Annotated in this window: 49 protein-coding genes and 1 riboswitch (1 of these 50 cut by a window edge); of the genes, 44 read left to right on the top strand and 5 right to left on the bottom strand. The window is 72.9% G+C overall.

Features of this window, described 5'->3' with window-relative positions:
* The first annotated feature begins 213 nt into the window (after positions 1 to 213).
* The 13 genes from ABZ862_RS30275 to nusB all read left to right on the top strand — a co-directional run bounded on the left by ABZ862_RS30275 (position 214) and on the right by nusB (position 13353).
* A complete protein-coding gene (locus ABZ862_RS30275; protein ID WP_360964861.1) occupies positions 214 to 669 on the top strand; it encodes a DUF948 domain-containing protein in 456 nt (151 codons plus the stop codon).
* Between the two features lie 7 nt (positions 670 to 676).
* A complete protein-coding gene (locus ABZ862_RS30270; protein ID WP_360964858.1) occupies positions 677 to 1030 on the top strand; it encodes a hypothetical protein in 354 nt (117 codons plus the stop codon).
* Complete coding sequence (alaS, locus tag ABZ862_RS30265; RefSeq protein WP_360964856.1) at positions 1030 to 3702, top strand: alanine--tRNA ligase; 2673 nt, start codon at positions 1030 to 1032, stop codon at positions 3700 to 3702. Before ABZ862_RS30270 ends, alaS begins: the two co-directional genes overlap by 1 nt.
* Entirely contained in the window at positions 3702 to 4166 is a 465-nt protein-coding gene (gene ruvX / locus ABZ862_RS30260; RefSeq protein ID WP_360964854.1) for a Holliday junction resolvase RuvX, read from the top strand. Before alaS ends, ruvX begins: the two co-directional genes overlap by 1 nt.
* 121 nt (positions 4167 to 4287) lie before the next feature.
* Positions 4288 to 6048, top strand: a complete 1761-nt coding sequence (gene mltG, locus ABZ862_RS30255; protein ID WP_360964852.1) for an endolytic transglycosylase MltG — start codon at positions 4288 to 4290, stop codon at positions 6046 to 6048.
* Entirely contained in the window at positions 6029 to 6868 is an 840-nt protein-coding gene (locus ABZ862_RS30250) for a shikimate dehydrogenase (protein WP_360964849.1), read from the top strand. Before mltG ends, ABZ862_RS30250 begins: the two co-directional genes overlap by 20 nt.
* A 196-nt stretch (positions 6869 to 7064) precedes the next feature.
* Positions 7065 to 8249 carry a chorismate synthase gene (gene aroC / locus ABZ862_RS30245; RefSeq protein ID WP_360964846.1) on the top strand — a complete coding sequence of 395 codons (1185 nt, stop codon included), beginning with the start codon at positions 7065 to 7067 and terminating at the stop codon, positions 8247 to 8249.
* Complete coding sequence (locus tag ABZ862_RS30240) at positions 8246 to 8761, top strand: shikimate kinase (RefSeq protein WP_360964843.1); 516 nt, start codon at positions 8246 to 8248, stop codon at positions 8759 to 8761. Before aroC ends, ABZ862_RS30240 begins: the two co-directional genes overlap by 4 nt.
* On the top strand, positions 8758 to 9849 hold the full coding sequence (gene aroB / locus ABZ862_RS30235) for a 3-dehydroquinate synthase (RefSeq protein WP_360964840.1): 1092 nt from the start codon (positions 8758 to 8760) through the stop codon (positions 9847 to 9849). Before ABZ862_RS30240 ends, aroB begins: the two co-directional genes overlap by 4 nt.
* A gap of 294 nt (positions 9850 to 10143) precedes the next feature.
* A complete protein-coding gene (locus ABZ862_RS30230; protein WP_360964838.1) occupies positions 10144 to 11073 on the top strand; it encodes a Pro-rich N-terminal domain-containing protein in 930 nt (309 codons plus the stop codon).
* Positions 11074 to 11182: 109 nt separating this feature from the next.
* Positions 11183 to 12289 carry an aminopeptidase P family protein gene (locus ABZ862_RS30225; RefSeq protein WP_360964835.1) on the top strand — a complete coding sequence of 369 codons (1107 nt, stop codon included), beginning with the start codon at positions 11183 to 11185 and terminating at the stop codon, positions 12287 to 12289.
* Positions 12290 to 12355: 66 nt separating this feature from the next.
* Positions 12356 to 12922, top strand: a complete 567-nt coding sequence (efp, locus tag ABZ862_RS30220) for an elongation factor P (protein WP_360964832.1) — start codon at positions 12356 to 12358, stop codon at positions 12920 to 12922.
* A gap of 2 nt (positions 12923 to 12924) precedes the next feature.
* On the top strand, positions 12925 to 13353 hold the full coding sequence (gene nusB, locus ABZ862_RS30215; RefSeq protein WP_360964829.1) for a transcription antitermination factor NusB: 429 nt from the start codon (positions 12925 to 12927) through the stop codon (positions 13351 to 13353).
* Between the two features lie 178 nt (positions 13354 to 13531).
* Here the strand turns inward: nusB and bldD are convergent, their stop codons facing one another.
* A complete protein-coding gene (gene bldD / locus ABZ862_RS30210) occupies positions 13532 to 14035 on the bottom strand; it encodes a transcriptional regulator BldD (protein ID WP_067235530.1) in 504 nt (167 codons plus the stop codon).
* A gap of 251 nt (positions 14036 to 14286) precedes the next feature.
* Here bldD and pyrR point away from each other — a divergent pair, with 251 nt between their 5' ends.
* From pyrR to ABZ862_RS30140, 14 genes are all read left to right on the top strand, one after another.
* A complete protein-coding gene (gene pyrR, locus ABZ862_RS30205) occupies positions 14287 to 14943 on the top strand; it encodes a bifunctional pyr operon transcriptional regulator/uracil phosphoribosyltransferase PyrR (RefSeq protein ID WP_360964824.1) in 657 nt (218 codons plus the stop codon).
* Positions 14944 to 15145: 202 nt separating this feature from the next.
* Positions 15146 to 16126 carry an aspartate carbamoyltransferase catalytic subunit gene (locus tag ABZ862_RS30200; protein ID WP_360964821.1) on the top strand — a complete coding sequence of 327 codons (981 nt, stop codon included), beginning with the start codon at positions 15146 to 15148 and terminating at the stop codon, positions 16124 to 16126.
* Between the two features lie 5 nt (positions 16127 to 16131).
* Positions 16132 to 17427: a dihydroorotase gene (locus tag ABZ862_RS30195; RefSeq protein ID WP_360964818.1), complete on the top strand. Its 1296-nt coding sequence runs from the start codon at positions 16132 to 16134 to the stop codon at positions 17425 to 17427.
* Positions 17424 to 18014, top strand: a complete 591-nt coding sequence (locus ABZ862_RS30190; protein WP_360964815.1) for a hypothetical protein — start codon at positions 17424 to 17426, stop codon at positions 18012 to 18014. Before ABZ862_RS30195 ends, ABZ862_RS30190 begins: the two co-directional genes overlap by 4 nt.
* Positions 18011 to 19153, top strand: coding sequence for a glutamine-hydrolyzing carbamoyl-phosphate synthase small subunit (carA, locus tag ABZ862_RS30185; protein WP_360964813.1), 1143 nt, complete (start codon positions 18011 to 18013; stop codon positions 19151 to 19153). The genes ABZ862_RS30190 and carA overlap by 4 nt, the downstream gene beginning before the upstream one ends.
* On the top strand, positions 19146 to 22463 hold the full coding sequence (carB, locus tag ABZ862_RS30180; protein WP_360964810.1) for a carbamoyl-phosphate synthase large subunit: 3318 nt from the start codon (positions 19146 to 19148) through the stop codon (positions 22461 to 22463). Before carA ends, carB begins: the two co-directional genes overlap by 8 nt.
* A 66-nt stretch (positions 22464 to 22529) precedes the next feature.
* Positions 22530 to 23636 (top strand): quinone-dependent dihydroorotate dehydrogenase, encoded by a 1107-nt coding sequence (locus ABZ862_RS30175; protein WP_360964807.1) that lies wholly within the window; start codon positions 22530 to 22532, stop codon positions 23634 to 23636.
* Positions 23633 to 24493 carry an orotidine-5'-phosphate decarboxylase gene (pyrF, locus tag ABZ862_RS30170; RefSeq protein ID WP_360964804.1) on the top strand — a complete coding sequence of 287 codons (861 nt, stop codon included), beginning with the start codon at positions 23633 to 23635 and terminating at the stop codon, positions 24491 to 24493. The genes ABZ862_RS30175 and pyrF overlap by 4 nt, the downstream gene beginning before the upstream one ends.
* A gap of 312 nt (positions 24494 to 24805) precedes the next feature.
* Complete coding sequence (locus ABZ862_RS30165; RefSeq protein ID WP_003977346.1) at positions 24806 to 25129, top strand: integration host factor; 324 nt, start codon at positions 24806 to 24808, stop codon at positions 25127 to 25129.
* A gap of 59 nt (positions 25130 to 25188) precedes the next feature.
* Entirely contained in the window at positions 25189 to 25782 is a 594-nt protein-coding gene (gene gmk, locus ABZ862_RS30160) for a guanylate kinase (RefSeq protein WP_360964801.1), read from the top strand.
* 101 nt (positions 25783 to 25883) lie between these two features.
* A complete protein-coding gene (gene rpoZ / locus ABZ862_RS30155; protein WP_005319902.1) occupies positions 25884 to 26156 on the top strand; it encodes a DNA-directed RNA polymerase subunit omega in 273 nt (90 codons plus the stop codon).
* 167 nt (positions 26157 to 26323) lie between these two features.
* Positions 26324 to 27526 (top strand): bifunctional phosphopantothenoylcysteine decarboxylase/phosphopantothenate--cysteine ligase CoaBC, encoded by a 1203-nt coding sequence (coaBC, locus tag ABZ862_RS30150; RefSeq protein ID WP_360964798.1) that lies wholly within the window; start codon positions 26324 to 26326, stop codon positions 27524 to 27526.
* 237 nt (positions 27527 to 27763) lie between these two features.
* Positions 27764 to 28972 carry a methionine adenosyltransferase gene (gene metK, locus ABZ862_RS30145; RefSeq protein WP_360964795.1) on the top strand — a complete coding sequence of 403 codons (1209 nt, stop codon included), beginning with the start codon at positions 27764 to 27766 and terminating at the stop codon, positions 28970 to 28972.
* 93 nt (positions 28973 to 29065) lie between these two features.
* Positions 29066 to 31231, top strand: coding sequence for a primosomal protein N' (locus tag ABZ862_RS30140; protein ID WP_360964792.1), 2166 nt, complete (start codon positions 29066 to 29068; stop codon positions 31229 to 31231).
* A 100-nt stretch (positions 31232 to 31331) separates the two neighbouring features.
* On the opposite strand, the gene ABZ862_RS30135 is transcribed toward ABZ862_RS30140, so the two are convergent.
* Positions 31332 to 31874 (bottom strand): hypothetical protein, encoded by a 543-nt coding sequence (locus ABZ862_RS30135; RefSeq protein ID WP_360964789.1) that lies wholly within the window; start codon positions 31872 to 31874, stop codon positions 31332 to 31334.
* A 312-nt stretch (positions 31875 to 32186) separates the two neighbouring features.
* Here ABZ862_RS30135 and fmt point away from each other — a divergent pair, with 312 nt between their 5' ends.
* Both fmt and ABZ862_RS30125 read left to right on the top strand, forming a co-directional pair.
* A complete protein-coding gene (fmt, locus tag ABZ862_RS30130; protein WP_360964786.1) occupies positions 32187 to 33119 on the top strand; it encodes a methionyl-tRNA formyltransferase in 933 nt (310 codons plus the stop codon).
* A 125-nt stretch (positions 33120 to 33244) separates the two neighbouring features.
* Complete coding sequence (locus ABZ862_RS30125; RefSeq protein ID WP_360964783.1) at positions 33245 to 34663, top strand: transcription antitermination factor NusB; 1419 nt, start codon at positions 33245 to 33247, stop codon at positions 34661 to 34663.
* Between the two features lie 55 nt (positions 34664 to 34718).
* On the opposite strand, the gene ABZ862_RS30120 is transcribed toward ABZ862_RS30125, so the two are convergent.
* Positions 34719 to 36887: an MMPL family transporter gene (locus tag ABZ862_RS30120; RefSeq protein ID WP_360964780.1), complete on the bottom strand. Its 2169-nt coding sequence runs from the start codon at positions 36885 to 36887 to the stop codon at positions 34719 to 34721.
* A gap of 146 nt (positions 36888 to 37033) precedes the next feature.
* Here ABZ862_RS30120 and rpe point away from each other — a divergent pair, with 146 nt between their 5' ends.
* From rpe to ABZ862_RS30100, 4 genes are all read left to right on the top strand, one after another.
* Positions 37034 to 37720 (top strand): ribulose-phosphate 3-epimerase, encoded by a 687-nt coding sequence (rpe, locus tag ABZ862_RS30115; RefSeq protein WP_360964777.1) that lies wholly within the window; start codon positions 37034 to 37036, stop codon positions 37718 to 37720.
* Between the two features lie 78 nt (positions 37721 to 37798).
* Positions 37799 to 38842, top strand: a complete 1044-nt coding sequence (locus ABZ862_RS30110) for a sugar-binding domain-containing protein (RefSeq protein WP_360964774.1) — start codon at positions 37799 to 37801, stop codon at positions 38840 to 38842.
* A gap of 219 nt (positions 38843 to 39061) precedes the next feature.
* Positions 39062 to 40504, top strand: coding sequence for a GuaB1 family IMP dehydrogenase-related protein (locus tag ABZ862_RS30105; protein WP_360964882.1), 1443 nt, complete (start codon positions 39062 to 39064; stop codon positions 40502 to 40504).
* A 288-nt stretch (positions 40505 to 40792) separates the two neighbouring features.
* Positions 40793 to 41581: a carbon-nitrogen hydrolase family protein gene (locus ABZ862_RS30100; RefSeq protein ID WP_360964771.1), complete on the top strand. Its 789-nt coding sequence runs from the start codon at positions 40793 to 40795 to the stop codon at positions 41579 to 41581.
* Between the two features lie 556 nt (positions 41582 to 42137).
* Here the strand turns inward: ABZ862_RS30100 and ABZ862_RS30095 are convergent.
* Positions 42138 to 42821, bottom strand: coding sequence for a DUF5995 family protein (locus ABZ862_RS30095; protein ID WP_360964768.1), 684 nt, complete (start codon positions 42819 to 42821; stop codon positions 42138 to 42140).
* Between the two features lie 316 nt (positions 42822 to 43137).
* Here ABZ862_RS30095 and ABZ862_RS30090 point away from each other — a divergent pair, with 316 nt between their 5' ends.
* A complete protein-coding gene (locus ABZ862_RS30090) occupies positions 43138 to 43596 on the top strand; it encodes a thioesterase family protein (RefSeq protein WP_360964765.1) in 459 nt (152 codons plus the stop codon).
* Here the strand turns inward: ABZ862_RS30090 and ABZ862_RS30085 are convergent.
* Entirely contained in the window at positions 43556 to 44785 is a 1230-nt protein-coding gene (locus ABZ862_RS30085; protein WP_360964879.1) for an MFS transporter, read from the bottom strand. The genes ABZ862_RS30090 and ABZ862_RS30085 overlap by 41 nt on opposite strands.
* Before the next feature lie 189 nt (positions 44786 to 44974).
* On the opposite strand from ABZ862_RS30085, the gene ABZ862_RS30080 reads away from it, so the two are divergent.
* The 10 genes from ABZ862_RS30080 to ABZ862_RS30035 form a co-directional block, all read left to right on the top strand.
* Positions 44975 to 46219, top strand: coding sequence for an ROK family transcriptional regulator (locus tag ABZ862_RS30080; RefSeq protein ID WP_360964762.1), 1245 nt, complete (start codon positions 44975 to 44977; stop codon positions 46217 to 46219).
* A 304-nt stretch (positions 46220 to 46523) separates the two neighbouring features.
* Positions 46524 to 46654, top strand: a riboswitch (FMN riboswitch).
* Between the two features lie 147 nt (positions 46655 to 46801).
* Entirely contained in the window at positions 46802 to 47404 is a 603-nt protein-coding gene (locus tag ABZ862_RS30075; protein WP_360964759.1) for a riboflavin synthase, read from the top strand.
* Positions 47401 to 48042: a nicotinamide mononucleotide transporter family protein gene (locus tag ABZ862_RS30070; protein ID WP_360964756.1), complete on the top strand. Its 642-nt coding sequence runs from the start codon at positions 47401 to 47403 to the stop codon at positions 48040 to 48042. The genes ABZ862_RS30075 and ABZ862_RS30070 overlap by 4 nt, the downstream gene beginning before the upstream one ends.
* Positions 48039 to 49436 carry a GTP cyclohydrolase II gene (ribA, locus tag ABZ862_RS30065; protein ID WP_360964753.1) on the top strand — a complete coding sequence of 466 codons (1398 nt, stop codon included), beginning with the start codon at positions 48039 to 48041 and terminating at the stop codon, positions 49434 to 49436. Before ABZ862_RS30070 ends, ribA begins: the two co-directional genes overlap by 4 nt.
* 118 nt (positions 49437 to 49554) lie before the next feature.
* Positions 49555 to 50040: a 6,7-dimethyl-8-ribityllumazine synthase gene (ribH, locus tag ABZ862_RS30060; protein WP_360964750.1), complete on the top strand. Its 486-nt coding sequence runs from the start codon at positions 49555 to 49557 to the stop codon at positions 50038 to 50040.
* 33 nt (positions 50041 to 50073) lie between these two features.
* Positions 50074 to 50346 carry a phosphoribosyl-ATP diphosphatase gene (locus ABZ862_RS30055; protein ID WP_030221505.1) on the top strand — a complete coding sequence of 91 codons (273 nt, stop codon included), beginning with the start codon at positions 50074 to 50076 and terminating at the stop codon, positions 50344 to 50346.
* Between the two features lie 98 nt (positions 50347 to 50444).
* Positions 50445 to 51293, top strand: a complete 849-nt coding sequence (hisG, locus tag ABZ862_RS30050; protein WP_360964746.1) for an ATP phosphoribosyltransferase — start codon at positions 50445 to 50447, stop codon at positions 51291 to 51293.
* A gap of 13 nt (positions 51294 to 51306) precedes the next feature.
* Positions 51307 to 51789 (top strand): PH domain-containing protein, encoded by a 483-nt coding sequence (locus ABZ862_RS30045; RefSeq protein ID WP_360964743.1) that lies wholly within the window; start codon positions 51307 to 51309, stop codon positions 51787 to 51789.
* Positions 51790 to 52012: 223 nt separating this feature from the next.
* Positions 52013 to 53338 (top strand): hemolysin family protein, encoded by a 1326-nt coding sequence (locus ABZ862_RS30040; protein ID WP_360964740.1) that lies wholly within the window; start codon positions 52013 to 52015, stop codon positions 53336 to 53338.
* On the top strand, positions 53335 to 53574 hold the start of the coding sequence (locus tag ABZ862_RS30035) for a hemolysin family protein (RefSeq protein WP_360964737.1). 864 nt of this gene lie beyond the right edge of the window; the window shows 240 of its 1104 coding nt (coding positions 1–240); the start codon lies at positions 53335 to 53337; its stop codon lies off the right edge, out of view. Before ABZ862_RS30040 ends, ABZ862_RS30035 begins: the two co-directional genes overlap by 4 nt.

Here is a 53574-nt window from a genome sequence, read left to right as displayed (position 1 = left end):
CGCTCCGGCGGCGAGCACGGCGGCGGTGTCCGCCGCGAGTTCCCGCGGGGTGAGGGGGACCGCGGGGTCCTCGGTCTTGCTTAACCGGACCCGGGTGCGCGGCGGCCCGGCCGGACGTCCCCGTCCACCGGTCAAATGCGGTACGGGACGCCGTCCCCGGCGCGATAGGCTCGCCTCACGACTTTCCGATGTGAGGCACGTTTGAGGGAGCGGGTGCACACTTTGTCCGGTGGAGAGGTGGCCGGCATCCTGGTGGCCGTCTTCTGGGCGATCCTGGTCTCCTTCCTCGCCGTGGCCCTGGCGAGGCTGGCCCAGACGCTCAAGGCGACCACCAGACTCGTCGCGGACGTGACCGACCAGGCCGTCCCGCTGCTCGCCGACGCCTCCGCGGCCGTGCGCTCCGCCCAGACCCAGATCGAGCGGGTCGACGCGATCGCCTCCGACGTCCAGGAGGTCACGTCGAACGCCTCCGCGCTGTCCACCACCGTCGCGTCCACCTTCGGCGGCCCCCTCGTCAAGGTCGCGGCCTTCGGCTACGGCGTACGCCGGGCCATCGGCGGCCGCAAGGAGGACACACCGGCCAAGGCGCCCCGGCGCACCGTCGTCGTGGGCCGTACCGTCCCCGCCACACGGCGGGAGCGGCGCGCCGCCCGCGGGAAGAAGGACTGAGCGAGCGATGTTCCGCCGTACGTTCTGGTTCACCACGGGCGTCGCCGCCGGTGTGTGGGCCACCACCAAGGTCAACCGCAAGCTGAGGCAGCTCACCCCCGAGAGTCTCGCCGCCGCCGCCGCGAACAAGGCGGTCGAGGCCGGTCACCGGCTCAAGGACCGTGCCGTCGGCTTCGCGCTCGACGTCCGCGCCAACATGGCGCAGCGGGAGGCCGAGCTCGAGGAGGCCCTGGGCATCCACGACCGGCCGCAGCTCCCCGTGGCACGGCGCCAGGCCGCCCTCGAGAACCGCAACAGCCCCGAGTACGTCGCCGACCGGACGTACCTGCCGTACCCGTACAACCGGAATGAGGACCACTGATGGAGTCGGCCGAGATCCGCCGCCGCTGGCTGAGCTTCTTCGAGGAGCGCGGGCACACCGTCGTCCCTTCGGCGTCGCTCATCGCGGACGACCCGACTCTGCTGCTCGTCCCGGCCGGCATGGTGCCCTTCAAGCCCTACTTCCTCGGCGAGGTCAAGCCGCCCTTCGCGCGCGCCACCAGCGTGCAGAAGTGCGTGCGCACCCCCGACATCGAAGAGGTCGGCAAGACCACCCGCCACGGCACGTTCTTCCAGATGTGCGGCAACTTCTCCTTCGGCGACTACTTCAAGGAAGGCGCCATCAAGTACGCCTGGGAGCTGCTCACCACGCCCCAGGACAAGGGCGGTTACGGCCTGGAGCCGGACCGCCTGTGGATCACCGTCTACAAGGACGACGACGAGGCCGAGCGCATCTGGCACGACGTCGTCGGAGTGCCGCGGGAGCGCATCCAGCGCCTCGGCATGAAGGACAACTACTGGTCCATGGGCGTCCCCGGCCCCTGCGGCCCCTGCTCCGAGATCAACTACGACCGCGGCCCCGAGTTCGGCGCCGAGGGCGGCCCCGCCGTCAACGACGAGCGGTACGTGGAGATCTGGAACCTCGTCTTCATGCAGTACGAGCGGGGTCAGGGCACCGGCAAGGACGACTTCGAGATCCTCGGCGACCTGCCCAGCCAGAACATCGACACCGGCCTCGGCCTGGAACGCCTCGCCATGATTCTGCAGGGCGTGCAGAACATGTACGAGATCGACACCTCCATGGCCGTCATCCACAAGGCCACCGAGCTCACGGGCGTGGCCTACGGCGACGCGCACCACTCGGACGTGTCCCTGCGCGTGGTCACCGACCACATGCGCACCGCCACCATGCTCATCGGTGACGGCGTCACCCCGGGCAACGAGGGCCGCGGCTACGTGCTGCGCCGCATCATGCGCCGCGCCATCCGCAACATGCGGCTGCTCGGCGCCACCGGGCCCGTCGTCAGGGACCTGATCGACGTCGTCATCCGGATGATGGGGCAGCAGTACCCCGAGCTGGTCACCGACCGCGAGCGCATCGAGAAGGTCGCCCTCGCCGAGGAGGCCCGCTTCCTCAAGACCCTCAACGCCGGTACGAACGTCCTCGACGGCGCCGTCGCCGAGGTCAAGGCCGCCGGTTCGGCCGTGCTGCCCGGCGACAGGGCGTTCCTGCTGCACGACACCTGGGGCTTCCCGATCGACCTCACCCTGGAGATGGCCGCCGAGCAGGGGCTGTCCGTGGACGAGGACGGCTTCCGCCGGCTGATGAAGGAGCAGCGGGAGCGCGCCAAGGCCGACGCCCGGGCCAAGAAGACCGGCCACGCCGACCTCGGCGCCTACCGGGAGATCGCCGACGCCTCCGGCGCCACCGACTTCATCGGCTACGCCGGCACGGAGGGCGAGTCGACCGTCGTCGGCATCCTGGTCGACGGCCTGGCCTCGCCCGCCGCGACCGAGGGCGACGAGGTCGAGATCGTGCTGGACCGCACCCCGTTCTACGCCGAGGGCGGCGGCCAGATCGGCGACACCGGCCGCATCAGGGCGGACTCCGGTGCCGTCATCGAGGTCCGCGACACCCAGAAGCCGGTACCCGGTGTCTACGTCCACAAGGGCGTCGTCCAGGTCGGTGAGATCACCGTCGGCTCCAGGGCCCACGCCTCGGTCGACCAGTTCCGCCGCAAGGCCATCGCCCGCGCCCACTCGGCCACCCACCTGACCCACCAGGCGCTGCGCGACGCCCTCGGCCCGACGGCCGCCCAGGCCGGTTCCGAGAACCAGCCCGGCCGCTTCCGCTTCGACTTCGGTTCCCCGTCCGCCGTCCCGACGGCCGTGATGAGGGACGTCGAGCAGAAGATCAACGAGGTGCTCGCCCGCGACCTGGACGTGCGCGCCGAGGTCATGGGCATCGACGAGGCCAAGAAGCAGGGCGCCATCGCCGAGTTCGGAGAGAAGTACGGCGAGCGGGTCCGGGTCGTCACCATCGGCGACTTCTCCAAGGAGCTGTGCGGCGGCACCCACGTCCACAACACCGCCCAGCTGGGCCTGGTGAAGCTGCTCGGCGAGTCGTCCATCGGTTCGGGCGTGCGCCGTATCGAGGCCCTGGTCGGTGTGGACGCCTACCACTTCCTCGCCCGTGAGCACACCGTCGTCGCGCAGCTCCAGGAGCTGGTCAAGGGCCGCTCCGAGGAGCTGCCGGAGAAGATCGCGGCCATGCTCGGCAAGCTGAAGGACGCCGAGAAGGAGATCGAGAAGTTCCGCGCGGAGAAGGTGCTCCAGGCCGCGGCCGGGCTCGCCGAGTCCGCCCAGGACGTGCGGGGCGTCGCGCTGGTCACCGGCCGGGTCCCGGACGGCACCACGCCGGACGACCTGCGCAAGCTGGTCCTCGACGTGCGCGGCCGTGTCCAGGGCGGGCGGGCCGCCGTGGTGGCGCTGTTCACCGTCACGAACGGCAAGCCGTTCACGGTGATCGCCACCGACGCCGCCGCCCGTGACCGCGGCCTCAAGGCCGGTGACCTGGTCCGTGCCGCCGCCAAGACGCTCGGCGGCGGTGGTGGCGGCAAGCCGGACGTCGCCCAGGGCGGCGGCCAGAACCCGGCCGCGATCGGCGACGCCGTCGCCGCGGTGGAGCGGCTCGTGGCGGACACGGCGAAGTGATGCGCAAGGGACGTCGCCTCGCGATCGACGTCGGGGACGCCCGGATCGGGGTCGCCTCGTGCGACCCCGATGGGATCTTGGCCACACCGGTGGAGACCGTCCCGGGGCGTGACGTCCCGGCGGCCCACCGGCGGCTGCGCCAACTGGTCGAGGAGTACGAGCCGGTCGAGGTCGTCGTCGGACTCCCGCGCTCCCTGCACGGCGGCGAGGGCCCGGCCGCCGTCAAGGTCCGCGCCTTCGCCCAGGAGCTGGCCGCAGGCATCGCGCCGGTGCCGGTGCGGCTGGTGGACGAGCGGATGACCACCGTCACGGCCGGTCAGGGCCTCAGGGCGTCCGGGGTGAAGGCGAAGAAGGGGCGGTCGGTCATCGACCAGGCCGCCGCTGTGATCATCCTTCAGCAGGCCCTCGAATCCGAACGGGTGTCAGGGACGGCACCCGGCGAGGGCGTCGAAGTGGTCATCTGATCGCGATACGGTAACGTTCCGCGCGATGCGATGGCGTTCGAACAGTCACCGCACAGCAAGAGGCGGAACGGCATCCGGCCCAGGAGTCCGGTGCGCGCCGCCTCGCGGCTCCAGGAGATCGATGACTGAGTATGGCCGGGGCCCAGGCTCCGAACCGTGGCATCCGGAGGACCCGTTGTACGGGGACGGCGGATGGGGCGGGCAGCAGGCCCAGGCGGCCCAGCAGCCCCCGTACGGCGGCCTGCCGCAGACGTATCCCCAGGAGCCGCAGCAGCAGGCCCAGCAGGTCCAGTACGACGAGTGGGGCCGTCCGGTCGGCTACCAGCAGCAGTACCCGGACCAGTACGACCCGAACCACTACGGCGTCCCCCAGGACCAGCAGTACGCGGACCATCTCCAGCAACAGCAGCCCCAGCAGCCGCAGCCGTACCAGCAGGGCGGCTGGGACGGCCACGGCACCCACGCGCACGTCCCCTACGCCGCCGACCCGGGCGACCCCTACGGCCAGCAGCCCGCCGCGTACGGCGTCGAACAGCCCGACCAGTACGGCACCTCCGAGGCGTACCCGCCCCCGCAGCCGCCGCAGCACCGGCAGCCGGAGGCGGAACCCGTCCCGGCGCCGACGCCCGAGCCGGAGCCGAAGACCGACTGGGATCCGGGCCCCGACCAGGGCGAGCACGCCTTCTTCGCGGACGACCCGGACGAGGACGACGGATACGACGACGACCCCGGCGCCGACGACCCGAAGGGCCGCAAGGGCCGCGGCAAGGGTGAGGGCCGGAACAAGCGTGAGGGCAAGAAGAAACGCCGCAACGGCTGTGCCTGCCTTGTCGTGGTCGTGGTGTTCGGCGGCGGCCTGGGCGGAGTCGGGTACGTCGGGTACCACTACTACCAAAATCGTTTCGGCGCCGCCCCCGACTACGCGGGCAGCGGCAACGGCCAGCTGGTCACGGTGGTCATCGACAAGGGCTCCTTCGGCTCGACGATCGGGCAGAAGCTGAAGGAGGCCGGGGTCGTCAAGAGCGTCGACGCCTTCGTGACCGCCCAGAACAAGAACCCCTCCGGCAAGACCATCCAGGACGGCGTCTACACGCTCCAGAAGGAGATGTCGGCGGCCAGCGCGGTCGAACTGATGCTCAGTCCGAAGAGCAAGGACAACCTGGTCGTCGCCGAGGGCCGGCGCAACGCGGCGGTCTACGCCCTGATCGACAAACGCCTCAAGGTGCCCGACGGCACCACGGCGGGCGTCGCCGAGAAGGAGTACAAGAGCCTCGGCCTGCCGTCCTGGGCGCTCAACCAGCCGGACGTCAAGGACCCGCTGGAAGGCTTCCTCTACCCCTCCAGCTACGGGGTCGCCAAGGGCCAGAAGCCCGAAGCCGTCCTCAAGAGCATGGTGTCCCGGGCCAACGACAAGTACCGGGCGATGGGCCTGGAGAAGAAGGCCGAGGCGCTCGGCCTCGACGGCCCCTGGCAGCTCCTCACCGTGGCCAGCCTGGTCCAGGCCGAGGGCAAGACCCACGACGACTTCCGCAAGATGGCCGAGGTCGTCTACAACCGTCTCAAGCCCACCAACCACGAGACCAACCAGCTGCTCCAGTTCGACTCGACCTTCAACTACCTGAAGGGCCAGAGCAACATCAACATCAGCGAGTCCGAGATCAACAGCAACAAGGACCCGTACAACACCTACACCCGCAAGGGTCTGCCGCCCGGCCCGATCAGCAACCCCGGCGACCAGGCCCTCGCGGCGGCCCTCGATCCGACCCACGACGGCTGGATGTACTTCGTGGCGACCGACGGCCAGGACAAGACCGAGTTCGCCAGGACGAACGCGGAGTTCGAGAAGCTCAAGGAAAAGTTCAATGCCAGCTCGGGCAACTGACGCCCGCCGGGCCGCCGTGCTCGGTTCGCCGATCGCGCACTCCCTCTCCCCGGTGCTGCACCGGGCCGCCTACGACGCGCTGGGGCTCACCGGGTGGTCCTACGACCGCTTCGAGGTCGACGAGGCGGGGCTCCCCGGGTTCCTCGCGGGGCTCGGCCCCGAGTGGGCCGGGCTGTCGCTGACCATGCCGCTGAAGCGGGCCGTCATCCCGCTGCTCGACGAGGTCAGCGAGACGGCCGCCGCCGTCGACGCCGTCAACACCGTGGTGTTCACGGAGGACGGCCGCCGCCTCGGCGACAACACCGACATCCCCGGCATGGCCGCCGCGCTGCGCGAGCACGGCATCGGACAGGTCGGGTCCGCGGCGATCCTGGGCGCCGGGGCCACCGCCTCCTCCGCACTCGCCGCGCTGGCCCGGATCTGCACCGGCGAGGTCGTCGTCTACGTCCGCAGCGCGGACCGGGCCGCCGAGATGCGGCGCTGGGGCGAGCGGCTCGACGTCGAGGTGCGCACCGCCGACTGGTCCGCGGCCCGGGAGGCGCTGGACTTCCCCCTGGTGATCGCCACCACCCCGGCCGGAGCCACCGACGGACTCGCCGCCGCCGTACCGGAACGGCCCGCCACGCTCTTCGACGTCCTCTACGAGCCCTGGCCCACCCTGCTCGCGGCCCGCTGGTCGATGGCCTGCGGCGCCGTGGTCGGCGGCCTCGACCTGCTGGTGCACCAGGCCGTCCTCCAGGTGGAACGGATGACCGGCCGCGCCCCCGCCCCGCTCGACGTCATGCGCCGGGCGGGCGAGAAGGCCCTCGCCGAGCGCTGACACCGGTGGTCCGCCGCCCCGCCTGCCAGGGAATCCCCTGGTCCTCGCCCTCCAGGGAATCACCTGGTGTCCACGTCCGCTTTCTGGACCGTCGGCCGGGGCCGGGGCCGGACGTGGGAGGATCGGAGACGGCGGGCCGGTGCCGCGCAGCCGGTCGCGCCAGCCCCAGGTCGAGGCGCGAGCATGAGGAGCACCGTTGAGCAGGTTGCGTTGGCTGACGGCGGGAGAGTCCCACGGACCCGCACTGGTGGCGACACTGGAGGGGCTGCCCGCCGGTGTGCCGGTCACCACGGAGATGGTGGCGGACCACCTCGCCAGGCGCCGGCTCGGCTACGGCCGCGGTGCGCGGATGAAGTTCGAGCGCGACGAGGTCACCTTCCTGGGCGGCGTCCGGCACGGGCTGACGATGGGCTCCCCGGTGGCGGTCATGGTGGGCAACACCGAGTGGCCGAAGTGGGACCAGGTCATGGCGGCCGACCCGGTCGACCCCGAGATCCTCGCCGAACTCGCCCGCAACGCGCCCCTCACCCGGCCCCGCCCCGGCCACGCCGACCTCGCCGGCATGCAGAAGTACGGCTTCGACGAGGCCCGGCCGATCCTGGAACGCGCCTCCGCGCGGGAGACCGCCGCCCGGGTGGCGCTCGGCGCGGTGGCACGGTCGTACCTCAAGGAGACCGCCGGCATCGAGATCGTCTCCCACGTGGTCGAACTGGCCGCCGCCAGGGCGCCCTACGGCGTCTACCCCACCCCGGCCGACACCGAGCGCCTCGACGCCGACCCGGTGCGCTGCCTGGACGCCGACACCTCCGAGGCGATGGTCGCCGAGATCGACCAGGCCCACAAGGACGGCGACACCCTCGGCGGCGTCGTCGAGGTGCTGGCGTACGGCGTCCCCGTCGGCCTCGGCTCGCACGTGCACTGGGACCGGCGCCTCGACGCCCGGCTCGCCGCCGCGCTCATGGGCATCCAGGCCATCAAGGGCGTCGAGGTCGGTGACGGCTTCGAGCTGGCCCGGGTACCCGGCTCCCAGGCCCACGACGAGATCCTCGCCGGACCCGACGGCATCAGGCGCGCGACGGGCCGCTCCGGCGGCACCGAGGGCGGGCTGAGCACCGGTGAACTGCTGCGGGTGCGCGCCGCGATGAAGCCGATCGCGACCGTGCCGCGGGCCCTGCAGACGGTGGACGTCGCCACCGGCGAGCCCGCGCAGGCCCACCACCAGCGCTCCGACGTGTGCGCCGTCCCGGCCGCCGGGATCGTCGCCGAGGCGATGGTCGCGCTGGTCCTCGCGGACGCCGTGGCGGAGAAGTTCGGCGGCGACTCGGTGACCGAGACCCGCCGCAACGTCCGCTCGTACCTCGAGAACCTGGCGATCCGGTGAGCGGCCCGCTGGTGGTGCTGGTCGGCCCGATGGGCGTCGGCAAGTCCACCGTCGGCCACCTGCTCGCCGAGCGGCTCGGCACCGGTTTCCGGGACACTGACGACGACATCGTGGCCGCACAGGGGCGCGCCATCTCCGACATCTTCGTCGAGGACGGCGAGGCGGCCTTCCGCGCCCTCGAGAAGCGCGCCGTACGCGACGCGCTGAGCGGGCACGACGGCGTCCTGGCCCTCGGCGGCGGCGCGGTCCTCGACGCGGACACCCGTGCCCTGCTCGCCGCGCACCGCGTGGTGTACCTCTCGATGGACGTCGAGGAGGCGGTCCGGCGCACCGGCCTCAACGTGGCCCGCCCGCTGCTCGCCGTCAACCCGCGCAAGCAGTGGCGCGAACTGATGGAGGCACGGCGGCACCTGTACGAGGAGGTCGCCACCGCGGTCGTCCCGACCGACGGCCGCGCCCCCGAAGAGGTCACCCGAGCAGCCCTGGAAGCACTGGAGTGGAAAGAAGCATGAGCGAGACGGTGACACGGATCCAGGTCGGCTCCGCGGCGGGCACCGAACCCTACGAGGTCCTGGTCGGCCGTCAGCTCCTCGGTGAGATCGCCGGGTTGATCGGCCCCGGGGCCAAGCGGGTGGCCGTCGTCCACCCCGAGGCGCTCGCCGAGACCGGGGACGCGCTGCGCGCCGACCTCGCCGGGCAGGGCTACGAGGCCGTCGCCATCCAGGTGCCCAACGCCGAGGAGGCCAAGACCGCCGAGGTCGCCGCCTACTGCTGGAAGGCGCTCGGCCAGTCCGGGTTCACCCGCTCCGATGTGATCGTCGGCGTGGGCGGCGGCTCCACCACCGACCTGGCCGGGTTCGTCGCGGCCAGCTGGCTGCGCGGCGTGCGCTGGATCGCGGTCCCCACCACCGTCCTCGCCATGGTCGACGCGGCGGTCGGAGGCAAGACCGGCATCAACACCGCCGAGGGCAAGAACCTCGTCGGCGCCTTCCACCCCCCGGCGGGCGTGCTGTGCGACCTCGCCGCACTGGAGTCGCTGCCCGTCAACGACTACGTCTCCGGGCTCGCCGAGATCATCAAGGCCGGTTTCATCGCCGACCCGGTGATCCTCGACCTCATCGAGTCCGACCCGCGGGCCGCCCGCACCCCGGCCGGACCGCACACCGCCGAACTCGTCGAGCGGTCGATCCGGGTCAAGGCCGAGGTGGTCTCCGCCGACCTCAGGGAGTCGGGCCTGCGCGAGATCCTCAACTACGGCCACACCCTGGGCCACGCCATCGAGAAGAACGAGCGCTACACGTGGCGCCACGGTGCCGCGGTCGCCGTCGGCATGCACTTCGCCGCCGAGCTCGGCCGCCTCGCCGGACGGCTGGACGACGCCACGGCCGACCGGCACCGCACCGTCCTGGAAGCGGTGGGCCTGCCCCTGCACTACCGCCACGACCAGTGGCCCAAGCTGGTGCAGGCGATGAAGGTCGACAAGAAGTCCCGCGGCGACCTGCTCCGCTTCATCGTCCTCGACGGCCTCGCCAGGCCGACGGTCCTGGAGGGCCCCGACCCGGCGGTGCTGCTCGCGGCGTACGGCGAGGTGGGGGAGTAGGGCACGGATCCGGGGCGGCCCGCACCCGCCGTCGCGGACGTCCGGGGCAGCGGCTTCCGGCCGCCGGGGCCCGCCGGTCGCCATAGGAGGCGGGGCACGTCGGGCCGCTCCCGGCCGTTTCCCCAAACGGCGGGCCGGGACGGTACCGTTCGCTAGTGCTGCGACCGGAACGGTTCACCGGCCCGGCAGACCTTCCGGTCACAGCACCAGCGAGCGCGGACCGTGGTCCGGGCCCCGCGGCCGGGCCACCGCCGGTGGACCGGGCCCCAGAAGAACGAGACGGAGTGGCACCGGATGCAGGACGCAGTGGGTTCTCCGCTGCCGCCGCCCCATCAGCCGGGGCACGGACCGGCCGCCGGCTGGCCGCACGGCGCACACCACCCCGGCCCGCAGCACCCGGGCGGTCACCCGGGCCCCATGCCCCCGCCGCCCCCTGCGGCACCGCCGCAGGCGCCGGTGCCGCACCCGGCCCCGCAGCCCGGCTTCACCGGCGCGCCCCCGGGCCCGATGCCGCCCGCCACCCACGCCCCGGTCCGGCATCCCCCCGCGCCGCACCACGCACCGGCCCCGCCGCCCCCCGACGCCACCGGCCACCTGCCCCTGCCGCCCGGCGGACCCGTCGGCATGCCCAGTGTGCCCCCGGCCGCCGTCGCCCCCGATCCCACCACCACGATCCTCGCCGTCCTGCTCATCGGCCCCGCCGGCGCGGGCAAGACCAGCGTCGCCAAGTACTGGGCGGAGCACCGCCGCGTCCCCACCGCGCACATCAGCCTCGACGACGTCCGCGAATGGGTCCGCTCCGGCTTCGCGGACCCCCAGGCGGGCTGGAACGACAACTCGGAGGCGCAGTACCGGCTGGCCCGCCGCACCTGCGGCTTCGCCGCGCGCAACTTCCTGGCCAACGGCATCTCCTGCATCCTCGACGACGCGGTCTTCCCCGACCGCCCCGTCGTCGGGCTCGGCGGCTGGAAGCGGCACGTCGGCCCCGGACTGCTGCCGGTCGTGCTGCTGCCCGGTCTGGAGGTCGTCCTGGAACGCAACGCCGAGCGCTCCGGCAACCGCCGCCTCACCGACGAGGAGGTCGCCCGTATCCACGGCCGGATGGCCGGCTGGTACGGCTCGGGCCTGCCGATCATCGACAACTCCCAGCTCGACGTCCCCGCCACCGCCCACCTGCTGGACGAGGTACTGGCCCGCTCCATAGCCAGCCCGCCCACCTGGTGACCACCCGCCCGCACCCGGGACGGCGCGGGCGGAGCACCCCGTCCCCCGGACGGCGCCCGGGCGGCCCTCCCGGACGGCACAAAACGCCCACTGCTCCTAGGCTCGACTCATGCCAGAGGTGTACGCGGGCCGCAGGGCCCGCCTGAGGGAGCGCTGCGACGCGGCGGGCAGCGCGTCCGTGCTGATCTCCCGCCCCGCCAACGTGCGCTATCTCGCGGGCGCCGCCCCGCACCGCGCGGTCCTGCTGCTCGGCCCGCGCGACGACACCCTGCTGTGTCCCCGCGCCCCGGACGACCGTGCCGGGGACGGGCGCCCCGACGAGGCCGTCCGGGTCCAGGTGCTGCCGTCCCCCGGCGGCGATCCCGCCGTCGCGGCGGCCGACCTCGCCGTGGCCCTCGGCACCGACGGCCTCGCCGTCGAGGAGCACCACCTCACCGTGGCCCGGCACCGCGCGATCCGTTCCGTCGCGCCCCGGCTGCGCCTGGCCGACCTGGGCCTGTGCGTCGAACAGCTGAGGGTGGTGAAGGACGAGGAGGAGATCTCCTGTCTGCGCGTCGGCGCGGAGATCGCCGACCAGGCGCTCGGCGAGCTGCTGGAGTCGATCCTCGTCGGCCGTACCGAGCGGCATCTCGCCCTGGAGCTCGAACGCCGTCTCGTCGACCACGGTGCCGACGGCCCGGCCTTCCCCACCTCCGTGGCCACCGGCCCCCACGCGGGCCGCCGCGGTCACCGGCCCACCGACCGGCGGGTCGAGGAGGGTGATCTCCTCTCCGTCTGCCTGGGCGCGGCCTACCGCGGCTACCGCTGCGAGATCGGCCGTACCTTCGTCATCGGCACCACCCCGGCCGACTGGCAGATCGAGCTGTACGACCTCGTCTTCGCCGCCCAGCGCGCCGGACGCGAGGCCCTGGGACCCGGGGTGGCCTGCCGGGACGTGGACCGCGCCGCGCGCCAGGTGCTGCGCTCCGCCGGATTCACCGAGGGCCTGCCCTCGCTCACCGGACACGGCGTCGGGCTCGAAATCGAGGAGGAGCCGCAGCTGGCCCCCTCCGCCATGGGTAAACTGGACGCTTGCGTGCCGGTCACCGTCGAACCGGGGGTCCACCTCCCGGGCCGGGGCGGTGTCCGGATCGATGACACGCTCGTCGTGCGCCCCGAGGCGGACGGCGGACCCGAGCTACTCACCATCACGACCAAGGAGCTGCTCGCACTCTAGGCCGACAGGACCTGGCAAGGTGCGTGCCCCGGGGTCGTCCACGTCAGTCCAGGAGATTCCGCAACCGTGGCTTCCACGAACGACCTCAAGAACGGCCTGGTGCTCAAGCTCGAAGGCGGCCAGCTCTGGTCCGTCGTCGAGTTCCAGCACGTCAAGCCCGGCAAGGGCCCGGCCTTCGTGCGCACCAAGCTCAAGAACGTGCTCTCCGGCAAGGTGGTCGACAAGACCTTCAACGCCGGCGTCAAGGTCGAGACGGCCACCGTCGACAAGCGCGACATGCAGTTCTCGTACAAGGACGGCGAGTACTTCGTCTTCATGGACATGGAGACCTACGACCAGCTGCACATCGACCCGAAGGCCGTCGGCGACGCCGCCAACTTCCTGATCGAGGGCTTCACCGCCGTCGTCGCCCAGCACGAGAACGAGGTGCTGTTCGTCGAGCTGCCCGCCGCCGTCGAGCTGACCATCGCGGAGACCGAGCCCGGCCTCCAGGGCGACCGCTCCACCGGCGGCACCAAGCCCGCCACGCTGGAGACCGGCTACCAGATCCAGGTCCCGCTCTTCATCACCACCGGTGAGAAGATCAAGGTCGACACCCGTACCAGCGACTACCTCGGCCGGGTGAACAGCTAACCGTGGCTGCCCGGAACACGGCCCGCAAGCGTGCCTTCCAGATCCTCTTCGAGGGCGACCAGCGCGGTGCCGACGTCCTGACGGTCCTCGCGGACTGGATCCGGCTCTCCCGGACGGACGACCGGCAGCCGCCGGTGAGCGAGTACACGATGCAGCTCGTCGAGGGCTACGCGCAGCACGCGAGGCGCATCGACGAGCTGCTCGCGCAGTACTCGGTCGGCTGGACGCTCGACCGGATGCCGGTCGTCGACCGCAACATCCTGCGGCTCGGCGCCTACGAGCTGATATGGGTCGACGGGACCCCGGACCCGGTCGTCCTCGACGAGATGGTGCAGCTGGCGAAGGAGTTCTCCACCGACGAGTCACCCGCCTTCGTCAACGGTCTGCTCGCCCGGCTGAAGGACCTCAAGCCGTCGCTGCGCCGGGACTGACACCGCGGCCGACTCCGCTGTGTGACGTTCCTCACGTGACGTGGACGCGAAGGGGGCGTATCGCCTCACGGAGGGCAAACGGAAACCGCCGGGGTGGCCGGAAACCGATTCGGTTTCCGGCCACCCCGGCGGCACGTTTCTGCGGCACCGGCCCGGTGGGCCGGCCGGGTCGGCCCGCTCAGCCTTCCTCGTGCGTCGCCACCGCGCGGCGCGCGTCCGCGTCCAGCACACCCCAGCTGATCAGCTGCTCGGTCAGCACCGAGGGGGACTGGTCGTAGATCACGGCGAGGGTGCGCAGGTCGTCCTGGCGGATCGACAGCACCTTGCCGTTGTAGTCACCGCGCTGCGACTGGATCGTCGCCGCGTACCGCTGGAGGGGACCCGCCTTCTCGACCGGCACATGGGCCAGCCGCTCCAGGTCCAGGACCAGCTTCGGCGGCGGCTCGGCGGCCCCGCCGGGGGTGGTGCCGGGCAGCAGTTCCTGCACCGGGACGCCGTAGAAGTCCGCCAGTTCGGCGAGACGCTGGACGGTCACGGCGCGGTCCCCGCGCTCGTACGAACCGACCACGACGGCCTTCCAGCGGCCCTGGGACTTCTCCTCGACACCGTGGAGGGATAGGCCCTGCTGGGTGCGGATGGCCCGGAGCTTGGCCCCGAGCTGTTTGGCGTATTCGCTGGACATAAGGCTCCCGGACACTGTGTCGACGCGGCTGGCCTTGTTTCCAGTCCGCGCGGCTGGTAACTCAGTGTGAGGTTACGCAGCGTGACTCTCGCCCGTCAAGCCGAATGGTCCACATCGGCTCTTCCGTGACAGCCGGGGCCCCTTCCGCCAGAGGGGTGAACCGAGGTCGTCCCGGGGGCTGCTACCGTTGTCGGCGCACATCAGACGTCCTTTAACGTCCGTCCCGTGAGGCGGAGAAGGAGGTCCGTCCCATGGACGAACAGCACGCATCATCCGCTCAGCCCGACCGGTACGACGACACGCTCGGACAAAGTCCGCAGGGCTCCGCCGGCGAGCCGCCCGCGGTGCCCGACGCCCGGCCCGTACTCGAAGCGCCCGACATCGCCCGGGTGCTCACCCGCATCGCCCACGAGATCGTCGAACGCGCCAGGGGTGCCGACGACGTGGTGCTCCTCGGCATCCCGACCCGCGGCGTCTTCCTCGCCCAGCGGCTCGGCGCCAAGCTCGAGCAGGTCACCGGCCGCACGATCCCGGTCGGCTCCCTCGACATCACCATGTACCGCGACGACCTGCGCCTCCAGCCGCCCCGCGCGCTGGCCCGCACCGACATCCCCGGTGACGGCATCGACGGCCGCCTGGTCGTCCTCGTCGACGACGTGCTCTTCTCCGGCCGCACCATCCGTGCCGCCCTCGACGCCCTGAACGACATCGGGCGCCCCCGTGCGGTCCAGCTCGCGGTCCTCGTCGACCGCGGGCACCGCGAACTGCCCATCCGGGCCGACTACGTCGGCAAGAACCTCCCCACGTCGCTGCGGGAGACGGTCAAGGTCCTGCTCGCCGAGGAGGACGGCCGCGACACCGTGCTGCTCGGCGCGAAGCGGACCACCCCCGGCCCGGGCCGGTCCTAGGGCCCGCACAGCCCCGGAACCCGGCCCACACCCGGCGGGCGCGCCCTCGCGCGCCCGCATGCCCGGACGGCGCCCGGGGACGCCCCACAGCGCCCCTGACGCCCCGCCCGGCCGCCCCCGCCGGGGGCCTCGCTCCGCCCTGCCCGCCGCGGAGCACCCCGGTCCCCGTTTCCCCGTACTGCCCAGCCACGGAGCCTGAAAGATGCAGCGTCATCTCATCTCGGCCGCCGACCTCACCCGCGACGACGCCGTCCTGATCCTCGACACCGCCGAGGAGATGGCCCGGGTCGCGGACCGGCCCATCAAGAAACTGCCGACCCTGCGCGGCCGCACCGTCGTCAACCTCTTCTTCGAGGACTCCACCCGCACCCGGATCTCCTTCGAGGCCGCGGAGAAGCGCCTGTCCGCCGATGTGATCAACTTCTCGGCGCGCGGATCCAGCGTCTCCAAGGGCGAGTCCCTGAAGGACACCGCCCAGACCCTGGAGGCGATGGGCGTCGACGCCGTCGTCATCCGGCACGGCGCCTCCGGCGCCCCCTACCGTCTCGCCAACTCCGGCTGGATCGACGCCGCCGTGATCAACGCGGGCGACGGCACCCACCAGCACCCCACCCAGTCGCTGCTGGACGCGTTCACCATGCGCCGCCGGCTGGTCGGCCGGGACACCGGGCTCGGCCGCGACCTCGACGGCAAACGGGTCACCGTCGTCGGCGACATCCTGCACAGCCGGGTCGCCCGCTCCAACGTCGACCTGCTGCACACCCTCGGCGCCGAGGTCACCCTGGTCGCCCCGCCCACCCTGGTCCCGGTCGGCGTGGAGACCTGGCCCTGCGAGGTGTCCTACGACCTCGACAGCGCCCTTCCCAAGTCCGACGCGGTGATGATGCTGCGCGTGCAGCGCGAACGCATGAACGCCGCCTTCTTCCCCACCGAACGCGAGTACGCGCGGCGCTACGGCCTCGACGCCGACCGCATGGCGAAGATGCCCGGGCACGCCATCGTGATGCACCCCGGCCCGATGGTCCGCGGCATGGAGATCACCGCCGAGGTCGCCGACTCCGACCGCTGCACCGTCGTCGAGCAGGTCGCCAACGGCGTGTCCATCCGGATGGCCGTCCTGTACCTCCTGCTCGGCGGCATGGAACCCGCCGTCACCCACACCCGCACCACCGAGGAGAGGTAAGACCCATGAGCAAGATCCTGATCCGCGGTGCGCGGGTGCTCGGCGGCGAGCCGCAGGACGTCCTGATCGACGGCTCCGTGATCGCGGCCGTGGGCAACGGCCTGCCCGCCGGGGACACCGAGGGCGCCGAGACCGTCGAGGCCGCGGGCAAGGTGCTGCTGCCGGGTCTGGTGGACCTCCACACCCATCTGCGCGAGCCCGGCCGCGAGGACTCCGAGACCGTCCTGACCGGCACCCGCGCCGCCGCGAGCGGCGGCTTCACGGCCGTCTTCGCCATGGCCAACACCTTCCCCGTGGCCGACACCGCGGGCGTCGTCGAGCAGGTCTACCGGCTCGGCCGGGACCACGGCTACTGCGACGTGCAGCCCGTCGGCGCCGTCACCGTCGGCCTGGAGGGCAGGAAGCTCGCCGAACTGGGCGCCATGCACGAGTCGGCGGCCGGCGTCACCGTCTTCTCCGACGACGGCAAGTGCGTCCACGACGCCGTCATCATGCGGCGGGCCCTGGAGTACGTGAAGGCGTTCGGCGGAGTCGTCGCCCAGCACGCCCAGGAGCCGCGGCTCACCGAGGGCGCCCAGATGAACGAGGGCGTCGTCTCCGCGGAACTCGGTCTCGGCGGCTGGCCGGCCGTCGCCGAGGAGTCCGTCGTCGCGCGCGACGTGCTGCTCGCCGAGCACGTCGGCTCCCGGGTGCACATCTGCCACCTCTCCACCGCCGGGTCCGTCGAGATCGTCCGCTGGGCCAAGTCCCGCGGCATCGACGTCACCGCCGAGGTCACCCCGCACCACCTGCTCCTCACCGACGAACTGGTGCGGTCCTACGACCCGGTCTACAAGGTCAACCCGCCGCTGCGCACCGAGCGCGACACGCACGCCCTGCGCGAGGCGCTCGCCGACGGCACGATCGACATCGTCGCCACCGACCACGCCCCCCACCCGCACGAGGACAAGGACTGCGAGTGGGCCGCCGCCGCCATGGGCATGGTGGGCCTGGAGACCGCCCTGTCGGTGGTCCAGGAGACCATGGTGGACAGCGGGCTCCTCGGCTGGGCCGAGGTGGCCGACCGCATGTCCTTCGCACCGGCCCGGATCGGCCGGGCCCAGGGGCACGGCCGCCCCGTCTCGCCAGGCGAACCCGCCAACCTCACGCTCGTCGACACGGCATACCGTGGCCGGGTCGATCCCGCGGGCTTCGCCTCGCGCAGCCGCAACACCCCGTACGAGGGGCGTGAGCTGCCGGGCCGTGTGACCCACACGTGGCTCCGGGGCAAGGCCACGCTCTTCGACGGGAAGCTCACGTGACACCTGGAACGCCGCTCGCCGCCGGTCTCCCCGGCGCCGGTCTCCTCGCCGCCGGGAGGAAGTCGGCCGAGGTCACCGACTGGGCCGCCCGTATCGGCTGGCTGGTCGGCCTCGCCCTCTTCGTCGCCCTCGTCTGGTGGCTGATGCGCGAGGGCTGGAAATGGCGCGCGACCCTCCAGGGCGACCTGCCCGCGCTGCCCGGCGCGCCCGAGGAGCCGGGTCCGGCCAGACTGACCATGAGCGGCCGCTACCACGGCTCCACCACCGCCGGGCAGTGGCTCGACCGCATCGTGGCGCACGGCCTCGGCACCCGCAGCCGGGCCGGGCTCACCCTCACCGACGCGGGCCTGGACGTCGTACGCCCCGGGGCGGCCGGCTTCTTCGTGCCCGTGGCGGCACTGCGCGGGGCCCGGCTCGACAAGGGCATCGCGGGCAAGGTCCTCACCGAGGGCGGACTGCTCGTGGTGACCTGGGCGCACGGCGACCGGCTGATCGACTCCGGGTTCCGCTCCGACCGGGCCGCCGAGCACACCGAGTGGGTCGCCACGCTGAACGAGATGATCAACAAGACGGAAGGCGCACGATGACAACCTCCGCCAGGGGAGCCGCCAGGGTTCCCGCCGTACTCGTCCTGGAGGACGGCCGTACCTTCCGCGGCCGCGCCTACGGGGCCGTGGGGGTGACCTTCGGCGAAGCGGTGTTCTCCACCGGGATGACCGGCTACCAGGAGACCCTCACCGACCCCTCGTACCACCGCCAGGTGGTCGTCATGACCGCCCCGCACGTCGGCAACACCGGCGTCAACGACGAGGACCCCGAGTCGAAGCGCATCTGGGTCGCGGGCTACGTCGTACGCGACCCCGCGCGCCTGCCCTCGAACTGGCGCGCCCGGCGCTCGCTGGACGAGGAGCTGCGCCACCAGGGCGTCGTCGGCATCAGCGGCATCGACACACGCGCCCTGACCCGCCATCTGCGCGAGCGCGGCGCCATGCGCGTGGGCATCTTCTCCGGCAACGCCCTCCCCGACGACGGCACCATGCTCGCCGAGGTCCGCCAGGCCCCCGAGATGACCGGCGCCGACCTGTCCGCCGAGGTCGCCACCGAGCAGGCGTACGTCGTCCCCGCGATCGGGCCGAAGCGGTTCACCGTGGCCGCCGTCGACCTCGGCATCAAGGGCATGACCCCGCACCGGATGGCCGAACGCGGCATCGAGGTGCACGTCCTGCCCGCCACCGCCACCGCCGAGGAGGTGTACGCGGTGGACCCGGACGGCGTGTTCTTCTCCAACGGCCCCGGCGACCCCGCCACCGCCGACCACCCGGTCTCCGTCATGCGGGCCGTCCTGGAACGCGGCACGCCCCTGTTCGGCATCTGCTTCGGCAACCAGATCCTCGGCCGCGCCCTCGGCTTCGGCACCTACAAGCTGAAGTACGGCCACCGCGGCATCAACCAGCCCGTGCAGGACCGTACGACCGGCAAGGTCGAGGTCACCGCGCACAACCACGGCTTCGCCGTCGACGCGCCCCGCGACCGGGTCTCCGACACGCCGTACGGCCGCGTGGAGGTCTCCCACGTCTGCCTCAACGACGACGTGGTGGAGGGGCTGCGGCTCCTGGACCGCCCGGCGTTCAGCGTCCAGTACCACCCCGAAGCGGCAGCGGGCCCGCACGACGCCGCCTACCTCTTCGACCGCTTCGTCACCCTGATGGAGGGCCAGCGTGCCTAAGCGCACCGATATCCAGTCCGTCCTGGTCATCGGCTCCGGCCCGATCGTCATCGGCCAGGCCGCCGAGTTCGACTACTCCGGCACCCAGGCGTGCCGCGTCCTGAGGGCCGAGGGCCTGCGCGTCGTCCTGGTGAACTCCAACCCGGCGACGATCATGACCGACCCGGAGATCGCCGACGCCACGTACGTCGAGCCGATCACCCCCGAGTTCGTCGAGAAGATCATCGCCAAGGAGCGCCCCGACGCCCTGCTGCCCACCCTGGGCGGCCAGACCGCGCTCAACACCGCCATCTCGCTCCACCAGAACGGCGTCCTCGCCAAGTACGGCGTCGAGCTGATCGGCGCCAACGTCGAGGCGATCCACAAGGGCGAGGACCGCGAGCAGTTCAAGCTCGTCGTCGAGGCCGTCCGGCAGAGGACCGGCCACGGCGAGTCCGCCCGCTCCGTCATCTGCCACTCCATGGCCGACGTCCTCGCCGGCGTCGACGAGCTCGGCGGCTACCCCGTCGTGGTCCGGCCCTCCTTCACCATGGGCGGCGCCGGCTCCGGCTTCGCCCACGACGAGGACGAACTGCGCCGCATCGCCGGCCAGGGCCTCACCCTGTCGCCGACCACCGAGGTGCTCCTGGAGGAGTCCATCCTCGGCTGGAAGGAGTACGAGCTGGAGCTGATGCGCGACAAGCACGACAACGTCGTGGTCGTCTGCTCCATCGAGAACTTCGACCCGATGGGCGTGCACACCGGCGACTCGATCACCGTCGCCCCGGCGATGACCCTCACCGACCGCGAGTACCAGATCCTGCGCGACATCGGCATCGCCGTGATCCGCGAGGTGGGCGTCGACACCGGCGGCTGCAACATCCAGTTCGCGGTGGACCCCGAGGACGGCCGGGTCATCGTCATCGAGATGAACCCGCGCGTGTCGCGGTCGTCGGCCCTGGCCTCCAAGGCGACCGGCTTCCCGATCGCCAAGATCGCCGCCAAGCTCGCCGTCGGCTACACGCTCGACGAGATCCCCAACGACATCACCCAGGAGACCCCCGCCTCCTTCGAACCGACGCTCGACTATGTGGTCGTCAAGGCACCCCGCTTCGCGTTCGAGAAGTTCCCGCAGGCCGACTCGACGCTGACCACCACCATGAAGTCCGTCGGCGAGGCCATGGCCATCGGCCGCAACTTCACCGAGGCCTTCCAGAAGGCGCTGCGCTCCCTGGAGAAGAAGGGCAGCCAGTTCGACTTCGCCGGCGAGCCGGGCTCCGCGGCCGACAAGGACCGGCTGCTGCGCGAGGCCGCGCGCCCCACCGACGGCCGCGTCAACACCGTCATGGCGGCCATCCGCGCGGGAGCCACCCAGGAGGAGGTCTTCGAGTCGACGCGGATCGACCCCTGGTTCGTCGACCAGCTCTTCCTGATCAAGGAGATCGCCGACGAACTCGCCGAGGCGCCCGAGCTGACCCCCGACCTGCTCACCGAGGCCAAGCGGCACGGCTTCTCCGACCAGCAGATCGCACAGATCCGAGGCCTGCGCGAGGACATCGTGCGCGAGGTGCGCCACGCGCTCGGCATCCGCCCCGTCTACAAGACGGTCGACACCTGCGCCGCCGAGTTCGCCGCGCGGACGCCGTACTTCTACTCCTCCTACGACGAGGAGAGCGAGGTCGCGCCGCGCGAGAAGCCCGCCGTGATCATCCTCGGCTCCGGGCCCAACCGCATCGGCCAGGGCATCGAGTTCGACTACTCCTGCGTCCACGCCTCCTTCGCGCTGAGCGACGCGGGCTACGAGACGGTCATGGTCAACTGCAACCCGGAGACCGTCTCCACCGACTACGACACCTCCGACCGCCTGTACTTCGAGCCGCTGACCCTCGAGGACGTCCTGGAGATCGTGCACGCCGAGGCCCAGGCCGGACCGATCGCCGGTGTGATCGTCCAGCTCGGCGGCCAGACCCCGCTGGGCCTCGCCCAGGCGCTCAAGGACAACGGGGTGCCCGTCGTCGGCACCTCGCCCGAGGCCATCCACGCCGCCGAGGACCGCGGCGCCTTCGGCCAGGTCCTCGCCGAGGCCGGCCTGCCCGCCCCCAAGCACGGCACCGCCACCACCTTCGCCCAGGCCAAGGCCATCGCCGACGAGATCGGCTACCCGGTCCTGGTCCGCCCGTCCTATGTGCTCGGCGGGCGCGGCATGGAGATCGTCTATGACGAGACGCGCCTCGCCGCCTACATCGCCGAGTCGACCGAGATCAGCCCCTCCCGGCCGGTCCTCGTCGACCGGTTCCTCGACGACGCCATCGAGATCGACGTCGACGCCCTCTACGACGGCGAGGAGCTCTACCTCGGCGGCGTCATGGAGCACATCGAGGAAGCCGGCATCCACTCCGGCGACTCGGCGTGCGCCCTGCCCCCCATCACCCTCGGCGGCCACGACATCAAGCGGCTCCGGGCCTCCACCGAGGCCATCGCACGCGGGGTCGGCGTACGCGGTCTCATCAACATCCAGTTCGCGCTGGCGGGCGACATCCTCTACGTCCTGGAGGCCAACCCGCGCGCCTCCCGCACGGTGCCCTTCACCTCCAAGGCGACCGCCGTGCCGCTCGCCAAGGCCGCCGCCCGGATCTCACTGGGCGCGACCGTCGCGGAACTGCGCGCCGAGGGCCTGCTCCCGGCGAACACCGACGGCGGCGAACTCCCGCTCGACGCGCCGATCTCCGTCAAGGAGGCCGTCATGCCGTGGTCCCGCTTCCGCGACATCCACGGTCGCGGCGTCGACACCGTGCTGGGCCCGGAGATGCGCTCCACCGGCGAGGTCATGGGCATCGACTCCGTCTTCGGCACCGCGTACGCCAAGTCGCAGGCGGGCGCGTACGGGCCGCTGCCCACCAAGGGACGCGCCTTCATCTCGGTCGCCAACCGCGACAAGCGGTCGATGATCTTCCCGGCCCGGGAACTCGTCGCCCACGGCTTCGAACTGCTGGCCACCTCCGGCACGGCCGAGGTCCTCAGGCGCAACGGCATCAACGCCACCGTGGTCCGCAAGCTGTCCGAGGGCCCCGGCCCGGCGGGCGAGAAGACGGTCGTCCAGCTCATCCACGAGGGTGAGATCGACCTCATCGTCAACACCCCGTTCGGCACCGGCGGCCGGCTCGACGGCTACGAGATCCGCACGGCGGCCGTGGCGCGCTCCGTGCCCTGCCTGACCACCGTGCAGGCCCTCGCGGCGGCCGTGCAGGGCATCGACGCCCTCAACCACGGCGACGTGGGCGTGCGCTCCCTCCAGGAACACGCCGGACACCTGACCGCGGCCCGCGACTAGCGGCCGGAAGGGGGGACACCGCACACGGTGTCCCCCCTTCTCATGAGGCTTCCCTAGGACACCGACATGTACAAAGTCTTCTTCCGCCTGGTCTTCAAGCGCATGGACCCGGAGTTCGCCCACCACCTGGCCTTCCGCTGGATCAGGCTCGCGGCGCGCGTCCCGGTGCTGCGCACCTTCCTCGCCGCCGCCCTCGCGCCCCGCCACCGCGAACTCCGTACCGAGGCGTTCGGGCTGCGGATGCACGGCCCCTTCGGACTCGCCGCCGGCTTCGACAAGAACGCCGTCGCGATCGACGGGATGGCCATGCTGGGCTTCGACCACGTCGAGATCGGCACGGTGACCGGCGAGGCCCAGCCGGGCAACCCGAAGAAGCGGCTGTTCCGGCTGGTCCCGGACCGGGCGCTGATCAACCGCATGGGCTTCAACAACGACGGCTCCCTGCGGGTCGCCGCCCGGCTGGCCTCCCGCGAGCCGGTCTTCAGGACCGTCGTCGGCGTCAACATCGGCAAGACCAAGACCGTCCCGGAGAAGGACGCCGCAGACGACTACGTGAAGTCGGCCGAGCGCCTGGCGCCGTACGCCGACTACCTCGTCGTCAACGTGTCCTCCCCGAACACACCCGGGCTGCGCAACCTCCAGGCCACCGAGGCGCTGCGCCCGCTGCTGACCGCCGTCCGCGAGGCCGCCGACCGCACCGTCGCGCACCGCCGGGTGCCGCTGCTGGTGAAGATCGCCCCGGACCTCGCCGACGAGGACGTCGACGCCGTCGCGGACCTGGCCGTCGAACTCGGCCTGGACGGCATCATCGCCACCAACACCACCATCGCGCGCGAGGGCCTCGGACTGGCCTCCCCGCCCGCACTGACCGGGGAGACCGGCGGGCTGTCCGGCGCACCCCTCAAGGAACGCTCCCTGGCGGTGCTGAGGCGCCTCCACGCGCGCGTGGGCGACCGGATCACCCTGGTGGGCGTCGGGGGCGTGGAGACCGCCGAGGACGCCTGGCAGCGCATCCTGGCGGGCGCCACGCTCGTCCAGGGCTACACCGCCTTCATCTACGAGGGCCCCTTCTGGGCGCGCGCGATCCACAAGGGGATCGCCGCGCGGCTGCGCACCAGCCCGTACGCCACCCTCGCCGACGCGGTCGGCGCCGACGTGAGGAAGCCCGTATGACCGCCCCGGAACCGACCGCCCCGGAACCCTTCGGCGCGCGGCTGCGCCGGGCCATGGACGAGCGCGGCCCGCTGTGCGTCGGCATCGACCCGCACGCCTCGCTGCTGGCGCAGTGGGGCCTGGACGACGACGTGACCGGCCTGGAGCGCTTCAGCCGCACCGTGGTGGAGGCGACGGCCGGCCGGGTCGCCGTCCTCAAGCCGCAGAGCGCCTTCTACGAGCGGTTCGGCTCGCGGGGCTGGGCCGTGCTGGAGAGGACCGTCCAGGAGGCCCGGTCGGCCGGTGCCCTGGTGGTCATGGACGCCAAGCGCGGCGACATCGGCTCCACCATGGCCGGGTACGCCGAGGCGTTCCTGCGCCCCGGCGCCCCGCTGTCCTCGGACGCGCTCACCGTCTCGCCGTACCTCGGCTACGGCTCCCTCAGCCCCGCGGTCGCGCTGGCCAGGGAGACCGGCACCGGGCTGTTCGTGCTGGCGCTCACGTCCAACCCGGAGGGCGGCGAGGTGCAGCACGCGGTGCGGCCCGACGGGCGCACGGTCGGGGCGACGATGCTCGCCCACCTGGCCGCCGAGAACGCGGGGGAGACCCCGATGGGATCCTTCGGGGCCGTCGTCGGCGCCACGCTGGGTGACCTGTCCTCGTACGACCTGGAGATCAACGGTCCGCTCCTCGCGCCCGGCGTCGGCGCCCAGGGGGCCACGCCGACCGATCTCCCGGCGGTGTTCGGCGCCGCGCTCCCCGCTGTCGTGCCGAACGTCAGCCGGGGTGTGCTGCGGTACGGCCCCGGCGTCGTCGCGCTGCGTGACGCCGTGGACCGTTTCGCGGACGGGATCCGGCTCGCGCGGGCGGGTGCCTGAGCGTCCCGGGCAGCCGTCCTCGCCCGCGGGCCGGCGGATTCCGCGGCACCGGAGCCTTAACAGATCCTCAAATCCGGGGCAATTTGTCCAGAATGTCGGGCCTGGCGGAGGCTGACCAGGACTTTTCCGCTGTTCTCGCTGACTCTGGCGCGCATGACCGCTAGTCTCCGAGCAGTGGGGGCACCTTCCACGCCCTCAAGGCAACAGTGGGGGAGAACGGGCGAGCGTGTTGCCCGTGCCTCCCCAGGTGTGGGGCGACTAGGTTCCTCACCGGTCCGTATCCGACAGTTCGACATCCGAGGTGACGTAGGCGTGGCTCTTCCGCCCCTTACCCCTGAACAGCGCGCAGCCGCGCTCGAAAAGGCCGCCGCGGCTCGCCGGGAGCGGGCCGAGGTCAAGAATCGACTCAAGCACTCCGGCGCCTCCCTGCACGAGGTCATCAAGCAGGGCCAGGAGAACGACGTCATCGGCAAGATGAAGGTCTCCGCCCTGCTCGAGTCGCTGCCCGGCGTGGGCAAGGTCCGCGCCAAGCAGATCATGGAGCGACTCGGCATCTCCGAGAGCCGCCGGGTCCGCGGCCTCGGCTCCAACCAGATCGCTTCCCTGGAGCGTGAGTTCGGCAGCACGGGCTCCTGAGTCCGGGTGCCCGGGGCGGTCCGTCCCGGGCACGGCGCGATTGCTGGAATAATCGCGGCATGGCTGCAACACCCCGGGGGACGTCCCCCGTACCCCCGGACGCACGTCCGCGGCTGACCGTGCTCTCCGGCCCCTCCGGGGTCGGCAAGAGCACGGTCGTCGCCCATATGCGCAAGGCGCATCCCGAGGTGTGGCTCTCGGTGTCGGCGACGACCCGCAAGCCCCGCCCCGGCGAGCGGCACGGCGTCCACTACTTCTTCGTCACCGACGACGAGATGGACAAGCTCATCGCCAACGGGGAACTGCTGGAGTGGGCCGAGTTCGCGGGCAACCGCTACGGCACCCCGCGCACGGCCGTGCTGGAGCACCTGGAGGCCGGCGTGCCGGTCCTGCTGGAGATCGATCTCCAGGGCGCCCGGCAGGTCCGCGAGACCATGCCGGAGGGCCGGCTCGTGTTCCTGGCGCCCCCCTCCTGGGAGGAACTGGTGCGCCGGCTCACCGGCCGTGGCACCGAGGCGCCCGAGGTCATCGAGCGGCGGCTGGACGCCGCGAAGATCGAGCTGGCGGCCGAGCCCGAGTTCGACATGACGCTGGTCAACACCTCCGTCGAGGACGTGGCGCGCGAGCTGCTAGCCTTGGTCGACATGGTGTGATGGTGATTCCCGTGCCGGTCCCGGAGTTTCGGCTCCGCGGGGCAGTGCCGGACCACCGGGTCGCACCGACCGGTTCTTTCCCACCCATCGGAAGGTAGAGCGTGTCCTCTTCCATCACCGCGCCCGAGGGCATCATCAACCCCCCGATCGACGAGCTCCTCGAGGCCACCGACTCGAAGTACAGCCTCGTGATCTACGCGGCCAAGCGCGCCCGTCAGATCAACGCGTACTACTCGCAGCTCGGCGAGGGCCTCCTCGAGTACGTCGGTCCGCTCGTGGACACCCACGTCCACGAGAAGCCGCTCTCGATCGCCCTGCGCGAGATCAACGCCGGTCTGCTGACGTCCGAGGCCATCGAGGGCCCGGCCCAGTAGTCCTGCGGCGCCGGTACGGCGACCGGGGCACCACGGTGCCCTGTCCGTCATACGGTCGTACCGCGCATGAGTTTTCCACAGGCCCGACGGCACCCTGTCGGGCCTGTGGTGTGTGATGGGGACGTGCGACCGCCCCGGCGCACGGGAGCCGAGAGGCGGGAGAGACGGTGGACAAGCCAGAGGTGGTCCTGGGGGTCAGCGGCGGCATCGCCGCGTACAAGGCCTGTGAGCTGCTCAGAAGGTTCACCGAGTCCGGCCACGGCGTACGGGTCGTCCCCACCGCCGCCGCCCTGCACTTCGTCGGCGCCGCCACCTGGTCGGCCCTGTCCGGCCGACCCGTCGCCACCGAGGTCTGGGACGAGGCCCACGAGGTCCCGCACGTCCGCATCGGCCGGCACGCCGACCTGGTCGTCGTGGCCCCCGCCACCGCCGACATCCTCGCCAGGGCCGCCCACGGCCTCGCCGACGACCTCCTCACCAACACCCTGCTCACGGCCCGCTGCCCGGTCGTCTTCGCTCCCGCCATGCACACCGAGATGTGGGAGCACCCGGCCACCCGGGAGAACGTGGCCACGCTGCGCCGCCGGGGCGCCGTGGTGATCGAACCCGCTGTCGGCCGGCTGACCGGCGCCGACACCGGCAAGGGCCGGCTGCCCGACCCGGCCGAGATATTCGAGGTCTGCCGCCGGGTCCTGGCCCGCGGCGTCACCGGGCCGGACCTCGCCGGGCGGCATGTCGTGGTCAGCGCCGGGGGCACCCGGGAACCTCTCGACCCGGTGCGCTTCCTCGGCAACCGCTCCTCCGGAAAGCAGGGCTACGCCCTCGCCCGCACCGCGGCCGCCCGGGGCGCCCGGGTGACCCTGGTCGCCGCCAACACCGGGCTGCCGGACCCGGCGGGAGTGGACGTCGTCCCGGTCGGCACGGCGGTGCAGCTGCGCGAGGCGGTGCTGAAAGCCGCCGCGGACGCCGACGCCGTCGTCATGGCGGCCGCCGTCGCCGACTTCCGTCCGGCGGTCTACGCGGCCGGGAAGATCAAGAAGAGGGACGGGCAGGACCCCGAACCGATCGTGCTCGTGCGGAATCCGGACATCCTCGCCGAGCTCTCGGCCGGCCGCGCCCGCCCCGGCCAGGTGATCGTCGGCTTCGCCGCCGAGACGGACGACGTGCTGGCGAACGGCCGTACCAAACTCACCCGAAAGGGCTGCGACCTGCTGGTGGTCAACGAAGTGGGCGAGCGCAAGACCTTCGGCGCCGAGGAGAACGAGGCCGTCGTGCTGGGCGCCGACGGCAGCGAGACCCCGGTGCCCTACGGTCCGAAGGAGGCCCTGGCCGAAACCGTGTGGGACCTGGTGACGGAGCGCCTGCGGTGAACGGATGATGCGCTGCGCGCTCCGACCGGACGCCGTACATTCGGGCGTGGCTACCCTGGCGGACCCGTCGGGGTAACGGGCAGAATGCCCGTGCCGCAGGTCACAGCGTTCCCGAGACGTGGGACGCCTGGGCCGGTGGCAGAGTGCGACCGATAAACTGTTCTCGGACGACGCCGGGTGCAGCCCCGTCCGTCCACCACTGATCAGACAGCAGCCGCTGCAACCCCAGGGAGCGTTGTGTCCCGTCGCCTGTTCACCTCGGAGTCCGTGACCGAAGGTCACCCCGACAAGATCGCTGACCAGATCAGCGACACCATTCTCGACGCGCTCCTGCGTGAGGACCCGGCCTCCCGGGTCGCCGTCGAGACGCTGATCACGACCGGCCTGGTGCACGTGGCCGGCGAGGTCACCACGAAGGCCTACGCGGACATCGCGACCCTCGTGCGCAGCAAGATCCTCGAGATCGGCTACGACTCCTCGAAGAAGGGCTTCGACGGCGCCTCCTGCGGTGTCTCGGTGTCCATCGGCGCGCAGTCCCCGGACATCGCGCAGGGCGTCGACACCGCGTACGAGAGCCGGGTCGAGGGCGACGAGGACGAACTCGACAAGCAGGGCGCCGGCGACCAGGGCCTGATGTTCGGCTACGCGACGGACGAGACGCCCACGCTGATGCCGCTGCCGATCTTCCTCGCGCACCGGCTGGCCGCCCGGCTGACCGAGGTCCGCAAGAACGGCACCATCCCCTACCTGCGCCCCGACGGCAAGACGCAGGTCACCATCGAGTACGACGGCGACAAGGCCCTGCGCCTCGACACCGTGGTCGTCTCCTCGCAGCACGCCTCCGACATCGACCTGGAGTCCCTGCTCGCCCCGGACATCCGCGAGTTCGTCGTCGAGCCGGAGCTGAAGGCCCTGCTGGACGACGGCATCAAGCTGGAGACCGAGGGCTACCGCCTGCTGGTCAACCCCACCGGCCGCTTCGAGATCGGCGGTCCGATGGGCGACGCCGGCCTCACCGGCCGCAAGATCATCATCGACACGTACGGCGGCATGGCCCGCCACGGCGGCGGCGCCTTCTCGGGCAAGGACCCGTCCAAGGTGGACCGCTCCGCCGCCTACGCGATGCGCTGGGTCGCCAAGAACATCGTCGCCGCGGGCCTCGCCGCCCGCTGCGAGGTCCAGGTCGCCTACGCCATCGGCAAGGCCGAGCCCGTCGGCCTGTTCGTCGAGACCTTCGGCACCCACAAGGTCGAGACCGAGAAGATCGAGCGGGCGATCGACGAGGTCTTCGACCTCCGCCCGGCCGCGATCATCCGCGACCTCGACCTGCTGCGCCCGATCTACGCCCAGACGGCCGCCTACGGCCACTTCGGCCGTGAGCTGCCCGACTTCACCTGGGAGCGCGCGGACCGCGTGGAGGCACTGCGCAGGGCCGTGGGTCTGTAAGGGTCCGGTTCCGGGATTTCCGCGGGGCCCGGCGTTCCCCTCGGGGCGCCGGGCCCCGCCGGTCTGTCAGTGCGGTTTGGTAGGAATGCGGGTGTGAGCGGCCAGAACGGGATGTCGGGCGGCGGCGGGGAAGGTGCGCCGCCCGAGCAGCTCGCCCTGATCAGGGAGAGCGTGCGCAAGGCCAGGGAGCCGCGGGCCAAGCCCAGGACCTGGCGGAACGCCGCGCTGGCCGAGCGGCTGCCGGTCGCCCGGGTACTGGTGAACAAAGGGGTGCTGCACCTCGACCGGTACTTCGACTACGCCGTCCCGGCCGAGCTGGACGCCGACGCGCAGCCCGGCGTGCGGGTGCGGGTACGGTTCGGCGCCGGGCGGCACCGGGTGCGGGACGGCCGGCGGGAGGGCGGCGGCCTGATCGACGGCTTCCTCGTCGAGCGCCGCGCCGAGAGCGACTACGCCGGGCCCCTCGCCGCGCTCGCCCAGGTCGTCTCACCCGAACCGGTGCTCAGCGAGGAACTGCTCGGCCTGACCCGCGCCGTGGCCGACCGCTACGCGGGCAGCCTCGCCGACGTCCTCCAACTGGCCGTACCGCCGCGCAGCGCGAAGGCCGAGCGCCAGGAGTCACCCGCACCGCTGCCCCCGCCCCCGCGCCCCGCCCCCGGATCATGGACCCGCTACGTACACGGTCCGGCGTTCCTGGACGCGCTGGCCTCGGGCGGCGCGCCGCGCGCCGTGTGGAACGCGCTGCCGGGACCGCTGTGGAGCGACGAGGTGGCCACCGCCGTCGCCGCGACGCTCGCCGCGGGGCGCGGCGCGCTCGTGGTCGTCCCCGACGGACGGGCCGCCGCCCGCGTCGACGCCGCCCTGACCGCGCTGCTCGGCACCGGGCGGCACGCCCTGCTCACCGCCGACGCCGGGCCCGAGAAGCGTTACCGGCAGTGGCTCGCCGTACGGCGCGGCTCCGTGCGGGCCGTCGTGGGCACCCGCGCCGCGATGTTCGCACCGGTACGCGACCTCGGGCTCGTCGTCCTCTGGGACGACGGCGACGACAGCCACAGCGAGCAGCACGCGCCGCAGCCCCATGCCCGGGACGTGCTGCTGCTGCGCGCCTCCCTGGACCGGTGCGCCTTCCTGCTGGGCGGCTGGAGCTGCACCGTCGAGGCCGCGCAGCTGGTGGAGAGCGGCTGGGCGCGGCCCCTGGCGGCGGGCCGGGAGCAGGTGCGGGCCGCGGCGCCGCTCGTACGGACCGTCGGCGACCAGGAGCTGGCCCATGACGAGGCCGCCCGCGCCGCCCGGCTGCCGAGCGTCGCCTGGCAGACGGCCCGCGAGGGGCTGCGGCACGGGCCGGTGCTCGTGCAGGTGCCCCGGCGCGGCTATGTGCCGCGCACGGCCTGCGCGCAGTGCCGTACCGCGGCCCGCTGCCGGCACTGCGCCGGACCGCTGGAGGCCGGACCGCTGGAGGCCCGGGACGGCGGGACGCTCGGCTGCGGGTGGTGCGGCCGTCCGGAGGACGACTGGCACTGCCCGGAGTGCGGTGCACGGCGGCTGAGGGCGCAGGTGGTGGGAGCGCGGCGGACCGCGGAGGAACTCGGACGGGCCTTCCCCGCCGTGCCGGTGCGCACCTCGGGGCGGGAACACGTGCTGGACACGGTGCCGGGGACGCCCGCGCTGGTGGTGAGCACCCCGGGCGCCGAACCCGTCGCCGAGGGCGGCTACGCGGCGGCGCTGCTGCTCGACGGCTGGGCCATGCTCACCCGGCCCGATCTGCGGGCCGGTGAGGACGCGCTGCGGCGCTGGATCGCCGCGGCCGCGCTGGTACGGGAACAGTCGGCGGGCGGCACGGTCGTCGTGGTCGCCGAGCCGACGCTGCGGCCCGTGCAGGCGCTGGTGCGCTGGGACCCCGTCGGCCACGCCGTGCGTGAACTGGCCGAGCGGGCCGAGCTGGGCTTCCCGCCGGTGTCCCGGATGGCGGCCGTCTCCGGGCCGCCCGAGGCGCTGGCCGGGTTCCTGACGGCCGCCGGGCTCCCGCCCGACGCCGAGGTGCTGGGCCCCGTACCGCTGCCGCCCGCCCCCGCCGGGAGCCCCCGGCGCCCCGGCGGACCGCCTCCGGGCGAGCACTGGGAGCGTGCGCTGGTCCGGGTGCCGCCGGGCAGCGGCGCGGCCCTGGCCGCCGCCCTGAAGGCCGCCCAGGCGGCGCGCATGGCCCGGGGCGGCGGCGAGGCGGCGGTACGGGTACGGATCGACCCGCCGGACATCGGGTAGCGGACGGGGCGCGGCACCCGCCGGGTGCCCCCGCGCGCAGGGGCCCTCCCGGCCGTGCGGAACCGGAAGGGCGGGTCTTCGGCGGCCGGCCGGCGGGGCGTCAGCCGTTGCGCGGACCCGGGAACGGGGCCGGGCGCGACTCGTCGCGGAGGGCGGGGCTGCCCGCCGTGGGCTGGGTCGGCATGGTGCGGGCCGCGGGGACCGTCGGGACAGAGGGGAGACCGGTGGCCACGTCGGCCGTGCGGGTGCCCGACGGCTCGGCCGCCCGTTCCGGGTCTCCCGCCGCCTGCGCCGCGGCGCGGCGCGCGCCGTAACGGCGGTGCACCGCCTGTTTGGTGACTCCGAGTGCGGAACCCACCGCGTCCCACGAGAAGCCGAGCGAACGGTCGAAGTCCACGGCGGCGGTGACCAGGGTCTCGACGCTGTCCCGCAGTTCCTGGGCCAGCCGGACCGTCGGGGCGGGGGCGCGTCCGTAGACGACGAAGCCCGTGGCGGGGCCGGATCGGCGCGGGCGGTAGACGTTGCCCAGCTGGGCGGTGAGCGTGCGCAGCGCGTCCACCTGCCGGCGGACCCGCTCGATGTCCCGCACCAGCAGGTGCAGGCTGGCCCGGGCCTGGGCGTCGTGGGTTGCGTGGTCGGCCATGAAGAAGCCTCTCGAACCGGCGTGGAAAGGGAAGGGGGTCGTAGGAAAGGGAAAAGGGAAGGGGAAGGGGCGAAACCGGATCGGGCCGCGGACGCGGTCCCGGGCGGTCAACTCTTTCGTGTGTGGTCAACTCCTTCTTGACCAACGCACGGACGCCCCGCTGGTCACGCTCTGGGGGCGCGGACACGTATGCGTACGCCGGTGCTGCCGCCCGCGCACCACCTGCCCGCGCGACCGGCGATCGCCCTTGCCGGGCCATAGACTTGGGGGCTGCCCGCCCGTCGTCACCGCCCGAGAGGCCCCTGTCCGCTCATGAAGCTCGTCTTCGCCGGCACCCCCGAGGTAGCCGTTCCCGCCCTGGACGCCCTCATCGCCTCCGGGCGCCACGAGGTCGCCGCCGTCGTCACGCGCCCCGACGCGCCGGCCGGCCGGGGCCGCAGGCTGGTCGCCTCCCCGGTGGCCGAGCGGGCCGAGGAGGCCGGCATCGAGGTGCTGAAGCCGCGCAGGCCGCGCGACCCGGACTTCCTGGAGCGTCTCACGGAGATCGCCCCCGACTGCTGCCCCGTCGTCGCCTACGGCGCCCTGCTGCCCCGGGCCGCCCTCGACATCCCGCTGCACGGCTGGGTCAACCTGCACTTCTCGCTGCTGCCCGCGTGGCGCGGCGCCGCCCCCGTGCAGCACTCCCTGATGTCCGGTGACGAGATCACCGGCGCCTCCACCTTCCTCATCGAGGAAGGACTCGACTCGGGACCCGTCTACGGCACGGTCACCGAGGCGATCCGCCCCACCGACACCAGCGGCGACCTCCTGACCCGCCTCGCGTTCGCCGGGTCCGGACTGCTCGCGGCCACCATGGACGGCATCGAGGACGGCACCCTGAAGGCCGTGCCGCAGCCCGCCGACGGCGTCACCCTCGCCCCGAAGATCACCGTCGAGGACGCCCGGATCGACTGGGCCGCGCCCGCGCTGCGCGTCGACCGGGTGGTGCGCGGCTGCACCCCGGCGCCCGGCGCCTGGACCGTCTTCCGCGGCGAACGGCTCAAGCTCGTCCAGGCCGCGCCGGTGCCCGACCGCGGCGACCTCGCCCCCGGACGGCTCGCCGTCACCAAGAACACCGTCCACGCGGGCACCGGCTCGCACGCCGTCGAGCTGCTGTGGGTGCAGCCCCAGGGCAAGAAGCCGATGCGGGCCGCGGACTGGGCCCGCGGAGTGCGCATCGCGGAGGGGGAGCGGCTCGGCGGCTGAGCGCGGGCCGCCAGGGCGGGGCCCGGCCGCCGGTACCGGCCGGGGCCCGTGCGCCGGGCGGCGCCGGGGCGGGCGCGACGTAGGCTGGGGACGAATCCCGTACAGACATCCGGAGCACCTTTTTCGTGAACGACCAGCCCCGCGGGCCCCGCAAGCCGGGCAAGCCCTACCGCCGGCCCCAGAAGGACCCCGTCCGCATCCTCGCCTTCGACGCCCTGCGGGCCGTGGACGAACGGGACGCGTACGCCAACCTCGTGCTGCCGCCGCTGCTGCGCAAGGCACGCGAGAAGGGCGGCTTCGACGGGCGTGACGCGGCGCTGGCCACCGAACTGGTCTACGGCACACTGCGGCGGCAGGGCACCTACGACGCGATCATCGCCGCCTGCGTGGACCGGCCGCTGCGCGAGGTCGACCCGCCGGTGCTCGATGTGCTGAGCCTCGGCGCGCACCAGCTCCTGGACACCCGTATCCCGAGCCACGCCGCCGTGTCCGCCACCGTCGAGCTCGCCCGTGTCGTCCTGGGCGACGGACGCGCCAAGTTCGTCAACGCGGTGCTGCGCAAGGTCGCCCAGGACGATCTCGACGGCTGGCTGGAGAAGATCGCGCCGCCCTACGACGAGGACCCCGAGGACCATCTCGCCCTCGTGCACGCGCACCCCCGCTGGATCGTCTCCGCGCTGTGGGACGCGCTGGGCGGTGGCCGCAACGGCATCGAGGACCTCCTGGAGGCGGACAACGAGCGGCCCGAGGTCACCCTGGTCGCCCGCCCCGGCCGGGCCACCACCGAGGAGCTCCTGCGCGAGGACGCCGCGGTGCCGGGCCGCTGGTCGCCGTACGCCGTGCGGCTCACCGAGGGCGGCGAACCGGGCGCCGTCGACGCCGTACGGGAGGGACGCGCGGGCGTGCAGGACGAGGGCAGCCAGCTCGTCGCCGCGGCCCTCGCCGCCGCGCCCCTCGACGGGCCCGACGAGAAGTGGCTCGACGGCTGTGCGGGGCCGGGCGGCAAGGCCGCCCTGCTCGGCGCTCTCGCCGCCGGGCGCGGCGCGGTGCTGCTCGCGTCCGAGAAGCAGCCGCACCGGGCCGGCCTGGTCGCCAGGGCCCTGCGCGGCAACCCCGGGCCCTACCAGGTGATCGCCGCCGACGGCACCCGCCCGCCGTGGCGGCCCGGCAGCTTCGACCGGGTGCTGATGGACGTGCCGTGCACCGGCCTCGGCGCCCTGCGCCGCCGCCCCGAGGCCCGGTGGCGGCGCCGCCCCGAGGACCTCGACGCCCTCGCGCCCCTGCAACGCGGCCTGCTGCGCACCGCCCTCGACTCCGTGCGCGTCGGCGGTGTCGTCGGCTATGCCACCTGCTCGCCCCACCTCGCGGAGACCCGCGCGGTCGTCGACGACGTGCTCAAGCAGCACCCGGGGGCCGAACTGATCGACGCCCGCCCCCTGCTGCCCGGCGTACCGGCGCTCGGCGACGGCCCCGACATCCAGCTGTGGCCGCATCTGCACGGCACCGACGCCATGTACCTGGCCCTGATCCGCCGCACGGCCTGAGCGCACCGGCCGAGCGTGCGGCCGTCTGTGTGGGGGGAGCCGCTCGCGGGCGGCGTCAGCGGCGGGGCTGCCGCGTGCCCGTGCCCGGTTCCGGGGCCGTCGCCGCAGGCTCGCCGCCGCCGTCGTGGCGGGACAGCCGGTGCGGCCACCACACCTTCCTGCCCACGTCGAGGAAGAGCGACGTGACCAGCACGGACCGCACCACGAACGTGTCCAGCAGCACCCCGAGGGCGACCGCGAAGCCGATCTCGGCGAAGCCCACCATGGGCAGCGTGCCGAGCACGGCGAAGGTGCCCGCGAGGACGAGCCCCGCCGAGGTGATCACCGCGCCGGTCGCGGCGAGGCCGGTCACCACGCCCCGCCGGGTGCCCTGCCGGGCCGCCTCCTCGCGGATACGGGTGGTGAGGAAGATGTTGTAGTCGATGCCGAGTGCCACCAGGAACACGAAGACGAACAACGGGAAGGCCACGTCCTCGCCCGCGTAGCCGAACAGGTGCCGGAAGGCGAGGGAACTCAGGCCCAGCGCGGCGGCCAGCGACAGCACCACCGTGGCGACCAGCAGCAGCGGCGCCACGACGGCGCGCAGCAGGGCGCCGAGGACCAGCACCACGACGGCCAGGACCAGGGGGATGACCAGGTAGTCGTCGTGTCTCTGGGCGTCCTCCATGTCGAGCAGGGCGGCCGTCCCGCCGCCGACCCGCGCCCGGGCGCCCGGCACCGCGTGCACCGCGTCCCGCACCCGCTGCACCGTGGCCTTGGCGGCTGCGCTGTCGGACGGGGCGCGCATCGTCGCCTCGAGCAGCACCTTGCCGTCGTGCAGCGGAGCCGTGCCCGGCGGCACGCCGACGCTCGCCGGGACGACGCCGCGGTCCGCGGCCACCGCGCGGCCCACCGCCGCGGCCTGCGCCTGTTCCGACACGATCACGAGGGGATCGCCGGTGCCCGCGGGGAAGTACCGGGCGGACACCTCCTGGCCGACGATCGAGTCCGGCCTGCCCGTGAACGCGTCGGCGTTGGCGATGCCGTCGGCGCGCAGCTGGAACAGACCGAGGGAGAGCACCCCGAGGGCGAGAGCCGTACCCGCCCACACCGCGCGCGGCCGACGCGCGAAACGACGGCCCGTCCGGGCCCACACCCCGTGCTCGGCCGGGTCGGGGGAGCCGCGGTGGGGGATCACGGGCCAGAAGATCCAGCGGCCGAAGAGCAGCAGCAGCGCCGGGAACAGCGTCAGCATCGCGGCCAGCGCCACGGCGACCCCGATCGCGGCCACCGGCCCCAGACCGCGCGTGGAGTTCATCTCGGCCGCGAGCAGTACCAGCATGCTCAGCACCACGGTCGCCCCGGAGGCGAGCACGGCGGGTCCGGCGCGGTTCATCGCCAGCACCATGGCCTCGTGCCGGTCCTCGTGCCGGCGCAGCTCCTCCCGGTAGCGGGCCACCAGCAGCAGCGCGTAGTCGGTGCCCGCGCCGAAGACGAGGACGGTGAGGATGCCGGCGCTCTGCCCGTTGACGGTCAGCCCGGCGTGCCGGGCCAGCAGATAGACCAGCGCCTGCGCGGTGAACAGGGCGACGATCACGCCGAGCAGCGGCACGCACAGCAGGGTGGGGCTGCGATAGGTGATCAGCAGCATCACCACCACCACGGCCATCGCGGAGAACAGCAGCGTGGAGTCGATGCCCTCGAAGCCCTTGGAGAAGTCGGCCGAGGTGCCGCCCGGTCCCGTGATGTGCACGGCGAGACCGTGGCCGCTCCCGCCGGTCTGCGCGCGCATGGAGTCGACGGCGGGTGCGATGCGCTGCCAGCCGGAGGCGTCCATGGTGACGGGGACGTAGATCTGGGCGGCCCGCGGCGCGTCCGGCCGGTCGAAGACCGGCCCCCGGGTCAGGGCACCGCGGACGCCGTGCGCGCGCAGCGTCCGCAGCCGGGCCGCGTCCCGTGTGATCTTCGCCCGGTCCGCCGCGGTGAGCCCGTTCGGGCGGGCGTAGACGACGACGGCGGGGATCTGTTCCGGCCGGAACCTCTGCGAGAGGTCGAGGACCTGGGTGGACTCGGCGGTCGCGGGCAGCCAGGACTGGGCGTCGTTGTCCTGCGCGTCGTTGAGTTTCATGCCGAGGGGCGCCGCGATCACCAGGATCACCAGCCACAGCGCCACGACCACCCACTTGGTGCGCCGCCCGCACACGAACCGGACGGCGTTCTGCTTCCACGTCGCGAGCTGCTCCATCGCTACCCCCGGGACGGTTCGTGGTCCTGCCCGGCCGGGGAGCCGGCGGGACGGAGTGGCACGGGCGTGGCGGCCGGGGCACGGCCCGGCTGCCCACGGTCCGGACCCGGGGGAGGAAAACCGGCCGGACATGGCAGGCTTGGGGCATGGCCGTGCAGATCAACCCCAGCATCCTGTCCGCCGACTTCGCCCGTCTCGCCGACGAGGCGAAGGCGGTGGAAGGGGCCGACTGGCTCCATGTCGACGTGATGGACAACCATTTCGTCCCGAACCTCACGCTCGGTGTGCCGGTCGTGGAGTCCCTGGCCCGTGCGACGGACACACCACTGGACTGCCATCTGATGATCGAGGACGCCGATCGCTGGGCGCCCCGGTACGTCGAGGCGGGTGCCTCCTCCGTCACGTTCCACGTCGAGGCGGCAGCCGCGCCCGTGCGTCTCGCCCGCGAGATCCGCGCCAAGGGTGCCAGGGCCTCCATGGCCCTCAGGCCGGCCACGCCGATCGAGCCGTACGAGGATCTGCTCCCCGAACTGGACATGCTGCTGATCATGACCGTCGAACCGGGCTTCGGCGGCCAGGCGTTCCTCGACATCATGCTTCCGAAGATCCGGCGCACCCGCGAGTTGATCAGCAAGCACGGGCTCGAGCTGTGGCTCCAGGTCGACGGCGGGGTGTCGGAGTCGACGATCGAGCAGTGCGCGGACGCCGGCGCGGACGTCTTCGTCGCCGGTTCCGCCGTGTACGGCGCACACGATCCGGCAGCGGCCGTGCACGCGCTGCGCAGGCAGGCCGAGGAGGCGGTCTCCAAAGCGTCCTGGGCATGCGACCACTGAGCCACAGGTACGTGAACGACGGCCGTCGAGGCTGATCGACCGCGTCGGATCTGCAAGGATGAACGACGTATCCAGAGTGTGAACAGCAGTGAGGAGATCGCCGTGTCGGGTATGTCGGCGGGCCGGTCAGCCATGCGGATGGGACCCGCTGAGCTGGTGCAGGCGGCGGCCATGGCCCGCCGCTTCTACCTCGAGGGCAAGTCCAAGATCCAGATCGCCGAGGAGTTCGGCGTCAGCCGCTTCAAGGTGGCCCGGGTCCTGGAGACCGCCCTCGAACGGGATCTCGTACGCATCGAGATCCGTGTCCCGGCCGAGCTGGACGCCGATCGCTCCGACGCGCTGCGGGCCCGCTACGGCCTCAGGCACGCGGTCGTGGTCGAGTCCCCGGCCGAGGCGGCGGACTCTCCCGACCCGGAGAACCTGGGCGAGGTCGCGGCGGACCTCCTGGGCGAGCTGGTGACCGAGGGCGATGTCCTCGGTCTGGCCTGGGGCCGCTCCACCATCCACATGGCGGCGGCCCTCGACCGGCTGCCGCCGTGCACGGTGGTGCAGCTGACGGGTGTGTACGACGCCGGGACCGCCGAGCGCGGCTCCGTGGAGGCCGTACGCCGGGCCGCCCAGGTCTCCGGCGGCGACGCCCACCCCATCTACGCGCCCATGCTGCTGCCGGACGCGGCCACCGCGGCGGCGCTGCGCAACCAGACCGGGATCGCCCGCGCCTTCGAGTACTTCGACAAGGTCACCGTCGCCTGTGTCTCCATCGGCTCCTGGGAGCCGGGCATCTCGACGGTGCACGACATGCTCAGCGACGAGGAACGGAGCCACTACGCCTCCCTCGGCGTCGCCGCCGAGATGTCCGCGCACCTCTTCGACGCCCAGGGCCGCAGGGTCGGCCGGGACCTGGGGGAGCGGTGCATCACGGTCAAGACCGACCAGCTGCGCCGGGTCCCCGAGGTCGTGGCGATCGCGGGCGGACAGCGCAAGGCGGCCGCCATAGACGCGGTCCTGCGCTCCGGCCTCGTCACCAGCCTGGTCACGGACACCTCCGCGGCGGACTACCTGATGACGGCGGGCCCCGCCCCCAGGCCCGCGCTCAACCGGGCCGACCCCGACGGGCCGTGACGGGGAGCCGCGCCGGACACGGACGCAGGGCGTCCCGGCCGGTCCCGCCGGCGGGCGTCGTCGGCGGCCTCCTGTCGCTTTCCCCAAGGGGCCCGCGCCACCCGCTGGACGATCCTCCCGGGCCCGGACAAGGCGCCGACATGGGACAATGAGGTACGTGCTCTTCCCCCTGGCAGACCTGTCCGGGGGCCACCTCTGAACCACCGGGATGTGCAGCACGTGCGTTTCCTCAACGACATCCAGCCCGCGTACGACCTGACCTACGACGACGTCTTCATGGTCCCGAGCCGCTCCGCCGTCGGCTCGCGGCAGGGCGTGGACCTCAGCGCGCCGGACGGCACGGGCACCACCGTCCCGCTGGTCGTCGCCAACATGACCGCCATCGCGGGCCGCCGGATGGCGGAGACGGTGGCCCGGCGCGGCGGGCTGGTCGTCATCCCGCAGGACATCCCGATCGATGTCGTCACCGAGGTCGTCTCCTGGGTGAAGAGCCGCCACCTCGTCCTGGACACCCCGATCGTGCTCGCCCCGCACCAGACCGTCGCCGACGCGCTGTCCCTGCTGCCCAAGCGTGCCCACAACGCCGGTGTCGTCGTCGACGAGGAGGGCCGCCCCGTCGGTGTCGTCACCGACCGGGACCTCACCGGCGTCGACCGCTTCACCCAGCTGGAGGTCGTCATGTCGCGCGACCTGCTGCTCCTCGACGCGGACATCGACCCCCGCGAGGCGTTCAACCGCCTGGACACCGCCAACCGCCGCTACGCGCCCGCCGTGGACGCCGACGGCAGGCTCGCCGGCATCCTCACCCGCAAGGGCGCCCTGCGCGCCACGCTCTACACCCCGGCGACCGACGCGAACGGCAGGCTGCGCATCGCTGCCGCCGTCGGCATCAACGGCGACATCGCGGGCAAGGCCAAGCAGCTGCTCGACGCGGGCGCCGACACCCTCGTCATCGACACCGCGCACGGTCACCAGGAGACGATGATCGCGGCCGTCCGGCTGGTGCGCGCGCTCGACCCGGAGGTGCCGATCGCCGCGGGCAACATCGTCTCCGCCGAAGGCGTCCGGGACCTGATCGAGGCCGGCGCGGACATCGTCAAGGTCGGGGTCGGCCCCGGCGCCATGTGCACCACCCGCATGATGACGGGCGTGGGCCGCCCGCAGTTCTCCGCGGTCCTGGAGTGCGCGGCCGAGGCGCGCAGGCACGGCAAGCACGTCTGGGCCGACGGCGGTGTCCGCCATCCGCGCGACGTGGCGATGGCGCTCGCCGCCGGCGCCTCCAATGTGATGGTCGGCTCCTGGTTCGCGGGCACCTACGAGTCGCCCGGGGACCTCCAGCAGGACGCCGACGGCCGCCTCTACAAGGAGTCCTTCGGCATGGCGTCCGCGCGCGCGGTGCTGAACCGCACGGCGGACGAGTCGGCGTACGACCGGGCCCGCAAGGCGCTCTTCGAGGAGGGCATCTCGACCTCGCGGATGTACCTCGACCCGGCCCGGCCGGGCGTCGAGGACCTGATCGACTCGATCATCGCGGGCCTCCGCTCCTCCTGCACCTACGCCGGTGCCGCCTCGCTCGCCGAGTTCGCCGAGCGGGCCGTCGTGGGCGTGCAGAGTGCCGCCGGGTACGCGGAGGGCAAGCCCCTGCACGCCAGCTGGAACTGAGCCGGACCGGCCGGTGACCCTCGGGTGAACACCGGCCGGCCGGTGTGAGACTCACCGCTTCCGGGTGGTAGCGTCCGTGACGGAAAGTGACGGCCACTGGCCGTCTTGCGGTGGTTCGCGGGGTTTCGTGCCGCCCGTGGCGCCGCCGTACGCGATGAACCACGGCGGACGACCCGGCCGGCGGGACGACCGGCCCACCCGCGTGCGACGCCTCCGCCTTGTCCGGCCCGTCCCGGCGATCTACGGTCATGGGTGCCCCACAGCCACCCGTCCCGGCGAGGAACACCCATGCGCACCGCCCTTCTGCAGAGCTCAGGCCGTCCCGGCTCCCCCGCCGAGAACCTCAGGGTGCTCGACGAGGCCGCGGGCCGGGCCGCCGCGGCGGGGGCCGGACTGCTGGTCGCACCGGAGCTGTTCCTCAGCGGGTACGCCATCGGCGGCGCCGTCGCCCGCCTCGCCGAACCGGCCGACGGCGAGGGCGCCGACGCCGTCGCCGGGATCGCCGTCCGGCACGGCCTCGCGATCGCCTACGGCTACCCGGAACGCGACGGCGGCGCCGTCTTCAGCTCCGCGCAGCTGATCTCCGCCGCGGGCACCCGCCTCGTCAACCACCGCAAGACCCACCTCTACGGCGACTTCGAGCGCGCCCACCTCACTGCGGGCGACCGTCCCCTCGCCCAGGCCGAGCTCGACGGGCTGCGCGTCGGCGTCATGATCTGCGACGACGTCGAGTTCCCGGTGTACGTGCGGGCCCACGCCATCGCCGGGACCGATCTGCTCGTCGTCCCGACCGCGCAGCTGCACCCGTTCCAGTTCGTCGCCGAGTCGGTGGTCCCGGTGCGGGCCTTCGAGAACCAGATGTACCTCGCCTACGTCAACCGGGTCGGGCAGGAAGGGGAGTTCGAGTTCGTGGGGATGTCCACGCTGGCCGGGCCCGACGGCGTCGCCCGGGTCCGCGGCGGCCGGGGCGAGGAACTCCTCCTCGCCGATGTCGACCCCGCCGCCCTCGCCGCCTCCCGCGCGACCAACCCCTACCTCAAGGCCCGCCGTCCGGGACTGTACGGCTCCCTCATCTGAGCCCCGCTCCACGACTCGGGCCGGTTCTGCGGCTTGGGCTCGCTGTGTGGCTCTGACTTGTCCTGCGGCTGCGGTCTGTTCTGCGACTCCGGCCTGCTGTGTGGCTTCGGCTTGCTCTGCGACTCCGCTCTGCGACTCCGCTCCGCGACTCCGCTCCGCGACTCCGCTCCGCGACTTCGGCCTGTTCCGGGGCTTCGGTCCGCTCTGTGACTCCGGCCTGCTGCGCGGTTCCAGCCCGATCCGTTGTTCCGGCCGGCCGGCCGGCCGGGCGGGTCGAGGTCTGGTCGGCGGATCCGCGCGGGCACCGTGGGCCCTACGCGTGACCGGGCTCGTAGGGCGGGGCGGCCTCGGCGTCATCCGTCGGTGCAGCCCGCCGGTCGCCGTGCTCGCGCGCAACGGCCCCCGCCCGGTCGTACGAGTGCGGACGGCCCTCGTCGTGTCGACGCCCCTCCGCCGTGCGGCCGCGCGCACCCGGGCGGCAGGGCACCGGGCCGTCAGGTGGCGGTGGGTGGCGGTGGGTGCCGTCGGCCGGGCGGCCCGATCCGCCGGACAGGCGTCAGTGCGGCAGCGGGGTGAGCAGCATCCGGCCGGCCAGGCCCACCGCGCGGTCGAGGCGTTCGGCGAGGTCCTCGGCCACGTCCGGCACACCCCGCAGGGCCCACAGCGCCCGTGCCGCCGACCACGTGGCGTCCCTGGCCCGCTCCAGGCTCCACGAACCGAGCAGATGGGTGAGGGGATCGGCGAGCTGGAGGAGGTCGGGGCCCGGCATCAGTTCTTCACGGATGCGCTCCTCCAGCGTCAGCAGGAGGTCGCCCACCCGGTCGAACTCGTCCTCCAGCTCGGCGGGTTCGCAGCCGAGGGTGTGACAGGCGTCCACCACGGCCAGCGCGAGGTCGTGCCCGATGTGCGCGTTGACACCCGCGAGCGCGAACTGCAGCGGCCGTACCCCGGGGTGGCGGCGGAGCTGGAACAGCGGCCACCAGCAGGCCGGTGCGCGCCGGTCCTCTGCCACCGCGTCCACGGCGGCCAGATACCGCTCCGCGAACCGCACGTCCAGCGCGATCGCGGCCCGCGCGTCGCCGAACCGGCCTGACCCGATGCTCCGGTCGACGGCCTCGGTGACGGCGAGATAGACGCGGTTGAAGACGGCCACGCCGTCCCGTGCCGGAAGGGCCGCGTCCAGGGCGCGCATCCGGCCGATGACGGCGTCGACGGTGGTGAGCTGCTGCGGGTGCACCATGCGTGCAGGGTCGCAGCCGGGGAGCGGGCAGGTGGCCCGCGGGCGGCAGCTTCCCCAGAACGGGGGAACGGGCGCCCTGCCCATGTGACGGAGCACCGCCGTACGGGACGGGCCCACCGGCACGGTCCGGGGCTGCCGCGGGGCCCGGAGGAAGCCGTCCGCCACCAGGGACCGCAGGACGGGCGCCGCCGCCGTAAGGCTGCCGCCGATGTGCTGACCAGCACCTTCATGGGGGCGTCCGGACCGGGCCGCGGAGCCTCCGCCTAAGGTGGAGGCGTTCCGCCCCCGTACCGCCCTTCGCCCAGGAGCCCCGCCCGTGACCGCCGAAGCCCCGCTCGCCCCCGCCGTCTCGTACGGCCGTCTGATACCCGTCACCGTCCATTTCGACGACCTCGACGCGCTCGGCCTGCTGCACAACGCCCGCTTTCCGCTGATGGTCGAGCGGGCCTGGACCGAGCTGTGGCAGGAGCGGGGGATCCGTTTCGAGGGTGACTGGGCGGCCGCCGGCGACGCCTGCAACGCCGTCAAGGAGCTGCGGATCACCTACGACGCCCCGGTCACCCGGCCCGGCGGCCACGCCGTCCACCTCTGGCTGGAGCGGCTCGGCACCACCGGGCTGACCTACGGCTTCCGGTTCTGCTCCGCGGACGGCGCGGTGACCTACGCCCACGGCACCCGGGTACTGGTCCGGCTGGACGCCGGGACGCTGCGCCCGGCGCCGTGGAGCGACGCGTTCAGGGCCGCGGGTCGGGAACTGCTGCGGCCGGCCGGCTGATCCGCTGCCGGTCCCGCTTCCCGGGGCGCAGCACGCCCGCGAACACCACCAGACCGCTCGCCAGCACGGTGACCACGATGAACGACACCATCAGACTGGTCGCCTGGGCGACCCCGCCGATGAGGCTCGGCGCGATCAGGCCCGAGGTGTAGGTGATGGTCGCGACGCCCGCGATGGCCTGGCTCGGATTCGGTCCGGCGTGGCCCGCCGCGGCGAAGCACAGCGGCACCACGATCGCGATGCCCAGACCCAGCAGCGCGAACCCGGCCATCGCCACCGCGGGATACCCGCCGATCACGACGAGCACACCGCCCAGGACGGCGAGCACACCGCCGCCGCGCACCGCGCGGACCGCGCCGAAGCGGTTCACCGCCGCGTCCCCGACGAGCCGGGCCACCGCCATGGTCAGCATGAAACCGGTCGTGCAGGCGGCCGCGAGCCCCGCCGAGGTCTCCAGCCGGTCGCGCAGATACACCGCGGACCAGTCGAGGCTGGCGCCCTCCGCGAACACCGCGCAGAACCCGATCGCGCCGATCAGCAGCGCCGAGCGCGGCGGCAGCGTGAACCGCGGCGGCGGCTCCTCGTCCTCGGCGGGCTTGAGATCGAGGACCCAGGAGCAGGCCACCGCCCCCAGCAGGGTGAGGGTGACGGCGGCCAGGGCGTGGTGCAGCCGGGCGTCCGCACCCAGATGCGCGGCGAGCGTCCCCGCCGCCGAACCGGTCAGCGCGCCCACGCTCCACATGCCGTGCAGCCCCGACATGATCGACTTGTCGATCCGCCGCTCCACCTCGACGCCGAGCGCGTTCATCGCGACGTCCGACATGCCCGCGCTCGCGCCGTAGACGAACATCGCCAGACACAGGGTGATCATGTTCGGGGCGAGCGAGGGCAGGACCAGCGACATCGTCCACATCGCCAGCAGCCCGCGCAGCGCGCTGCGGCTGCCGAAGCGGTGACTGATCCACCCGGCCAGCGGCATCGCGCAGGCGGCGCCGAACGCCGTGAAGGCCAGCGCGAAGCCCAGCAGCCCGGCGCTGACCCCGGCGTGGTCCTGGATCCACGGCACCCGGGTGGCGAACGATCCGGTGACGGCGCCGTGCACGGCGAACACGGCCGCCACCGCGTAGCGCCCCCGCCGCACCTCACGCTGTGCGCCGTCCGCGCCGTCCGCGCTCTCCACCCGACTCATCATCCGGCCCCTCCCGAAGGCTGTCTCCCCACTGCGCCGTCGTAAACTATCAGGAACCCTGCCTGATAGATAGCGTCCCTCCGGGTCGCACCGGCCGTACCGGCCGCCCCGCCACCCGTTCGTCCCAGCGTCTGCCGCCCGTCCCGCCGTCTGCCCGTCCCGTCCCCTCGATCTGGGAGGATTCCCGGCATGCCCGCATCCCCGAGCACCGCCCGGGCCATCAACGACCGTCTCGCGCTGCATCACCTGCAAAACGAGGGCCCGTTGACGGCGGGTCAGCTGAAACAGCTGACCGGACTGTCCCGGCCCACCGTCGCCGACCTGGTCGAACGCCTGACCGTCTCCGGACTGATCTCGGTGGTCGGCGAGTCCGGCACGCAGCGCCGCGGCCCCAACGCCCGGCTCTACGGCATCGTCGCCGACCGCGCCCACCTCGCCGCGCTCGACGTCCGTACGGAGGGGGTCGCCGTCATCGTCTCCGACCTGGTCGGGCGGGTGCTCACCGAGGCGGCCGTACCGATCGGCGGCGACATGGGCACCGGGGCGGCGGTGGAACAGGCGGTCGCCCTCGTGGAGCGGGCGGTGAAGGAGGCGGGCGCGCTCGCCCGGCCGCCGTCCGGGGACGACGGGGAACGGGGCAGGCTGCACACCGTCGGCATCGGTGCGCCCGGACTGATCGATCCGGCGAGCGGCGAGCTGCGGGACTCCTCCGGGCTGCCCGCATGGCACCGGAGACTGGTGGGGGCACTGCAGGAGCGCTTCCCCGGGTCCCGGGTGACCGTCGAGAACGAGACCAACCTGGCCGCGGTGGCCGAGCAGCGGGAGGGCGCCGCGGCCGGCCGGGACACCTTCGTGCTGCTGTGGCTCGGCCATGGCACCGGGGCCGCCGTGGTCCTCGACGGCGCGCTGCGCCGGGGGGCCTCCGGCGGCACCGGCGAGATCGGCTTCCTGCCGGTGCCCGGCACCCCGGTGCTGCCGTCGGCGACGGACTGCGAGGGCGGGTTCCACTCCCTGGCCGGGGCCGTGGCGATCGCCGCCCTCGCGGCGGAGCACGGGATCACCGGGCGTCCGGCGGGGCACGAGCCCGTGGCGGCCGCGCTGGTACGGGCGGCGGTGGCCGGCCTGCGGGGCGGTGGCGACCGCGCGGGCGGTGACGCCGGCGCCGCCGGCTTCCTCGATGCGCTCGCCGGACGTCTCGCCATCGGGGCGGCGTCCGTGGTGGCGGTGCTCGATCCGGGGTGTGTGGTGCTCGGCGGCGAGGTCGGGCTGGCGGGAGGCGCGGAACTCGCGGGGCGGGTGGCGGAGCGGCTGCGCCGGATGTCGCCGCTGGCCACGGAGGTCCGGGCGGGTGCGCTCGGGGGCGCGGCGGTGTTGCGGGGTGCGCTGCTGACGGCGCGGGACAGGGCGCAGGACGAGCTGTTCGCGCCCCGGTAGGCCGTGTGCGGCCGGGGCGGCGGGGCCCTCGCGCGGGAGTGGAGGGCCCGGCGGCGGGCAAGGGCCGTCGTCACCACCGCCGGGCCCGTCTGTGGGGTTCCCTCCAGGTGCGGCCCCTGACGGTAGGTGGCCCCGACCAGGCCCGTCAACAGGTCTGGACCAATCTCAACATCTTTTGTGATGAGGGGAGTTGACGCGGAAGGGCGGGTCGGGGTTGCCCCCGACGAGGCGGCTGTGAGTCAGCCCACAGTGACCCCCTGTCCGGCCGGCGAGCGGGCGTGGCACACTGGCCCTGTACCAGAAGCAGCGCACTCCGGGGTCGGTGAAAGTCCGAACCGGCGGTTACAGTCCGCGACCCGTCCGCTTCCAGCGGCCGGTTGACCAGGTGAAATTCCTGGACCGACGGTTAAAGTCCGGATGGGAGGCAGTGCGCGGCGGGCGGGCCTGTGTGCACGCCGCCGTCTGGACCCACCCGCAGGGGTGAGGTCCGTCCGGCGTCGTACCCCCGGTCCCTGTCCGTCCTTCTGTCGTTCGTCGACAGTCCCCGGAGTCCGTGCCCGAAGAGGCAGGAGGACCCGGGAAGTGTTCACCGGAATCGTCGAAGAGCTGGGCGAGGTCACCGCCGTCGAGAATCTCGGCGACGCCTCACGCTTCCGGCTCCGTGGCCCCGTGGTCACCGAGGGCGCCCGGCACGGCGACTCCATCGCCGTGAACGGCGTCTGTCTCACCGTGGTCGAGCACGAGGGCGACGAGTTCACCGCCGATGTCATGGCGGAGACGCTCAACCGCTCCAGCCTCGGCGCCCTGGGGGTCGGCTCCCGGGTCAACCTCGAACGGCCCGTGGCCGTGGGCGCGCGCCTCGGCGGGCACATCGTGCAGGGCCACGTCGACGGCACCGGCACCGTCCTCGGGCGCGAGCCCTCCGAACACTGGGAAATCGTCACCGTCTCCCTCCCCGCCGGCCTCGCGCGCTACGTCGTGGACAAGGGCTCGATCACCGTCGACGGCATCAGCCTCACCGTCGTCGACGCCGGACCCGACCGCTTCACCGTCAGCCTCATCCCCACCACCCTCGCGCTGACCACCCTCGGCCTGAAGCAGCCGGGCGACCCCGTCAACCTCGAGGTGGACATCGTCGCCAAGTACGTCGAGCGGCTCACGGCCCATCAGGAGGCCGGACGGTGAACGCGCTCGACTCGGAGGCGTTCACCCTCCTCGGCCAGCACATCATCTGGTCCGACATGATCGGCAACCTCCTCGGCCTCGTCACCCTCGCCCTCGGCTGGCGGCGCTCCCTGTGGACCTGGCCCGTCCAGTTCCTCTCCGGCCTCGTCCTGTTCGCGGCCTTCTACGGCCACCTCACCGGCAGCGCCGGAAAGCAAGCCGTCGTCATGACCGTGGCGCTGTACGGCTGGTGGCAGTGGAACCGCGGCAAGGGGCGCGGCGGGGACGGCCGGATCACCGTCCGGTTCGCCACCTGGCGCGAGCGGGCCGCGATGGCCGCCGCGGCCGCCGCCGGCACGGTCGGCGTGGCCCTGCTGTTCACCGCCCACCCCGCCCTGTCCTGGGACCCCTGGCCCGACGCGTACATCTTCGTCGGCACCGTCGTCGCGATGTACGCCCAGGCCAAGGGCATGGTCGAGTTCTGGATCGCCTGGCTGCTCGTCGACCTCGTCGGCGTCCCCCTGAACTTCACCAACGGCTACGCCTTCTCCGGTTTCGTCTACGTCATCTACGGCGCGCTCGTCCTGTGGGGCCTGCGCGACTGGTGGCTGCGCTCCCGCACGGCCGCGCAGCCCGTCCTGGAAGGAGCGCCCGCATGACCACGGTGCCCGTACTGCTCAGCGGCGACCTGGACGACTGGTCGCTCGACACGGTCGAACGCGCCGTCGCCGACATCGCGGCCGGACGGCCCGTCGTGGTCGTCGACGACGAGGACCGTGAGAACGAGGGCGACCTCGTGATGGCCGCCGAGAAGATCACGCCCGAGATCGTCGCCTTCATGATGAGCGAGTGCCGCGGCCTGATCTGCGTCCCCCTGGAGGGCGGCGAACTCGACCGGCTCGAACTTCCGCAGATGGTCCAGGACAACACCGAGTCGATGAAGACCGCCTTCACGGTCTCCGTGGACGCCTCGGCCGCGCACGGTGTGACCACCGGCATCTCCGCGGCCGACCGCGCCACGACGATCCGGCTGCTGGCGAGCGGCACCGCCGGGCCCGCCGACCTGGTCCGCCCCGGCCATGTCTTCCCCCTGCGCGCCCGGCCCGGCGGCGTGCTGGTGCGCAACGGGCACACCGAGGCCGCCGTGGACCTCGCCCGCCTCGCGGGGCTGCGCCCGGCCGGCGCGATCGTGGAGATCGCCGGTGAGGACGGCCGGATGCTGCGGCTGCCCGAACTGATCCCCTTCGCCCGCAAGTACGGGTTGTCGATCATCTCCATCGAGGACCTCGTCGCCTACCGCCGCACCCGGGAACTCCGGCCCCTCCCGGAGAAAACGGTGCCCGGGCAGGCGGCGGAGGCCGGGGCCCCGCGGCAGCAGCCGGTCCCCGGTCCGGCGGCCGAAGCGCCCCAGGTGCCCGCCGCGCCGCAGGTCCGGCGCGCCGCCGAGGTCCACCTGCCCACCCGGTACGGCACCTTCACCGCCTACGGCTACCGCTCCGCCGCCGACGGCGTCGAGCACGTGGCCCTGGTGCACGGCGACATCGGCGACGGTGAGGACGTCCTGGTCCGCGTCCACTCCGAATGCCTCACCGGCGACGTCTTCCACTCCCTGCGCTGCGACTGCGGCCCCCAGCTGGAGGCCGCCCTGGCCCGGATCCAGGAGGAGGGCAGGGGAGCGGTCGTCTATCTCCGCGGCCACGAGGGACGCGGCATCGGGCTGGTGTCCAAGCTGCGGGCCTACGAGCTCCAGGAACGCGGCCGCGACACCCTCGACGCCAACCTGGAACTCGGCCTGCCCGCCGACGCCCGGGACTACGGCGCGGGCGCGCGGATCCTCGCGGACCTCGGCGTGCGCGGCGTACGGCTGATGACCAACAACCCCGACAAGACCGACGCCATGGTGCGGCACGGCCTCACGGTCACCGGCCGTGAGCCGATGCCCGTGCAGGCGGGCGAGCACAACCTGCGCTATCTGCGCACCAAACGGGACCGGATGGGCCACGACCTGCCCTGGCTGGACACGCCCGCCGCGTCCGCCTGCGGCAACCAGTAGCCCGGCCGAAGGCAACCGACCGGCCGACCGGCCGAAGGCAACCGACCCGCCGGCCGGGCCTCCGCCCGTCCGAGGGCGGCGGCGAGCGAGAACCAGCACACCGAGGAGACACAGGAACGTGAGCGGCAAGGGCGCACCGGAACTGACGGTGCAGGGCGTCGGCGATCTGAGGGTCGCCGTCGTGGCGGCGCAGTGGCACGAGAAGGTGATGGACGGTCTGGTGGACGGCGCCCTGCGCGCCCTGCGCGACCTGGGCATCGACGAGCCGACCCTGCTGCGGGTCCCCGGCAGCTGGGAGCTCCCGGTGGTCGCCAAGGCCCTCGCGGGCCGCGGCTACGACGCGGTCGTCGCCCTCGGCGTCGTCATCCGTGGCGGCACCCCCCACTTCGACTACGTGTGCCAGGGCGTCACCCAGGGCCTCACCCGGGTGGCGGTCGACACCGGCGTCCCCGTCGGCTTCGGCCTGCTGACCTGTGACACGGAGGAGCAGGCCCTCGACCGGGCCGGACTCGACGGCTCCCACGAGGACAAGGGCCACGAGGCGGTGACGGCCGCGGTCGCCACCGCGGCCACGCTCCGCTCAGTATCCGAACCATGGCGTTAGCCCGACCGCCCTACGCGTAGAGTGGGCGGCACCATGTCCAAGAAGACGTTCGAGGAGCTCTTCACCGAGCTCCAGCACAAGGCCGCCCACGGCGACCCCGCCACCTCCCGCACCGCGGAACTGGTCGGCAAGGGTGTCCATACCATCGGCAAGAAGGTCGTCGAGGAGGCCGCCGAGGTCTGGATGGCCGCCGAGTACGAGGGCAAGGAGGCGGCCGCCGAGGAGATCTCGCAGCTGCTGTACCACGTCCAGGTGATGATGGTCGCCCGGGGGATCTCCCTGGACGACGTCTACGCCCACCTGTAGAACCCGGTCCGGTGCCCGGGCGGACGACCGTCCCCCGGGCACCCGCCGCCACGCACGCACCCCCAGACCCGCCGCTCCACGCGAAGGAAGCCGATCTCATGCTGCGCATCGCCGTCCCCAACAAGGGTTCCCTCTCCGGCCCTGCGGCGGAGATGCTGCATGAGGCCGGCTACCGCCAGCGCAGGGAGTCCAAGGAACTGCGCACCGTCGACCCGGTCAACGAGGTCGAGTTCTTCTACCTCCGCCCCCGCGACATCGCGATCTACGTCTCCTCCGGCCGCCTCGACATCGGCATCACCGGCCGCGACCTGCTGGTCGACTCCGGCGCCCGGGCCGAGGAGATCCTCCCGCTCGGCTTCGCCCGCTCCACCTTCCGCTTCGCCGCCAGGCCGGGCGAGGCGAACGGCACGGCCGATCTCAAGGGCAAGACGATCGCCACCTCCTACGAGGGCATCGTCGCGGGCCACCTCGCCGACCACGGCGTCGACGCCTCCGTCGTCCACCTCGACGGGGCCGTCGAGACCGCGATCGAACTCGGCGTCGCCGAGATCATCGCCGATGTCGTCGAGACCGGCACCTCGCTGCGCAACGCGGGCCTGGAGGTCTTCGGCGAGCCGATCATGCAGTCCGAGGCCGTCGTCGTACGGCGCACCGGCGCCGGCACCGACGAGCCCAAGGTCCAGCAGTTCCTCCGCCGCCTCCAGGGCGTCCTGGTGGCCCGGACGTACGTGATGATGGACTACGACTGCCGGGTCGAGCAGCTGGAGAAGGCGGTCGCGCTCACCCCGGGCCTGGAGTCCCCGACGGTCTCGCCGCTGCACAACGAGGGCTGGGTCGCCGTCCGCGCGATGGTTCCGGCCAAGGAGGCGCAGCGCATCATGGACGACCTCTACGACCTCGGCGCGCGGGCCATCCTCACCACGGCCATCCACGCCTGCCGGCTCTGAGACCGGGCCCGCCATGCCAGACCTCCCGGATCCCCAGGCCGCGTCCCGGCTCCCGGCGCTGCCCGTCACCTTCCGGCCCGGCCGTACCCGGCTCGTGCTGCTGTCGGCCGCCGCGGCGATCTTCGTCGTCATCACCGTCGTCGCGCTGCTGCTCGAGCAGCTCGGCCCGGGCGAGCGCCTCAGCTTCGTGCTCACGGCCGCCCTGCTCAGCGGCGTGCTGCTCCTGCTGGCCCGGCCGAAGGTCGTCGCCGAGGAGTCCGGTGTGACCGTCGTCAACATCGCGAGCCGGCGGCGGCTGGCCTGGGCGGAGATCCTCCAGGTGAACCTCCGCCCCGGCGACCCGTGGGTGTTCCTCAACCTCAGCGACGGCACCAGCCTGCCCGCCCTGGGCATCCAGCCCGGTATCGCCAGGCAGCGGGCCATCGAGGACGCCCGTACGCTGCGGGCGCTCACCGAGGCCAGGTCGACGCCACCTCCGGGCCGGGATCAGGGCTGACCGGACGCCGACCCTGCCGCATCCGCGCGTGTCTTGATTAATCTGTTGACGGAGGCGTTTTCGCTGCGCCTCCGCCCCCGCCGCGCCGCCCGGCGCACGGGGGGTTCCTGCTACCCGAGGAGTGACCCTCTCCGGCGATGGACGGATCGTCTGGCAGTACCTGCGCCGCCCCCTCCCCACACAGCGCGGACCGCAGCCGCGCACACACGGAAGGGGTGGCCCCATGACCACCCCCCTGCTGCTGCTCGCAGCGGCCTTCGTACTCATTCTCGCCAACGGCTTCTTCGTGGCCGCCGAGTTCGGCCTCGTGACGGTCGAGCGCCCGGAGGCCGAGAAGGCCGCCGCCGACGGCGACCGGCGGGCCCGCACGGTCGTCGAGTCGCTGAAGGAGCTGTCCTTCCAGCTCTCCGGCACCCAGCTCGGCATCACCATCACCTCTCTCGTCGTCGGCATGCTCGCCGAACCGGCCCTGGCCCGGCTGCTGCGCGGCCCCTTCGCCGCGACCGGCCTGCCCGGGGGCGCCGTCTCCGGCGTCGCCGTGGTCGTCGGCATGCTGCTGGCCTCGGCCCTGCAGATGGTGGTCGGTGAACTCGTGCCCAAGAACTGGGCGGTGTCCCGGCCGCTGCAGGTGGCGCGGTTCGTCGCGGGCCCGCAGCACCGGTTCTCTCGGCTGTTCCGCCCGGTCATCGCCGCGCTCAACACGGTCGCGAACCGGCTGGTCCGCGCCCTCGGTGTGGAGCCCGCCGACGAACTGGCCTCCGCCCGCACCCCCGGCGAACTGGTCTCCCTGGCCCGCCACTCGGCACAGGCCGGCGCCCTCGAACAGGACACCGCCGACCTGTTCGTCCGCACGCTGTCGCTCGGCGACCTGACCGCGCAGCACGTCATGACCCCGCGGGTGCGGGTCAGCGCACTGCAGAACTCCGCGACCGCCGAGGACGTCGTCAACCTGACCCGTGCCACCGGCCTGTCCCGCTTCCCCGTCTACCGGGAGAAGATCGACGAGATCGTCGGCATGGTCCACCTCAAGGACGCGCTGGCCGTTCCCGTTCACGACCGGCTGCGCACCCCCGTCGGCCGGATCGCCATGCAGCCCGTGCTGGTCCCCGAGACCCTGCCGGTCCAGCCGCTGCTGGCCCTGCTGCGCAACGAGCAGCCCATCGCGGTCGTCGTCGACGAGTACGGCGGCACGGCGGGCGTCGTCACCCTGGAGGACATCGTCGAGGAGATCGTCGGCGAGGTGCGCGACGAGCACGACGGCCAGGACCTGCCCGAACTCGCCGCCGCCCCGTCCGAGGACGGCCGGCCCGCCTGGGAGGCCGACGGCAGCTGCCGGGTCGACATCCTCCAGCGGATAGGCCTCGAGGTGCCCGAGGGACCGTACGAGACGGTGGCCGGCCTGGTCGCCGACCTGCTCGGCCGGATCCCCGTCCCCGGCGACCGCGCCGAGCTGCCCGGCTGGCGTCTCTCGGTGCGCCAGGTCGGGCACTACCGCGCCGAACGGGTCCGTCTCGTGCGCACCGGCGTGATGGCGGAGGTCGTGCGATGAGCGTGCTCCAACTGGTCTTCGCCGCACTGCTCGTGCTGGCCAACGGCTTCTTCGTCGGCGCCGAGTTCGCCCTCGTCTCGGTCCGGCGCAGCCAGATCGAACCCGTGGGCACCGTCCGGGCCCGCCAGGTGCTGCACGGCCTGGAAAGGCTGCCGCAGATGATGGCCGCCGCCCAGTTCGGCATCACCGTCTGCTCGCTGACCCTGGGCGCGGTCGCCGAACCCACGGTCGCGCAC

Origin of the sequence: Streptomyces sp. NPDC047000, assembly GCF_040644295.1 — a bacterium.
Taxonomy (GTDB): domain Bacteria; phylum Actinomycetota; class Actinomycetes; order Streptomycetales; family Streptomycetaceae; genus Streptomyces.
Note: the sequence above shows the minus strand (reverse complement) of the source record. Positions and strands in the feature narration are given on the sequence as shown.

Bases quoted from the DNA above. Each gene is read 5' to 3' on its own strand.
- ABZ862_RS30270 (WP_360964858.1), top strand. From the start codon at position 677: ATGTTCCGCCGTACGTTCTGGTTCACCACGGGCGTCGCCGCCGGTGTG.
- alaS (WP_360964856.1), top strand. From the start codon at position 1,030: ATGGAGTCGGCCGAGATCCGCCGCCGCTGGCTGAGCTTCTTCGAGGAG.
- ruvX (WP_360964854.1), top strand. From the start codon at position 3,702: ATGCGCAAGGGACGTCGCCTCGCGATCGACGTCGGGGACGCCCGGATC.
- mltG (WP_360964852.1), top strand. From the start codon at position 4,288: ATGACTGAGTATGGCCGGGGCCCAGGCTCCGAACCGTGGCATCCGGAG.
- ABZ862_RS30250 (WP_360964849.1), top strand. From the start codon at position 6,029: ATGCCAGCTCGGGCAACTGACGCCCGCCGGGCCGCCGTGCTCGGTTCG.
- aroB (WP_360964840.1), top strand. From the start codon at position 8,758: ATGAGCGAGACGGTGACACGGATCCAGGTCGGCTCCGCGGCGGGCACC.
- ABZ862_RS30230 (WP_360964838.1), top strand. From the start codon at position 10,144: ATGCAGGACGCAGTGGGTTCTCCGCTGCCGCCGCCCCATCAGCCGGGG.
- ABZ862_RS30225 (WP_360964835.1), top strand. From the start codon at position 11,183: ATGCCAGAGGTGTACGCGGGCCGCAGGGCCCGCCTGAGGGAGCGCTGC.
- bldD (WP_067235530.1), bottom strand. From the start codon at position 14,035: ATGTCCAGCGAATACGCCAAACAGCTCGGGGCCAAGCTCCGGGCCATC.
- pyrR (WP_360964824.1), top strand. From the start codon at position 14,287: ATGGACGAACAGCACGCATCATCCGCTCAGCCCGACCGGTACGACGAC.
- ABZ862_RS30200 (WP_360964821.1), top strand. From the start codon at position 15,146: ATGCAGCGTCATCTCATCTCGGCCGCCGACCTCACCCGCGACGACGCC.
- ABZ862_RS30195 (WP_360964818.1), top strand. From the start codon at position 16,132: ATGAGCAAGATCCTGATCCGCGGTGCGCGGGTGCTCGGCGGCGAGCCG.
- carA (WP_360964813.1), top strand. From the start codon at position 18,011: ATGACAACCTCCGCCAGGGGAGCCGCCAGGGTTCCCGCCGTACTCGTC.
- ABZ862_RS30175 (WP_360964807.1), top strand. From the start codon at position 22,530: ATGTACAAAGTCTTCTTCCGCCTGGTCTTCAAGCGCATGGACCCGGAG.
- pyrF (WP_360964804.1), top strand. From the start codon at position 23,633: ATGACCGCCCCGGAACCGACCGCCCCGGAACCCTTCGGCGCGCGGCTG.
- gmk (WP_360964801.1), top strand. From the start codon at position 25,189: ATGGCTGCAACACCCCGGGGGACGTCCCCCGTACCCCCGGACGCACGT.
- ABZ862_RS30135 (WP_360964789.1), bottom strand. From the start codon at position 31,874: ATGGCCGACCACGCAACCCACGACGCCCAGGCCCGGGCCAGCCTGCAC.
- fmt (WP_360964786.1), top strand. From the start codon at position 32,187: ATGAAGCTCGTCTTCGCCGGCACCCCCGAGGTAGCCGTTCCCGCCCTG.
- ABZ862_RS30120 (WP_360964780.1), bottom strand. From the start codon at position 36,887: ATGGAGCAGCTCGCGACGTGGAAGCAGAACGCCGTCCGGTTCGTGTGC.
- rpe (WP_360964777.1), top strand. From the start codon at position 37,034: ATGGCCGTGCAGATCAACCCCAGCATCCTGTCCGCCGACTTCGCCCGT.
- ABZ862_RS30100 (WP_360964771.1), top strand. From the start codon at position 40,793: ATGCGCACCGCCCTTCTGCAGAGCTCAGGCCGTCCCGGCTCCCCCGCC.
- ABZ862_RS30095 (WP_360964768.1), bottom strand. From the start codon at position 42,821: ATGGTGCACCCGCAGCAGCTCACCACCGTCGACGCCGTCATCGGCCGG.
- ABZ862_RS30085 (WP_360964879.1), bottom strand. From the start codon at position 44,785: ATGAGTCGGGTGGAGAGCGCGGACGGCGCGGACGGCGCACAGCGTGAG.
- ABZ862_RS30080 (WP_360964762.1), top strand. From the start codon at position 44,975: ATGCCCGCATCCCCGAGCACCGCCCGGGCCATCAACGACCGTCTCGCG.
- ribA (WP_360964753.1), top strand. From the start codon at position 48,039: ATGACCACGGTGCCCGTACTGCTCAGCGGCGACCTGGACGACTGGTCG.
- ABZ862_RS30055 (WP_030221505.1), top strand. From the start codon at position 50,074: ATGTCCAAGAAGACGTTCGAGGAGCTCTTCACCGAGCTCCAGCACAAG.
- hisG (WP_360964746.1), top strand. From the start codon at position 50,445: ATGCTGCGCATCGCCGTCCCCAACAAGGGTTCCCTCTCCGGCCCTGCG.
- ABZ862_RS30045 (WP_360964743.1), top strand. From the start codon at position 51,307: ATGCCAGACCTCCCGGATCCCCAGGCCGCGTCCCGGCTCCCGGCGCTG.
- ABZ862_RS30040 (WP_360964740.1), top strand. From the start codon at position 52,013: ATGACCACCCCCCTGCTGCTGCTCGCAGCGGCCTTCGTACTCATTCTC.